Genomic DNA, 46,399 nt, shown 5'->3' on the forward strand with positions numbered 1-46,399 from the left:
GGAGGGAAGAGTAAGGTAGGTCGGATTTTTAACGCTCATCCACTCGATGTCTTCGGTGGGGCAGGTCAGGTGATTAAACAGGATAGACGACCGGGCGGTGCTATGAATTTCCAGGTCGGCTACGTCGGATTCCGGCACGCGAGCACACGTATGTGTGTTTCTCGGCATAGCAACGAAGTTGCTAAAATCACCTGAAGCGCGGCTGGTGATAATGGCAAGACTGCTGCTACTTCGATATCCAGCGGGCGTGGCCCGCCGGCCCGGAGGGGTATTGCTTCGCTGCATCCGGCTTCGCATGGCTTCGCCGCGACAAGCGCAGCTTGCAATTTAAAGCGGAATAGAAAGGCTAAATCCCCCCTTGCTCCCCCCTTTTCCTAAGGGGGGAAGAAAAGAATAAGATAAGACAAAGGATTAACTGAATGGGTTCCTGCTATTTTGATTTGAGCTGCTTTCGAGCTGTACTGGAGGTACTTAATTGCAGTCGGCCGGGGGCGTCCGAATACTCACTTGCTCGCATTCGTTGCAGGAATGACAGACATATGGTGATTCCTCGCTCGCTTGGAATCGTTGTTCGAGATGACAAAAGCGCTTGACGGATTGCTGGCGGAAATGGATTCCCAACCCGGCTTGGCCTGTAGCTTCGCCGCGGCAGGTAAAGACATTTGGGAATGACAGATTATAAGGATTGGGGGTGAAAAGAGAGATTGCTTCGCTTCGCTCGCAATGACGGATGGGTGGGAGCGCGGCGGCTTCAGCGCGGCTTTCGGGGTGAGGGGGCCTGCACCCGCTGTCTTTCGGCTGCGGCGAGGCGGTCGCGCCGCCGTTTGTCCCTCATGTGCTCCTCGATGCTGACGGTGGAGATCACGGGCCTTAACGTGTAGTCCGGCCTCATGCGGAACTCGAATTCCGAGTCGCGGGTCCTCTCGAAGAGCGGCAGCAGGATGATGGCGATTACGATGAATGTGAGCGTCGCGTAGAGTGTCCAGTTGACTTCGTAGGGGGCGATGAGCCGCCATACGAGAGGGTGTATGAAGAGGAGCGTGACGAGCGAGAGGACGAGCGCGCCGAACGCTATCCTCTTCGGCCACGGGCTCACGGGGTCCGACAGCCACCACCTCCAGAACGGCGGCCTCAGCTTGTTCTTCCAGATGTTCGAGAGCGTTCGCCGTGCGCGGGTTTCGCCGGATTTGTCCTCTTTCGCGCATTCGGCGAGCGCGGCCAGCGCGTTGTCGTAGTACTTCAGCCTGTAGTAGCAGTAGGCCGTGAAGTGGAGTATCTTCGCCCGGAGTGAAGGCGAAGCGGGCGCGGGCGTTTCGTGCCCGTTCATCATCCACGGCAGCGGGGGGGCCTCGGCGGCGGGCTCTTTTTCCGCGGCGAGGTTCCCGGCCTTTTCGAGGAGCGCGACGACCGACAGGAGGTTCTGCCTGAAGGCGGCGTCCTCCGTGCCGGGCCTTTCGAAAGCGAGGAACCGCGAGTACGCCTGCCAGAGGAGATGCCCCGGGTCGCCGGGGTCGTGCGCTGCCGCTTCCCTGAACGACTCGGCGGCAGCGGCGTAGTCCTGGCGCTCGAGCTCTATCTTGCCGCGCGTGGAAAGCAGCTCGGCGCTCGCGCCGATTTTGTCGACGGCGGCGCGTATTATGGAGTACGCGTTTTCTGTGTCGCCGAGCGTGAGGTAAATCCCCGCGAGACGGATGCGCGGGGCGCTCCACCAGCCTTCGAGGCCGACGGCCTCGGCGCAGGCGTCGATGGCGTCGTCGTAGCGGTGGAGGCTCGATAGGGCTGCGGCCTTGTTGCACCACGCTGCGGCGTTTTCGGGGTTGAGCGCCGTGGCCTCGCCGAACGCCGCGAGCGCTTCGTCGTATCTTTCCAGCCCGAGGAGCGCAGCGCCCTTCGCGTTGTGCGCGGCGCAATCGCCGGGGTCGAAAGAGAGCGCCCTCTCGAAGGCTTCGAGCGCGGGGGCGTACTTGTCCGAGGCGAGGAGGGACGCGCCACGGCCGTACCAGGCCGCCGGACTCACGGGCGAGAGCTTTATCGCGGCGTCGTATGCGTCCACGGCATCGGAATACCTGCCCGCGCCGTAAAGCGCCCCCGCGAGCCCGAGGTTCGTGTCGAAGTCTCCGGGGGCGAGGCTCGCCGCCTTGCCGAACGCCCCGGCCGCGCCATCGACGTCGCCCGATTTCATGAGCGCGGCGGCCTTGCCGCTCCACGCCCGGGCGAGCGAGCCGTCGATAGACGCCGCCCTGTCGAAGGCGTATGCAGCCTCGTCGAATTTCCGCGCGCGGAGGAACGTCTCGCCAAGTCCGAGCCAGGCAGGGATGTGCTCCGCCTTGACCGCCGCCGCCCTCATATATGCCCCTACGGCGTCTTCGAGCTTCCCGAGCCGGAAGAGCGCGTCGCCGATGCCCGTCAACGTGAGCGGGTCGTCGGGCTTGAGCCCGGCCGCGCGGTCGAGCGCCTCGACGGCCTCGGAGGGTTTGTTCATTGCAAGGAGCGCCAGCCCTTCCCCCCGCCACGCGCCCTGGAGCTCGGGCCGCATCGCGATGGCCTGCCTGTAGAGCTCGACGGCTTTGCCGTGCGCCCCGAGGCCGGAGAGTGCGTCGGCCTGTCTCGTGACGGCGTCGGGGTCTCCGCCGTCGAGGGCTATCGCCGCGCCGTAGGCCTCGGCCGCCGCCTCGAATTCCCCGAGCTCGTTAAGCGCACCGCCTTTTTTGAGCGCGGCGCGGCGCTCGTCGGGCTTCAGCCTGAGCGCGAGGTCGAAGGCGCTTGCGGCGTCGCGGAGCTTGCCGATCTTATAAAGTGCGTCGCCTTTGCCTATCCACGCGAGGTAGTAATCCGGGCGGAGCTTTATCGCCCTGTCGAAGGCCGCGAAGGCTTCGTCTTCCCGCCCGAGCATGGACAGGGCAACGCCCTTTCCGATTATCGCGTCCACGTACGAAGGGTCGGCCGCTATGGCCTTGTCGTACGCCTCGGCGGCTTTTTCGAGCCTGCCCATCCCGGCGAGCGACTGGGCGTACATGTAGAGCGCGTCGCGGTAGGCGGGCGAGAGCCCCGTGGCGTAGGCGAACGAGTCGGCGGCGTCGCCGAACCTGCCGAGGCCGTAATAGGCGGAGCCGAGCCTGTACCAGCCGAAGTGGTCTTCGGGGAGAATGTTAACGGCGCGGGTGTAAGACTCCAGGGCCGAATAATAGTCGGCGCGGCGCATGAAGGAGTCGCCCTTTCTCGTCCAGGAGTGATGGTGGCGGGGGTCGGCCGCGATGGCCTTGTCGTATGCCTTGACGGCTTCTTCGTCGTTTCCCGTATCGTAAAGGGCGTCGCCCGTCCGGACCCACGCATCGGCGGATTCGGGGGAAAGCCGGGCGGCCTCGGCGTAGGCTTCCGCAGCCTCGGCGCGCCGCGAGAGGGCGGTGAGCGCCTCGGCCTTGCCGATCCATGCGGCATTGAAGTCGTAGAGGGTAGGGCCGTATTTTTCGGCATCCCTGTTTAATTTTGCGAGCTTGTCGAGGTGATACGGCTCGAAGCCGCCGTCCCGCGCCTTAAGGTGCGGTGGCTTATGTTTGACGGCCTCGTCGTACGCGGCAACCGCCTCTTCGTGGCGTCCCAGGGCCGAGAGGGTTTTCCCCCTGCCTATCCACGCGGCGTAGTATTCCGGGTCGGCCGCAATGGCCGCGTCGAAGGAGGCGAGGGCGTTCCGGTAGTCACCGGCGGAGAGGAGTCCCGCGGCCTTTGCGTTCAATTCGCCCGCGGACGGGGCTCCGCCCCCGGCCTTCCGGCCGCCGAGCAGCGAAGACGCGAACGAGAATATTCCCCTTTTGGATGAAGGCATAAATTCGGCAATAGTTTACAAGAGCGGTGAGGATTTCTCCAGCGGGCGTGGTGCGCTCGAAAGTCAGCGGACACGGTCCGCCGGTGGCGAAGGGGAAGTTCTATATTTAACTGATAAGAGTGGTGCAAGGGTTTTCTACTTTTGACTGACCACACACATACGTGTGATTTTCGGCGTAGCGGGTCAAGAGACTATAGGTACCGTAAGCGCGGCTGGGGACAATGGCAAAGCGCTGCCACTTCGATTGTTTACTGCTGGGGGTCTCCAGTGGCTGAAGGGGAAGTTCTGAGCTAGCTGGTAAGGGTGGTGCAAGGGCTTTCTACTTTTGCCTGACCAAAAGTAGCAAAAGTCACGGGCCGGGAAAAATTCTGCTAAAAATTTTCGCTTCTTCACTAAATTCTCCAAATACTATACCCCCACCCTGACCCTCCCCCTGGGAGGGGGAGGGAAGAGTAAGGTAGGTCGGATTTTTAACGCTCATAAGCTCGATGTCTTCGACGTGGCAAGGCTGGTGGTTAAATGGAACAGACGACCGGGCGGTGCTATGAATTTCCAAAGCTGCTACGTCGATATCCTGCACGCGTGGCGTGCGCGAATTTTGACGGCCCGGAGGGGTATTGCTGCGCCGCGCATGCGGCTTGCAATATTATGGGATGAAAGATAGATCTCTCACGTTTGTTCGAGATGACAAAAGTAAAAGACTAGATCCTGAAACAAGTTCAGGATGACTGAAACAGGGAGATTCCTCGCTCGCTCGGAATCGTTGCAGGAATGACAGGCTAATACAAAATCCTCCCTAACCCCCCCTTTTTCTAAGGGAGGATGAAAGATTATAGGAAAAGGATTAAATCTCTTGCGTCGATATGGCGGGGACGGGGCCCTTCCGTCTCCGTGCCGGGGCGGTCGGCAAGCCGCTCCGATCCTGTATCGCGCTGCGCCGGACGAGCCGTGCACCGAATCCCGGGCGTTGCCGTCGGAAAGCAGGCGGAACTCTCCCGTCGGCAAAACGCCGGGATTATTGCCCGCCACGCTCGCGGTGATATGCGGCGAAGCGGCGGAATTGCCGGACGCGGTGTGCGTCTACCGGATTAGCTGTCGTAGATCATGCCGAGGTCGGATACCCGCACCGGCGTCGGTTTCCCACGCCCGTCGGATTCGTACATCGCCTCGTCGTACGTCCTGTGCAGCTTGATGAAGGAGAGGACTCCTCCCGGCCCCCATTCGTTGGAGCACCAGAGGGTGTTGTCCGCGTCCAGGCCGCGCACCACTTCGGGCTCTATGTAGAGCTTCCGCGGTGAGCTGTTGCGGAACGCCTCGGCGTTCGCCCAGTCGCTGTACACGGAGACAAGCTCCCTGTTCGAGTACCTGTCGAGGAATAACACGCAGTAAAGCGTTACCGCGTTCCGGCCCTTCCGGGGGCCGCCTACCGGACCGCCCGGTATCAGTGTTAGTCTTTTCGTTTCTATCATGAAAAATAGGATACCCAAGGATTGTGAAAATCGTATGAATGCGGGTGGGTGATTTTCGGCATAGCGCAGGAGGTGCTAAAACCGTCTGAAGCGCGTCAGGTGGTAATAGCAAGACTGCTGCTACTTCGGAATCCTGCACGCGAGGCGTGCAAAATCATCGTTCCTTCGCTAAATCCTCTAAATACTATACCCCCACCCTGACCCTCCCCCTGGGAGGGGGAGGGAAGAGTAAGGTAGGTCGGATTTTTAACGCTCATCCACTCGATGTCTTCGGCGGGGCAAGGCTGGTGATTAAATGGAACAGACGACCGGGCGTTGCTATGGATTTCCAAAGCTGCCACGTCGATATCCTGCACGCGAGGCGTGGACACGTAGTGTCGTTTTCGGCATAGCGCGATAGTTGCTAAGACCACTGGAAGCGCGTCGGGTGATAATAGTCGAGCGCTGCTGCCACTTCGATATCCTGCGGGCGTGGCCCGCCGCCTTGCGGAAATCGGCGGTTGATATATGCTTAAGCTCCCTGAATGAGCATTCGATTTGCCCACGCAAGCATAACGGCCCGCGACCTCGCGAAGCTCGCCGAGTTTTACGGCAACGTTTTCGACTGTGCCCCGGCGCTCCCGGAGAAGAGCTTTTCCGGGGATTGGCTCGAAAAGGGGACGGGCGTTCCCGGTGCGGCTTTCAGGCGCGTACACCTGAAATTCCCCGGTGACGATGGCGAGGAGGCCCCGATACTCGAAATTATAGAGTACGAGGTTTCGTCCGACGGCTCGCCCCACGCGCCCGCCAACAGCAAGGGGCTGAGGCACATAGCCTTCGAGACGGAGACCGTCCAGGAGCTTAAGCGCCGGAAAGAGCTCGTGCTGACGCACGGCGGCGGCAAGCTCGGCGAGATAACGTCGCGGAGGATAGAGGGCGTGGGCGAGGTCACGTTCGTTTACCTTACCGACCCCGAGGGCAACATAGTCGAGCTCGTCAACTGGCAGGAGCCCGGCCCTATGCCGCCCGTGGAAGAATAACGGCGGCATTTGTAATGCTGCATTCCAGTCCGATTTCCCTCCATTGCAAAAATAATAAATCTTAAATGTTTATTTGTGATTTTATTGTTTTTTCCAGTATAATGAGACGCCATATTTATATATTCCTAAATATCCCGAAGGAGGATAAAAATAATGAGAAATGTGTTACTCGGATTCGTGCTTGCGCTCTCGCTATTCGCTGTCGGCGGGATTGCGAAGGCGCAGGAAACCATCACCATCCTGGCGGACTCCCCGGATGTTGGAAACTGCTACCCATTTGCGGATGCCAGTGCATATGACCTTGGCGGGTGGGGGCCGTACATGGGATTCGTGTACCGGAACATTCCGCCTTTCACGCTCAAAGCGGGGGATATTCTCGCGTTCGACCTGGGTGCGTTGAACGGGGCGGATGTCCAGGTGGACATAGAGCTTGCCGCGGCGACGTCTAACGGCGGCTCGGACCCTGCGCTGCCGTACACGAAGGTGGTGTCTAACACGCAGATACCTCTCAACCCCAACGGGGATACGATAATAGGGAATTACGAGATGCAGTTTACAGTCGAAGCGCCGTTCGACTTCCCGGGCGGCGGGCTTATAATCCGTTTCTCCAATGCCGGCGGGGAATACGCTTCCTATGATAATTGCGACCAGGTGCTTGTCCGTGCTTCCGCTTCCGACTCGTCCGGTTATTTCGTCGAGCGGTTCTTTTATGACGAGGACGGTGTTCCGCCTTATGACGAGCGGACCGGAGATAGCATCGGCGGATTCAGGGTGATTATTTCAGACGTTCCTCCGCCCACGCCTCCTCCTCCGCCGGTTGTGGAGCAGATTCCGACGATGTCCGAATGGGCCATGATAGCGGTAGCGGCCGGGCTCGGCTTACTCGGCGCGTTCTATGCCATAAGCAGGAAGAGGCTGTCGGCTTAACGGGCCGGATAGATCGATTCGATATAGGATATGAACCCTGTACGTTCCCTTCCCCCTTCGCAGGGGGAGAGGGGCGTGCAGGTTTTTTTTCGTCATAGCGCGGTGGTTGTTATAGTCACACGTAGCACCTTCGGAGGCTGGAAGCGTCTGAAGCGCGGCTGGTGGCAATGGCAGAGCGCTGCCACTTCGGTATCCAGCGCTTTAATTTCTCGCGGGCGCTACGGGCTCGACACGGGCTCTCTAGTGAAGCAGAAATATTCCTGCTCGCCGTTGACCAGCCCCGAAAGAAGCACTACGCCCGGCTGCTCGGACTCTTCGACGTTGACGCTGTAGAACGTATCTCCACACTGGAGCGTGAAGCAGTCGAAGGCGGAGCAGCTTAATTCCGGGAAAGGCAGGAAGAAATCCGCAGACATTGGCGGGTCGCCCCCTGTCGATCCGCAGAAGAACGGCTCGCAGATGTCCGCAAGCGTTTCGGCCGGGCAGTCGCTGTCGATGAGGTCCTGGTCCGATGCGCACGAGCTTACCGGGCCGTCTGAACCGCTGTCGCAGGATGAAAGTAAGAAGAGACAGAGCAGGAGCGGGGACAGAATAAGTTTCTTCATAACCTCATGGTATTAAAAATACGTGTATTAGTCAAGAAGTTAATTCGATGTAATGCGCAACGACGATGATGGCCACAAAGAAAAGGCTCTCGATGAATTGCGGGCGGAAGTGAATTCCCGACCGGCTTCGCCCACGGGCTTTTAGGCTTCGCATGGCTATCAGGCTATGCTTAGGCTTCGCCCCGACAAGCGCCGCGACAAGTGCGGCTTGCAATATTATGATTGGGGGAGGCTTATGCATCGGAAGCGCGGCTGGAGATTGTGGCAATGCCCTGCTACTTCGAAAGCTGGTGGAGGCTGTGTGGTTGGCGTCCTTGCGGGGGACGTTCCGAGTTGGCTCATAAATTGGGAGAAAGTGTTTTCTACTTTTCCTAGATGAAAAGTAGCACACACGTAGTGTGTTTTACGACGTAGGATGTTCCGAGACTATAACCACGTGAAGCGCGTCTGATGATAATGGCAACGACGCTGCTACTTCGAATGTCAGCGGACACAGTCCGCCGGGCCGGACACGTAGTGTCTTTTTCGACATAGCATAGAAGGTGCTAAAGTCACTTGAAGCGCGTCAGGTGGTAATAGCAAGACTGCTGCTACTTCGGAATCCTGCACGCGAGGCGTGCAAAATCATCGTTCCTTCGCTAAATCCTCCAAATACTATACCCCCACCCTGACCCTCCCCCTGGGAGGGGGAGGGAAGAGTAAGGTAGGTCGGATTTTTAACGCTCATCCACTCGATGTCTTCGACGTGGCAAGGCTGGTGATTAATTGGAACAGACGACCGGGCGTTGCTATGAATTTCCAAGTCGGCTACGTCGAATTCCGGCACGCGAGCACACGTATGTGTGTTTCTCGGCATAGCAACGAAGTTGCTAAAGTCACTTAAAGCGCGGCTGGTGTCAAGGGCAGAACGATGCCACTTCGATTGTCTGCGGACACAGTCCGCACGGCCCGGAGGGGTATTGCTGCGCTGCTTATGCAGCTTGCAATATTAAGGGATGAAAGGCGGATCTTTCACGTTTGTTCGAGATGACAAAAGTAAAAGACTAGATCCTGAAACAAGTTCAGGATGACTAAAACAGGGTGATTCCTCGCCCGCTCGGAATCGGTGGGAATGACTGACACGTAGTGTCGTTTTCGACATAGCGCCGAAGTTGCTAAGACCACCTGGAGCGCGGCAGGTGGTCTTAGCCTTGCGCTGCTACTTCGATATCCTGCACGCGTGGCGTGCCGGACGTGGTCCGCCTAAAAGTCGCGCCAGAGTATCGCGGATATCGTGCCCTCGTCCTGGAATATGTCGAGAAGCTGATCGAATTCGGTTATCGGCACTTCGTTGACGACGAGCTGGTATATGAGATTCCTGCCGCTCTTTGCGTTTATGTATCCGCCGAAGGCCTGGCCCTTGATGACGAGTCCCGATTCGTCGCCCGCGGCGTACGTGCCCGTCTTGGCGCGGACCTGTCCCGTGGCGCCGGCCAGTGTCGGGTCGGACTGGAAGTCCGTCACGAAGCCGAGCGAGCCGTCTACGCCGAGTATGGGCAGCGCATCGTAGAAGGCCGCGAAGTCGGTCTGCCCGGTCATTATGCGGAGCCATTTCGTAACGGCGCGGTTCTGCGCTGTGGTGTCGCCGCCGCCCGAGCCGTCGACGAAGAAGAACTCGTTGCCGGGTATGCCGTGCACGTTGACGAGCGACTCTCTTTCGGCCGCGAGGGCGTCGTTCATGCTATCGACTCCCCTGGCTACTCCCCACAGAAGGAGGCTCGTGTCCGCGCCGATGTTGTAGCTGACCTTGAGCACGAATTTCGCGTGCTGGGCCTCGGTGAGCGATACGAGCGACGCGACTATGGTGTCGTCCGAGTAGGAGTCCTTCGGGGGAAGAAGGCCGACGGGGTTGTCGGCGACCGTCGGGGCGTCCACCTCGACGCCGGCGGCTTCGAGCTGCTCGATGAGCACCGTGCGTGCGTAGTTCTGCGGCTCTACTATGCGGAACGTGCGGATGAGCGGGAAGGCGTTCGTGAGCGGCGGCACGAAATCCACCGGAAGATCGCCGGATACTTCGCCCGTGCATCCCGGCGTGCCTATGCAGGCGGGGAACTCGGGATCGAGCTCGACGTCGAATTCGGTGCCTGGCGCTGTGGTCTCGATAGTGGACTGGACATCGAGCGCGGCGGATACCGGGCGCCATTCGACGGATGCCGGGTTGCCGGCGGTCGTCGGGTCGATGGTGAGGTCTACGCAGTCGTCGTTAATGAATATCGGCCTTATCGCGAAGTTGCCCTCGTTCCTGAAGGGGAAGGGGACGAAGAGCCTGTCGTCTATTACGACGTCGCCCGTTACGCGCGTGATGCCCGCGGCCGCAACCTGCTCCGCCAGGTTTATGTATCCCCGGATCGGGTTGGGCGTGGAGAGCACGGCGTTGCCTAGCGAATCGGCCTCGTTGTGGTCGAAATTGGTAATCGCTATCCGGCCGTCGGGGAGTGTCCTGCCGCCCATCGTGAGGTCGCCGGTCGCGACGAGTATCAGATCGCCGTCGAGGACGCCGTCGGGGTCGATAGCTCCCTGAACGTGGATGGGCGTCGTGGTCGTGTGCCCCGCGCCGACTTCGTTGATGAGCTCGCCCACGGAGAATACCTTGCGGACCGAGCCTATGAAGAAGTTGTAATCGGGCCTGAGGTCGATGAGCACTTCGCCCGTGTCCCGGTCTTCGACGCGGAGGCCCCACGCCGCGCCGTCGTAAAGCGGCTTGTCGAATACCGCCTGTACGTCCGGCGGTATTTCCGAGCCGCTCTTGTTGTTATCGCCGCAGCCTCCCGATGCGCCGAACGCCGCGGCGACGAGAATCAGTAATGTGAATATGAACCCCGGTTTTTTCATTTGCCCCATCCTCCTCCGGAATGGAATTGCGATTGGTGAACTATAACTATAACCTCGAAATATGCCGCCGCGCCAGAGTTTTGAAAAAAGGCTTTTATAATGGAAAAAAGAAAGAAAAGAAAGACCGGAAACGCCTGAAAATGGAAGGGGAGCCGCGGCGGGCTCCCCTTTGTAAGCTGCACTATATACTGATTATTCGACGCTTAGCTTAGGCCTGCACTTTCCTTCTGCGTATGGCCAGGAAGCCGATTACGGCCAGGACCGCGGCAGTCAGCATCATTCCCCATTCGGACATCGTCGGGATAGTCGTCTCTATTACGGGCGGGGGAGCCGTGCCTGTATCGCAGCAGAATATCTCGACCTGGGTCTGGTCGGTGGGGGCGCACTCTGTTTCGACAAACGGCTCGCACGGGATAGTTCCCTCGCAGAACATGCTGATAGCGCCCGTCCCGTCCACTACGGGGCCGCCCGGCCCGCCGGGCCCGCAGCCCTCCTGCTTCCTTCCCGTCCAGATGCCGACGTCGTAGCCGTTGGACGCGCAGACGTACTGCGCCCAGGCGTTGGCCTGGTCGCAGGCGTTCGTATTGCAGTTTCCGAAGCTGTCGAACGGGTTACAGGCCTGGTCGGGCCACGCATCAGTGCCTTCGCTCCATTTCACGAGCATTCTCTCGGGGTTCTGGCATCCGGAAACGGCCTCCGTCAGGCAGGCTTCGGGGGGCAGGTCGGGGAGCTGTGCGTGGAGAGACGGCGCAGCGGCAAGGAAAGCAAGAAACACCAACGTAGACAAAATTTTCATCATTCCGCTCCTCGCTAAATATTTAATTGATGCCCCATTATACTATGTGCGGAGAAGGGATAGAAGTGCTTTTGGAGCGGAGATGAAAATCGCGGCGGCCGGCCGGAAGCGCTGTCAGAGGCACCCGGAGGGGGTATATTTCAGGAAAAGATGAGACGTTTGAAAAGTATTAATGTGACCGACTATTTAGAGCCGAGAAACGATTTTAATATACATTTAAGGTCTTCAGGATTTTTTAATTGACATTCCCAAATCGTTAAAGTTCGCCATCCTAACAGCAGCAATTCTTGAGTATGTTTTTGATCTCTAATCTTATTTCGTTGGATTTTCATTTGCCAATAAACTTGATTTGTTTTTGGTCTACGATTACCTCTAGTGCAATTATGACCATGCCAAAAACAACCATGGACAAAAATAACTTTTTTTCGAGACGGAAAGACTAAATCAGGTTTTCCTGGTAGCTCTTTTTTGTGGAGTCTGTAGCGATAGCCAAGGCAATGTGTGAGAGATCGTACAATAATTTCGGGAGACGTATTCTCACTATGTACCCTACTCATTATCCAGCTTCGTTTGTTTTTAGAGAAGGTATCAGTCATTGTGAAACCTGAATGCGAAGGCTCGGATCAGTCTCACACATATCTATGATGCGATTATATTCACTAACCAACTGTTCGGCGGTCGTCCGTCTGCCGGACTGAGCAAATTTTCCAAGCTCGTAAAGATTTCCAGCCAAAAACTGCTCGGCTTCAAATACATCTATCCTTTCTCTAATCCCCATCTGATCTGCGTATCCTTCAGCTGACGCTACCCCTTTGTTAATTGTTATTATTATTGGTTTTAAACTTTTATCTAAGTTTTTCGTACACTTTTGCATTAACGCGTCCGTTGGAAAAACTGTCACATGAATTGCTACGTCTTCGATGAGAAAATCTGCATCCCTTTTCGATGATTCATCAGCAACAGAAGCACCATGATGCTCAACTGCTTTATCCATGATCAAACTTAACTTGGCTCCAACTAAATGTTGAAGCATGGTTCCAACGAATGTCGTCCCAGGAGACTCCGATTGCCTTTTCTGTGCTTGATCTAAAAGATTATGAATTACCGATCGAATTGATTTGTATGTGTCAAAGTTCAAAATGAATGGCTTCGCTGCGAAGTATTCCTTAACTCGCTCAATCCACCATTGTTCAACAATTGCAAGATCTACTTCTCCCTTCTGGTGAAGGTCATTCAAGAATTCCAAGTATTTTTTCGTTTTGCCGATGCTTCCTCGGCTGGTTCTTCCACCTTCTTGAGCCAGCACTCGTTCTATATCATAATCTTTGAGAATGCTCTGAACTCTGGCTTTCCCCAAGTTTTTAACTTGTCCACCTTGTTCAGTTAGAAGTTCATCTGACTTTATTGGGAGTCCATGTTCTTTAGCATGTCTGGTGACAACTAACGCCACTGATAACGGACCTTTCCCCTTCATTTTATTGTCCAAGGCAAATTTGTGCAGCAATTCGTATATCTTCATATTATGTATCTGCACTATAAGCTAGAGGTGAGAGAAGGTAACGAGCGATGTAACGAGTAACGGGTACGGCAACTGCATCTCCCATTGCGAGGTACCCATCGTTATATGATCCGGGAATCTTATATGAATCTCGGACTCCCATAAGCCTAGCTGCTTCTCTCACAGTAATAAGGCGTGTCTTCCATGAACCATTTTGGCGTATAACCAAAAATTGTCTACTGCTTCCTCCCTGAGGCGTTCTTAAGCAACCTGCCGTGCTGTCAAAGCGCAATTCAAGGACTTGGCGGCCATTTCTTATGCGTTTATATCCGGGGAAGATCGAATGGCCCTTCCTATAAGCAATTTCTATTTTTTCTCTATGTCTTTCCGGGATGAGATTTAGGATCTGTGTATTTCTTCGATCATCATATGTAGAGGCGTCCAAATCAACTATATCTTCAAGGTTTATACTTCTAGATGATGGTTGTGGAATACGCCACCAAATCCATTTAGATAAACTTTTTGCCGCATTTTGCAGAGATACTGGATGACACCATATGGGGTGTATCGATTCGAATTCTGATGTATCCATGTTTTTATTTACCGCAATTACAAAAACTCTTTTTCTCGATTGAGGAACCCAGTAGCTTGCATCAATAATTACAGCGCCGACTTTGTAACCTCTTTCAATGAAAGCCTCATGCAATTGTCTATAGTGGACTCCATTTGACATAGATATAAGCCCTACTACATTTTCTGCTACAACGATTGATGGTTTGATAGTCATTTCATCCATGACACGAAACCATTCCCATACCAAACCGCTTCTCTTTTTTGAAAGACCGCCCATATTACCCGCTAATGAAAGATCTTGACAAGGAAAGCTTCCCCATGAAAGAAAGGCTGGGGGTAATTCGCTGCCTTTTACATCTTCAATGGGACCGAGCTTGAAAATCCCTTTAGGGTGATTTGCGGTAAATACTGCAGCTTTCTTTTCTGAAATATCGTTGGCCCAAACCGGAGTAAAATAAGCTTTAAGCCCCTCACTAACTAGACCGCTTCCAGCAAAAAAATCTAAGAAAGGTAATCGGCCATTTCTTCGCATAGAACTACCTACTTCTTTTCGACTGTTGACATGTCGAAGTTTATAGTTTGTATATGGATACGAAAAGGCAATGTCTGAAGATACATAATCAGACTTTTCAATCTTAAGCGTCTTTATCTTTTTTGCTTGTTTCATCTATGTCGGCAAAATCAATAACGATATTTAATATACCTTGAGAATCAATTATGCTGAGTGCATCTATGAATAGCAATATTATAGAATAAAAAGTGAACCGAGTTTTTTTCGTTTTCTAAATAGAGTTCACAGAAGATCGTGGAGGTCCTGCGACAGGGCGGGCTCGACGGGGTATTTCACGCTCTCGTAGAATACGGAAAGATTGCAATCGGGGGTTGTGACGTTCTTCTTCGCGTCGAGCTCGATGGATATATCCGTCCTGTCCCTTACGGTCGGCCACACGTGCCTGAGCGAATATTTTCCCTCGCATATCTCTTCGGGGGCGGAGTACGGGTCGTCCTTTCGCGGGTTGTCGCCGTACTCGGCGACGCCGGCGGCCGGGGTGTCGAGCTCCTTCGATATGGCGAGGGATTTTTCTCTCATGAGGGAAACGTAGTCGGCCGGGTCGTCGAACGTGTCCCTGAGGTGTATGGCGGCCGTGGCGAGCTTGCCGTCCTCGAAGACGTAGACGAGGTCCCACGAGGGCTCGTTCCTGATCGTTTCGATGGTCACCAGCGCGTCGCGGGTTTCGCCGTTTTGATCGACTGTGACCGTGAAGGTTCCTTCCGTTTTATCGGGCTCGCCGCCGATTCGGTACGTAAGGATGTTCTCGCCCTCTTTCATGAGCTCGGCTTTCTCGGCCTTCTTGACCTCGGCCTTCGACATGCCCCACCTGGCGTCCCTTATGTCGGGCGTCTTGTCGCGCGAGCACGACGGCGCGAGAATGGCGAGCGTGAGGATCGCTATCGCGGCGATTGGGGAGTGTTTCATACGGGCCGCCTCGGTTACGGGATATATTATGTTCGCCCGATGGGATATCTGCAAGGGCGGCAGGCTCGGCCGGCGTAGGCAGGGGCCTAAAGGCGAGATTTTGAAATGATCCCGGATCGAGTCCGGGACATGGTTCAGAGACTTAAGCTCGGGAAGCGCGGTAGGTGGCAATAGCGTAATGCTGCTACTTCGAATGTGTCAGCGGACACTGTCCGCCGGTGGCGAAGGGGAAGTTCTGAGTTAGCTGGTAGTGGTGGCGCAAGTGTTTTCTACTTTTCCTTGATGAAAAGTAGCAAAAATCACGGGACGGAGGAAAATTGTGCTAAAAATCATCGCTTCTTCACTAAATTCTCCAAATACTTTACCCCCACCCTGACCCTCCCCCTGGGAGGGGGAGGGAAGAGTAAGGTAGGTCGGATTCTTAACGCTCATCCACTCGATGTCTTCGGCGGGGCAAGGCTGGTGATTAAATGGAACAGACGACCGGGCGTTGCTATGGATTTCCAAAGCTGCCACGTCGAATTCCTGCACGCGTGGCGTGCACACGTATGTGTGTTTCTCGACGTAGCACAGAAGTTGCTAAAACCATCTGAAGCACGGTTGGTGGTAATAGCGTAATGCTGCTACTTCGATTGTCCGCGGACACAGTCCGCACGGCCCGGCGGGGTATTGCTTCGCCGTTTACACGGCTTGCAATATTAGGGGATTTTCGACAAAACCACCTGAAGCGCGGCAGGTGGTAATAGCGTAATGCTGCTACTTCGATATCCTGCGCATGTGGTGCGCCGGCCCGGAGGGGTATTGCTGCGCCGCGTCCGGCTACGCGTGGCTTCGCCGCGACAAGCACGCGGCTTGCAATTTTATGTGTTTCGGTGAGCTGGCGTGATTCCATAACAGGCGTCAGGGCAGCGGTGCCGGTGTTCTGCAGAAATAAATAGACGTGCGATATACTTATAAGGATAAGACCGGGGGGCCCGTTACTTGCAGCACGACGTATTCATAAGCTTTTCGGACAGCGACAGGGAGATTGCAGAGACGCTCGCGGAGGCGCTTGAAGTAGAGGGCCTTTCGGCGACGCTCGGCCCGGCCGGGGCGCGGGGGAAGGCCGGAGAAAGGGCGGTCTACGAGGATATCGACGCGAGCGGGGCGCTCCTCCTGATCTTTTCGTGGAACGCGCGCGGGTCGCGGCGGCTGCTCCGCGAGGTCGAGCGGGCGGTGGACGAAGGGACGCCCGTCGTTTCCTTCCACGCCGACAAGACGCCGTTCGACCCCGAGCTCGAATATTATATCGCGCCCTCGCACAGGATATCCGCGCAGGGGGCTTCGGCAGGGCTCGCGGCCGGGCGGCTCGTCGAGACTGTGAAGCGGCTCGTCCCTCGCGGCGAGACGGCGGCGGACAGGGGGAGCACGGCAGTCGATGCCGGTGTGTTCGGCAGGCCGGATACGGGCGAGCTCCACGAGTTCAAAAAGCGATTGCAAAGGGAGGGGGACGAGCCGCGCCCCGAGGTGAAGCGCCCGGAATATTCTCCCCCGCGCAAGAGGCCCTGGACGAAAATCGCGATATCGGCGCTGGCCGTGCTGTTTATCCTCTACGCACTGGGCGAGCAGTTCGGCTATTACTCGGTCGGCGTTATGGCGGGGTGCGTCGCGGCGGCGGGTTTGCTGATCGGCCTCGCCCGGAGCAGGCGGCGCTCGCCGATGTTTCCGGCGCTGGCTCTGACGGGCGGGCACTTGCTGTGGTTCGCGGCGGGGCTCGTGGTGCTCGTGCTGGGAACCGCCGGAGGGAAGCCCGCGGGCCTCGACGGCATCTTGCTCGACGCGGGCATATTCGCCGTGTTCTTTCTCGGGCTCCTGCTTTGGCCGGGCGTCGTTTCGGGCGTGGCGAACGCCGCGATGTCGGTGCTCTTCATCTACCTGGGGCTGAACTCGATCGCCGGCGACTGGGCGCCGCCCGAGGTCGCAAGCGCCGTCACGCTGCACGCGCTCCTTTACGCCGCGACGATAATCGCGCTCGTGTACGGGATGGTGAAGGTGTGGTGGGCGAGGGGTTAATATTTAGCAAACATTCATTTTACATTGTATCTAATAAGTTCGAGTACGGAGAAATTTGGTTCGACGTATGTAGTTTTCGGATCATCCTTTTCACTTATCTTGATTAATGAGTAATCATTCATCTTTGCAAGATCCCTGTACCATGTGCTCGTAGTAACGTTCTTGTAAAGTGCCTGGACCGGTGGGCTGGATGTGAATTTCTCTAGCGGAACTGGTTGACCTTGATCGATCAGCAGGTCGATGATATCAACTATTCGCTGGTTAATTCGTATGTCTTCCGTTTTCTTGTTCTTTAGAAGGAATCGAGTATAGTCCTTCAGCATTATCTGCTTCAGCTTTTTAAGAACTTTCTCTTTGATTCTTGTAACTTCCTGAAGATAGCCTCTGAGGCCCCATTCGATGAAATTGAGCGGGTCGCAATTGGAACGAATTTCCCCGAGCCTTGCTATGTACTCATCCCTGTTAGCGCTCCAGAAATTCGCCAGTGACCAGAAGCAATATCTGTTAATACCGTTAAGGTATAAAATCAATGCTTCGAGTGCCCTTGCGGTGCGTCCGTTGCCGTCTGAGAAGGGATGGATTTCAGCAAGGTAGAAATGTGCGGTTATCGCCTTTACCAGAGGTTCTCGAGAAAGTAAATCTTTATACGGAGTATTGAGCCATTGGATAAATAATTTCATGGCCTGCTCGACTTCGGCCCTGTTGCGGCATATCCCTTCACGTCTTGGATATCCGAACGTGGCTTTATACTCTCCCCTGTAGTCACCGGGCGCATTCCCGACGTAGTCCAGATCAGCCGTGAATAGCTTGTGTATATGTCTGATTAAGCTTTCTGTGAATATGAAAGGCTTATTATCCGTTGTATGCAAATTGACTGTATCGATTATAAAGTCATAGACGTTTTTCGAGTTCTGGGCTTCGCGTTCTTTCCTGAGGAGCGTTTCGTTGACCGAGGCTTTGCGAAAAGATTCCTCGATTTCTTCGGTGCTGAGATGTATACCCTCGATAGCGAGCGTCGAGCCGATGGCCATATTCATCTCGCTTCTGATGATTTTGTCTGTTGAGCCGGGAAAAGAGGGGGTCTCTTTAATGAATTTATCGATGCTGTTGATTTCCGAGATAATATAGTTCAACTCCACAAACTTCTCAAAGTAATAGTCTTTATTCCCGTGTTGAAGTTTGTTCAATAAGTCGAATCCGATCAGTTTTTCGTGTGTTAGTGGCATTTCTTCTCCGCAATTAAAGATAAATGCTGCAAGATAAATTGTCAAATAAAATACGATAAAAAATGCGAGAAATATTAGGAAGAATAACTTAATCAATGATGATGGTTATGATAATACATAGCAAAATATGATTGCAAAAATGCGAATATAAATACAATAGATTGTGTAAATCCATTTTTTACTCTCCATGCCCATACTCCATCATTTCCGCAGCAGCGAGGGCGGCGTCTTCGCCGAGGAGGCGTTTCAGGATGTGGAGGGTCATGTCTATCCCGGCCGAGATCCCGGCGGATGTGATTATGCCGCCTTCGTCTACGTAGCGCGCGCCTTCGACGACCTCGACCCCGGGGAACATCCCGCGCATGCGGCCTATCGACATGAAGTGCGTCGTCGCGCGGCGTCCTTCGAGGAGCCCGGCCTTGCCGAGGAAGAACGCACCCGTGCAGACGGAGGCCGTGATCTTCGTTTCGCGCGAGCGCCTGCGTATGAAGTCGAGCACTGCCGGGTTGTCGTGCTCCGTCCTCTCGCCCGGCCCGCCGGGGACTATGAGCACGTCGAGGGGAGGGCACGAAGCGAAGTCGCAGTCGGGGATTACCTTCATCCCGCCCATCGCCGTCACGGGCTCTGCCGTCTCGGCGACGAGCAGAATCCGCACGGCGCAGGTGTCGGTTATGAACGGGGCTTCCGCGTGGCGGACGACGCTGAACACCTCGAAAGGACCGGCGAAGTCGAGCGCCTCGACGTTGTCGTAAATCAGGATTCCAGCGACGAATTTCGGGTCCATGTTCATGAGCGCGCCGTTGCTCCCGGGAGCGGTGAAATGATAACCAATGATCCGGCGGATTTCACTCCTTGCGGCCTCAAGCAGGGGGCGCGGTCGAGGGTCAAACGCCGCCGGATGGAGTCTCGGAGAATGTTTAGAAACTATTTTTATTGTTAGTTGACAATGAATAATGCCAAATAGTATGATTTCTTTTCATTAAATTACGAGTATGGAGGATATGTGAACAAAACGATCACTGCCGCTTTGTTTTTATTGTCGATTTTATTTTTAGGGCTGCCTGCCGCGAGCGAAGCGCAGCCGGTGTTGAATCCGGAAAACGGACATTATTATGAATGCGTTCCGTGCGGGAGGAATTGGACTCAGGCGAACCAATACGCCTACAGCCTGACATTCGACGACCTGCGCGGGCATCTCGCGACGATAACCACGCCCGAAGAGAATGCTTTTATCGCGGGGCTCGGCTGCGGCCTCTCCTGGCTGGGAGGTTTCCAGTCTCCGAGCGCCACTCAGCCCGACCAGGGTTGGCTATGGATAACCGGCGAGCCGTTCATATATACCGCATGGGCCCCGGGAGAGCCGAGCGGCGACTGTGTGGGGAATGATTGCAATAGCTGTCTCGAGTTCAGCGGTGAGCTGGGGGGATGGAACGATTTGCCGTGTCCGAATGTCAGGGAGTGCATAGTCGAATACGAGATGGAGGTCAGCGCGATTCCGACGCTGAGCGAGTGGGGGATGATCGCGGCGGCCGCGGGGTTCGCGCTCGTCGGGATGTTCTATGCGATGAGGAAGAGAAGGGCGTCGGCTTGATTTATATATAACAAGGTACACCCTCACCCCGGCCCTCTCCCCTAAAGGGAGAGGGTGAAATTAAGCAAATGGGGTTTAATTGCGATGGCGGGCATTTTGGGAATAGTCGGATTTATCGTTATGAACAGAAGGAAGGCGTCGGCTTGATGCGGACCACGTCCGCAGGAAACCGGGCATAGCCGGGACGGTGCAATTAGCATCTCCGAGCAATGTCATTTCAAGCATCGCCGTAATGATATAAGGTAACCCACCACCCGGACTGTTTTGGTTTCAGCTACTTCTGAGCGGTACCGGATGAGCTCTGGTGTAGTGGGGCGAGGGCGTCCGAATACTCGCTTGCTCGCATTCGTTCCCCTTAAGAAGGGGAGGGGAAAAAGGAAGGAGTGGGGTATGATTGCGGGGGAGAAGGGGCGGCGGCTTAATAAATCCTCCCTAACCTTCCTTTTTCTAAGGAGGGAATTAAAGATGTGCTGTTATCATTTTTCCCCCTGGAAAAAGGCCTGTCGGGGCGAAGTCTCAGCGTAGCCTGATAGCTCTGTAAAGCCTAAAGCCTCGCGTAGCCGGAGGAACAATTCCGAACGAGTGAATTGGACGCCTTCGCTTAAGACCTCGGCCTCCATCCAGTACCGTAATGAACTGGAACAAAGCGATACTGGGGGATTTAAGATCGTTTATTCCGGCTGCGCGTCGCCTGATTCCTCCGGAGCGGGCTCGGAGAATTCCTTCAATTCCTGTTGCAGCCGCCGCTCCTCGACGCGGGGGTTGAGCTCCGTGCTGTAATAGAGCGCCGACAGCACCGTCCGCCCGCTCTTGCCTTCGAGCGTGAGGAATATTTCCGTCCCCGGCTCGCGCCACGCCGCCTGGAGAAGGAGCGCGCCTTCCGAGACGGCCTTGCCGTATCCCTCGGGCCCCGTCTGCGACGCCTCGTCCTTCCAGTAGGCGTCTTCCAGTGCGGGCGCGCCGTACTCTTCCGTGAGCATCGCTTTCACCGTCTCGTAATTCTTCACGTACCGCGCCGGATCGTCGTACTGCGCCGTGACGGCGTATCCGCCGAGGACGAGCTTGTCGTCCGTGAACATGTATCCGATCTCGGCGTCGAGCTCGCCGAACTTGCCGTTATACGTCAGGGCGAAGTCGTACGGAGGGACCGGCCCCTCGCCCGTGGGGACGGAGTTTTCCGTGAGCTTCACCTGCGCGGGCGACATGCCCCAGCGCGTTTTTCCGAAGTCGTGGGTCCTGGTCTGAGCCGTGGAATCGTGCTGTATGGCGAGGAGAGGGAGGACGATCGCCGTCAAAAGCAGGAGCGGCTTGAGGGCAGTGATGTTTATATGCATGACACTGGAAGTATACACGGCGGGTTCCAGCCGGGGTGGCAAATTCAAGGGCGCAAACCCTCCCGGCCGCCGGCCTCTCAGGCCCGCGATAAAATGAGTCCGGATTTCTTTTCCACCGCCCGGCTCCCTAACCGACGGGGACTTTACGCGGCGGCTTTCTTTCTTCTTCGAGCCGCCAGGTACCCCGCTGCACCGAGGATCACCGCGGCCGCCATGAGTCCCCATTCGGAGAGCGCCGGGATGGAGCTCGTCTCGCCGCCGCCCACGCACTGGCCCGAGATCTCGCTGCACAGGGCGTTGTCCATGATGATTCCGCCCGTGTCCGTGCACGACGCCGGTCCATCGGTGATGTCGAAGCATGAGCCCTCCTGCTGGCAGCATGAGATCGGTATCGGCATCACGCCCGCAAGCCCGTCGTCGGGCAGCGTCAGAATCGCGAATCCGAAGGAAAGGATGGCAATCGATAAGGAAACCCGAATTCTACTCATATTCACACCCCCTTTCAGGAATTAACCAATTATAAAACAAGCCGGCGAAGTATTTCAAGGACCCGCGTGATAAACCACCTGAAGTGTGACAGGCGGCAATGGCGAAGCGCTGCCGCTTAGATTGTTTACTGCCGGGGGCTTCAGTGGCTGAAGGGGACGTTTCGAGCTAGCTAATAGTGGTGCAAGTGTTTTCTACTTTTCCTTGATGAAAAGTAGCACACACGTAGTGTGGTTTTCTGCGTAGCTCGTTCGGACGCTACGGGCACCGGAAGCGCGGCAGGTGGTAACAGCAAGGCGCTGCTACTTCGATTTCCTGCATGCGAGGCGTGCAAAATCATCGTTCCTTCGCTAAATCCTCCAAATACTATACCCCCACCCTGACCCTCCCCCTGGGAGGGGGAGGGAAGAGTAAGGTAGGTCGGATTTTTAACGCTCATCCACTCGATGTCTTCGGCGGGGCAAGGCTGGTGATTAATTGGAACAGACGACCGGGCGTTGCTATGAATTTCCAGGTCGGCTACGTCGAATTCCGGCACGCGTGGCGTGGACACGTAGTGTCTTTTTCGGCATAGCGCCGAAGTTGCTAAAATCACCTGAAGCGCGGCTGGTGTCAAAGGCAGAGCGCTGCCACTTCGATATCCTGCGGGCGTGGCCCGCCGGCCCGGAGGGGTATTGCTGCGCTGTTTACACAGCTTGCAATATGATGATTATCGTAAGGAAGTGCGAGATTCCATAGCGGGCCTGGAGCGATTGTCTTCCAGTATATTAAAACACACATTGTGTGTGTTATATTTATGGTGTAAGCCATGATCAGGGCTTGCGGATTAAAGACGAGCGTTGCCGGAGACGAACATGGTGCCCAGGAAAAGTGATTTGGCGAAAGAGGTCGAGAGCGAGATTCTTGACGCGCTCGGTGCGCTCCGCGAGCCCTTCGGCCCGAGGGAGCTCATAAACAAGCTCACGACCGAAAAGAAGCTCAACGACACGCTTATCCGCGAGGCGATCTGGCAGCTTATAGACCTTAAGCGCATCAGGCTCACCGACGACATGAAGCTCGAAGTGGCCGCCTGAGCCGCCCCGTTCATACCCCGGAACCTGCATAATGCCCTACCCGGACAGACTCGACGTATTCCACCCGAACGACCGCCGGCCCGACCAGCGCGCGCCCGAAGAGAGGGACAGGGACCGCATCCTCTACACGTCCGCCTTCCGCCGCCTCGCGGGGGTGACGCAGGTCGTGGGCTCCGAGGAAGGGCACATATTCCACAACCGTTTGACGCATAGCCTTAAGGTCGCGCAGATAGGGCGGCGGCTGGCGGAGAAGATGCTCCGCGAGCAGCCGGGCGAGGCCGCCGGGCTCGGGGGGATCAGCCCCGAGGTGGTCGAGGCGGCGTCGCTCGCGCACGACCTCGGGCACCCTCCCTTCGGGCACATCGCCGAGAGGGAGCTCGACCGTCTCGTCGTCGATTTCGGCGAGGTCTGGGACGGGTTCGAGGGCAACGCGCAGTCGTACCGCATCGTGACGAAGCTCTCGATACGCCATCCGAACATGCCGGGATTGAACCTTACCCGCGCGACGCTGAACGCCATCCTGAAATACCCGTGGCTTCGCGGGACGAGGGGGCGGCAGCGGAGGAAGTGGGGCGCGTACCGCACCGAGGCGGACGAGTTCGAGTGGACGCGGAAGCCGTTTAAGAACGACCAGCGGAAGACCGTCGAGGCCGAGCTCATGGACTGGGCCGACGACATCACGTACGCCGTCCACGACCTCGAGGATTTCTACCGCGCCGGGCTGATACCGCTCGACAGGCTGCGGAAGGACACGGAGCAGTTCGTGACGAAGTGGGAAAACGCGGGCAGGCTCGACGCCGCCGTAGGCGAGCTCGCGTCGAGCAGCAACGAGGTAGCGCGGTTCCTTCGCGGGACGTTCCAGAGATGGCGCGGGGAGGACAGGCGGCAGACGACGCAGGCGCGGGACGACATCGTCCGCGCGTTCGTGAGCCTGATCGGGTTTATCCCGATCGACGAGCCCTACGAGGGCACGCGCCGCCAGCGCGCGAACCTGAAGAGCTTCGCGTCGTCGCTCATCGGGCGCTACGTTTACGCGATTTCGCTGAACGTCCCCGGAAAGAAAGCCGAGCGCCGCGTTACGATAAAGGAGCGCGCCGAGCTCGAGGTCGAGATGCTGAAGGAGCTCACCTGGCATTACGTCATCGACAGTCATTCGCTCGCCCAGCAGCAGCACGGGCAGAGGAAGATCGTCTCCGAGCTGTTCGAGATTTTCCTCGGCGCGGCGCGGAACGGGAGGTACAGGATTTTCCCAGTGAACACGTCCGAGCGGCTCGCCGGGCTGGACGAGGTTTGGCGCGGGAGCGCGGACGGAAAGAACGAGCAGATAGTCCGCATCGTAGTCGACCTTATCGCGGGGATGACGGAGAAGCAGATCGTGAAGATGTATCACCGGCTGACGGGGACGTCGTTCGGGTCGGTGCTGGATACGATACTGGTGTAGATTCCTACTTTTATCTGATTACAGATGGAAAAGTCGCATTATTTTAAATCCCCCTAAATCCCCCTTTTACTAAGGGGGACTTTAACAATATGCAGTGTCCTGTGCAATATCCTACAGTCGGGACTGTTCATAATACTGCTCTTTTGTCGTCGGCGCGACTACAGCCTCTGCGTAACCATCGGTCATTACACGATATGCCTCCTCGCTCTCATGCGGCACGCATATTGCCCATATACATGCATCTTTCATCCGAAACTTCGAGGAGGATTACCGAAATGAGATACGCAGCAAGAATTCCGCTTTTGGTGTTCGTCGCGGCGCTGTGCGCCTTCGCCGTGGCGTGCGACGACGTAGAGGATGTATTCGACGACGGGCCGTCCGACGAGCCGAACTTTACCGCCGAGGGCGTAGGCGAGAACCAGGTCACCGAGCTCTTCATCGAGATACTGGCCACGCGCGACGGCCGCAGCGTGAGCGGCGAGGGCACTGCCGTTATCGGCGGCGAGGAATACGACATAGAAGTCGTCGGCGCGTCGCTCCCGACGGACTTCGACGGCGAGGCGCCGATACCGCAGACGGATGACCAATCACCGTTCGATTACGTGTGCACGCCGAGGTTTGCACACCTGGACGTCGTGATCAACCCGGGCGGGTTCGAGACGACGATGCGGCTCAATGAGTGCGAGGACGATAATTCCGACACGTTCGTCGAGGACGGGGTCGTCTACAACCCGTGTAACGACGACGAGCCGGTGGTGGACGTGGAAGCGTTCAACGGCGTTTGTCTCAGCGACCCCGACAGGGGCGTCGATTTCGGAAGGGATTCGATGGTTATAGACGAGTTCGACGGGAAGTGCACGGCAGACGCGCCGTGCGTCGTGCCGAGGGACGTTCTTATTTTCGTGCCGTCGTTTAACGGGCACATCGACGGGGACGATATTATCGACGACATAATCGACGAATTCTAGGCGGGGAGCCCCTGCGGGCAATCGACGTAGCGGGGCGGAGATTGTCCCGGCTTTCGTGCGAGCGGTGGATATAGCCGGGTCGCCGCTTCGTGGGGAAGCGCACAACGTGTGTTTCACGATCGTAGTTAGTTCGGATGCTACGGGCACCGGAAGCGCGGCAGGTGGTAACAGCAAGGCGCTGCTGCTTCGATTTCCTGCGCACGTGGTGCGCCGGGCCGGGGACACGTAGTGTCGTTTTCGGCATAGCGCAGGAGGTGCCGAGGCCACCTGAAGCGCGTCGGATGGTAATAGCAAGACTGCCGCTACTTCGGAATCCTGCACGCGAGGCGTGCAAAATCATCGTTCCTTCGCTAAATCCTCCAAATACTATACCCCCACCCTGACCCTCCCCCTGGGAGGGGGAGGGAAGAGTAAGGTGGGTCGGATTTTTAACGCTCATCCACTCGATGTCTTCGGCGGGGCAGGGCTGGTGATTAAATAGAACGGACGACCGAACGGTGCTATGAATTTCCAAGTCGGCTACGTCGGATTCCTGCACGCGAGGCGTGTCTACTCGTCCATCATCTCGCCTTCGCCGTCTTTGTTGGGGAATGTTTTGAACTTGGGGAGGCCGTCTTTCACGCGCAGCACAGATTCGCCGTAGCTGACGTGCATGACGGGCTTGAATTCGAGCCCCCGGAGCACGGCAGGATAGATGTCGATGAATCCCTTTCCGGGATGCTCGGAGTAAACGTGGCCGCCGCACGCCTTGCACGATTTCCTGAAGCTGTCGGGCGTTTTGTTGTATGTGAGCACGTTGTCCTCGCCCTTCGTGACCGTGAGCGCGCCGGGCCTCCAGAGTGAAAATGCGCTGACCGGCGCGGCCGACCAGTGCCGGCATGAATCGCAGTGGCAGTATCCCATGAGGAACGGGCCGCCCTCGGCTTTTATCTCGACCGCCCCGCAGAAGCAGGCCCCCGTGTAAGTTCCGTTTTCGCTCATCCGATTATCTCCTGGTGTTTTGAATTGTGCTTTATATATATGATGCCAGACGATACGCTTAGTTACACATAAGGATTCGGGTGGGGTCTCGAATGCTCGCAAGCCCTTACCTCTTCGGTTTGTTCTCGTCCGGCATGCCGTCGAATTTCGGCAGCCCGTCGTCGATCTTCAGTACCGATTCGGCGTAGAAAATGTGGATCTCGGGCTTGAACGGGAGGCGGCGGATAACCGCGGGTCGGATGTCGATGAGACCCGATCGAGGGGTGCTCCATGTAGAGGTGGCCGCCGCACGCCTTGCACGATTTGCGGAAGTGTCCGCGGTCTTGTTGTATGTGCGGATATTGCGGACGCCCATCGTGACGTGTACTTCGCCCGTGTTCCACAGCGCGAACGCGTTTACGGGCGCGGCCGACCAGCGCCTGCACGAATCGCAGTGGCAGTAGCCCATCAGGATAGGCTCGCCCTCGGCTTTTATCTCGACCGCCCCGCAGAAGCAGGCCCCGGTATAAACGATCTTTTGGCTCACGATTCGTCTCGTTCGATGAGCGTCGGCGGAGCGGCGGCTTCACACATTCGCTCGGCCCGGCGGCATTGTCGTCTGGCGGCTATAGTAAACAGGACTAGGAAAATTTCGTGACAAGAGCAAGTGGCAGGCGGACCACGTCCGCAGGCAATCGGCGTAGCTTAGCCTGAGCGATTAGAACGGTCCGTGCGTACGTCCGGTTAGCCCGGCCGCCGCTTCGTCGGGAAAGATACTACACCGGGCGCTGCCCGTCTGCACGGTGAAATATGCAATCGCAGAGGGATGTGAAACGTCTCGCGGTGCTCTGAATATAAACCGCTTGCTTTCGTTCCGCTGCATAATACAATTGTTTATCGAAATATATCGAAATATTGAGGAGGTATTGTCGTGAGACAATCATACATTACAGCGGCGGTAGTTTGTTTTGCGTTGTCGGGGGCGATGGCTCCGGCGGCGCTCGGGCAGTCGGCGGGTGATCCGGTGGGCCCGCTTTCGGACCTCGTCGGCGCGAGGGCCGGGCAGCAGGCCGAAGCCGAGGTGAAGGCCAAGGGGTACACGTGGGTGAGAACGGAGAAGGGCAAGGAAAGCTCTTACAGCTACTGGACCGAGAAGGGTTCGGACAACTGCGTTTCGATTCGCACGGCGGACGGGCTTTACGAGGCGATAGCTTACGCGCCCAAGCCCGACTGCGAGGGCAATACGGAGAAGGAGCCCGGAAGGACGACGGTGTCGCAGAGCAAGTGCAGGCTCTACGACGAGAAGAGCGACAATTACAAGTATGAAGGGGACTGCGAGATGATCCACATTCGGTCGGGCAACGTTTACGACGTGACGCTCGGGAACGGCGACGCTTATCACTTCCTCGGGCATGGCAGCAAGTACAGGCTTTCGACCCCGAAGGGAGCGTCCGACAATAAGGTCACGAAGCTCGAAAAAAACGGGAGCACCGTGTTCGACTGGCAGGATTGGAAGCTCACGGTCTCGGAGCAATGACGCGATGCTGTCGTAACCGAAATTCAGTGCGGGCGCCGGGCTCGCCGGGGCACGGTTCCCGCCTCGCCTGAATTACGCACGAGGGCGCGGTTCTTCACCGCGTTCGTGCATATTCCCGAAAGAGCGCTTCTTCGCGGGCTTCGCATGCCCGCAAAACCGTGGCGTTGACCGCAGACGGAAGGCAACCTATACTTGGGGTCAGGGGAGTATGGGGCCCCGACACACCGCGCGACTCCTCCTCCGCCGAATACGGAGAGGAGAGCACGCCGCGGTGAGCGCTTCGGGAGCGGGGCGGTCCGGAGTGCGGCACTCGAATACCGGCAAGAGTAGTTTCCAGGCAGTCGGCCTATCACATCTCAAGAGGAGCAAATATATGGTTCCGGTAGTAGATTCCACGAAGTTAAAGAGAGCGGAAGTCTGGGGGGAGGGCGATTCCGCCGTCCACTGGGCGGGGGCGTTCGCCGTTTACGGCGGGCACGGCACGACGCAGTCGTCCACCATAGTGTACGAGATCGAGCCGGGGCACAGGCTCGGATGGCACACGGACGCAACCGAGGAGACGCAGTACATCATAGCGGGGAAGGGGAAGCTCTTCCTCGAGGACGGCACGACGCACGACGTCGGCCCGGGGAGCGTGTTCGTTCTGCCGACGGGGCTTAAGCACGACCTCGCGAACGCGGGCACGGAGACTCTCCGGGCGGTGGCATTCTTCGCGGCGGCGATGTTCACACAGACCTTCGACGACGTGATGATGCCGCCGAAGTCGCATGTGCTGGGGACGCCGAATAGGGAGGGGTAGGAGAGGGGGCGCGGATTTAAAAACAGGCAGGGTTTTGAAAAGCCCCGGGTTTGGTGAGCTTGAAAGGGGAATGCCCGAACTACGTGTAGAAATAGTAAGAAAGGTAGAGATATAGCTCAGTTAAGCTGTGACTCGGATTTCATTTCTTCTTCAGACATTTTGCCTGGACGTATATCGAGCCAATCAAGTATAGCCAGATTTCGAATGGTGTTAGTGACGTCTTCTTTGTCCAGAGGAACCCTACGACGTTTCTTCCATTCCATAACTTCATTTAATATTTCGTCTTCTGAGGGCTTTTGAGATTTTTTTTCTTTAAGCTCTAGATATGCGAAATGAACAGTCGCAGCTATTTCCGCCTGTGTTGTATTTTGTATTCTACTGAACAGATCGGCAAGTTTATTTATGGTTTCTTGTTTCGACTCGATTTCTTTTCTATAATTTTGGATTTTTCGTGCGTCTGGATATGTGTCACCTACTTTAACAATGAACATGGAGCCTTTCTTATCTTCTTTCACCAGGCCATTATTAACCAGTTTCGTCAGTTTAGATTTCAGGTTCGGTGCAAAAGGTCCGAAACTGCCTCTTTTGAAGTCTAACCCTGTATTCAATCCACTGGTTGTGGCGAAGTAAGCAAGCTTATTCAGCATGGTTCTACCTATCGGCCAGCGATATCTGTTGTTTTCAATTCTGTTGAGAACTTCAATAATTGAAATGAATCCGGATTCAATCCGGTTCTTAGGCGTATTTTTTTGTTCAATTAGTTGTGAATCACTCGGCTGCTCAAGAAATTCAGGCTCTAATTGTCCTTTTGGGGTTCCATGTGGCGCATACAATTGAACCGGTATCTCCAATTTTTTGAGGTGGCGATATAGTGTAGGACCAACAATTTCCCAGTTCAATTCACCTAAGCCACAGCCGAGAGGAGGAACGGCTAATGAAACGATACCCCAATTCTTGTAGTGCTTTTCAAGATAATTTAAACCCTCTTCAATGTCTGAGAGCTTAGAAACTGAACGCCAATGATCTTTTGTCGGGAATAATAGAATCCATGGTTTGATCAGCCTCTTAAATATGTAAGGTTTCCCGAGTTTGACCTTTCCCAATTTGCATTGTTCCACATAGTCCTGATACATATCGGGGAATCTTTTCTTAAATTCCAGAGCAAGACCTTTTCCCATAACCCCGACACAGTTCACAGTATTGACAAGGGTTTGGGCATCTGATTTGAAAATATCGCCAACCAAGATTTGGGGTTTAATAGTCATGTTTGTTGGTTATCGAAAAAACATGTCACTGTTAATACATACATTATCACAAATATTATGACCGTCTAATAGTTCTATTATTCTTTCATAGCTTTCTATACAAGACACACAAATTCCTGATATTAAACTCGGAGGTACGCAATTTGGAACTAAAACTTCTGCACATACAGATGATTTTCGTCGAAGATACGTAGGATAGTGATCGTGATTCCAATCACGTAGAAAGATAAGAGAACTATCGAGTTTCCACAACTCTTTTGTCGAATAAAAGTTCCGCCAATCAGAAGATGCGTTCATATCCGTAACCATTACTCCTGTTGTGTTCATAATTTTAGGAGCAACTCGAAGCACGCATAGATCCTTATGCCAACTTTTCCGTTTATACATCATAGCATTTCTAGGGTTGAAATATAAATTGGCGTGGTCATGGAGGTGCGTACCATTTGGTAATGTTATATTGTCTCTAATTTCTTGAACTTTAGGGTCATCTATTTGCTGCGGTCTAATTCTCTGAGCACGGATTCTATTGTGACTTAATATCCCCTTTTCCAGGATCGATGGGATATTATCAATATTGGTAATAAAATGTAGGTACTCTATTTCTGAAAATTCCATTTATAGTAAAATACCATTTAATAATGGATATGTAATATTTCTAAGCAGCTCAAATTAAAGAATTTCTATAAATAAACTCTGCCTCTTATGTCGGGAATCAAGCGGGCCCCACGGCTGTCCGTCCTTTTCGTAGTACCAGATTTGCTCGTTCAGGATATTCATATTCCCTCCCTCACCTCCCCATTGCCGCGCCGAGGACCCCGGCGAGGAATATTAGCGCCGCTGCCGTGAAGAAGTAGAAGATCGGCGAGAGGATGTGGTAGTCGAAGTGCTCGACCTCGGTGCGGGAGAGCCTGTCCCACGGGGCGACGCCGTGCCGTTTGAGGGCCCTGTAGCCGAGCGCCTGCATTACGAGCCCCACGACCGGGAGCGCCATGCCCATGCCCATCGCCCAAACGCGGAGGCTCCGGCGGAGGGACTGCGCGATGCCGGGCTTTTGTCCTTCCGAATCCGCGATGTGAATCCCGAGAAGGTACTTGCCCGGCGTCGTGCCGTAGGCGGTTATGAGCGCGGCCTCGACGAAGGCCCATATCAACGTTAGTAGAATGACGGCGATAATCATCTGGCCGACGGTCATCGTCAGGATCCCTCGGATGCTCGAAAACGTGAGCATCGAGACGACGACGGCCACGAAGACGAACGTCATGTAGTCGAGGTGCCGCGCGAAGTACCGCGCCCACGGCTGCATCTGGCTCACGTAGACGAAGCCCGGGCCGGCGGGGACGGTAGGGTCGTCGTGAAGGGGCTCGCCCCTGGCGAAGCGCGCCTTGAACGGCTCTACCGTCGCAGCGGGGAGCCATTCTTCCATCGGGTGCGCCCAGACGAGCGTCTGCCCGGTGACTTCGCCCTCGGCTATGCGCCCTTCGATCTCGGATTCGGTGTAGGGGCCGCGCGGCCTGTTGCCGCTGTCGTAGTGCCAGATTTTTCCTTTCATCTTTACTCTGTAGCCCTCAGTACGAATTAATTGGATGCTTGTATGCCAACGACAAATCTCCATTCTTTAAGTGAGAAAGATAAGAATGAGTAGCTTCATCAGCGTGTTTAACAGATAAAGTAAGATAAGTGACCAGAATATTGCCAGAATCAACAACGAGAAAGAGAATTTGATTTTTTTATGGATTACAAGGAAATTTCCGGCTTTGTCCCAATTGGTAATTCCATTATTTTTCAACCGGTCGTATGCAATATAGTTAGTCACAAGACTCAGTATCGGTATGCCCAAGCCCTCACCGTTAAACCAAACACCGATGCTACGGTTCAAAGCGGATTTGTAGGAAAGGAGGGATTTGTCTTCATTCAGAACATAAGTTCCAAGCACGTACTTGCCCGGTGTAGTGCCAAACCTGCTCAAAAAGAATGGCTCGATAAAAACCCAAATGAATATTCCAACCATGCCAAATAGAGTATCTGTGACCCTGTTCGAAGAAATCAAGGTAAGGAAGTCGTAATCTATTATTGCCATAACGGTAAATAGAAAAATACCGACTATCCAGTAATCGGTGGTCCTTGCTATGAGCCTCACCCACGGGCGGGCGGCCGGGACTCCTTCCTCGAAATAGTGCCCGGCGGATGTGTCGCCAGGCGGTGTAGCCGTACCTGTGGATTTATCTTCCCCGCTACTATCGAGGGTGAGGTCTACCATTTTCCAGCTCCCAAAACTGTTTTCGAAATAGAGATGCTGCTTGGTATCGGCATGGGGGAATTTTATGGTTACCTTGCTGGACCGGCTGTCGATGCCGGATATTGTAAAGTTGCAGAATCCGCTCGATTCGCCGTACCCGACTTCTCTTGCGAATATTTCCATAAAGCGGGCGTCGATGCTTTTACTTTCGGATGAGGTAGCCTCGTCCTGGAACGGGTTGATGCCGTAGATGTAGAGCTGTCCGATTATGTGGGTGGCGAGCTTTACCGCGAGGCCGTTCCCGCTCTGCCGTTTTATAGCATTCTCGACGGCTTTCCTGCGCTGATTGCGAAGATATTCTTCCTTGTCGATATGCGACATGAATGCATCGACGTCGCCCCGGCAGGCTGCTTCGCGCATCTGTTCGAGCGCCGCCTCGGGCGAGCCGCCCCCGCACGACGAGAGGGCGAGGGACATGATTATTGCCAGCACCGCACCCGGGACTGTTCTATGTATAAGGTGTCTGTTATTCCTCATTCGCCGGTTGGTTCCCTGTCGCGTCATTTTAGAATCCGATCCTCCGTTTGCCCGTCGGGGCTTTGGGCGACATTATTTCCTTGAGCGTCCTGATTACGACCTCGATGTCCTCGGAGTTCCTGATACTGCGTTTGTCTATCTTCTCGACGAGGGCGGCGAGCTCTTTATACTGCGCGCCGAGCTGTCTTATCTGGACGAACGCGCGCATAATGGCAATGTTCACCTCGATCGCGCGCTTGCTTCGGAGCACGCTCGAGAGCATGGCGACGCCCTGTTCCGTGAAGGCGTAGGGGAGGTTCCTTCTGCCGCCCCAGCTTGAGATCACAGTTTGTGATATCAAGTTGTCATGCTCGTCCTTGCTTAACTGGAACATGAAGTCCTCGGGGAAGCGCTCGATGTTCCTTTTGACGGCCTGGTTGAGCGCGCCTGTCTCGACGCCGTAAAGCACGGCGAGGTCTGCGTCGAGCACGACACGCTGCCCGCGGAGGGTGTGGATGAGGGTGCGAACGTCGTCGAGAGTTTTTGGGGCGTGTTTCGTGTCTGTCATACACTTATCTCCAGGGCTTCTTGAGGTCTGCCTATCCTTTTCGCACGATTAAAAATCCTCTTCCTCGGATTTATTTTTGTATGATTCCATGAGCGCTTTGGATTTTCTGTCAATGTAGATAATTCCCATTCCCGCTTGGAAATTTTCTCCTTTAAGAGTGAGTCTTATATCTGTTCCAGGCGTTTGCCAGTCGGATTGAAGGGCTAGGTGGCCTACTGATACGGCGGTCCCATAGTTCTGGGGATCGTCCTTGTACAGATCGTTGCTCCAGACAGTATTGTCCTTGGAAGGAGAGCCGTATTTTCGCGTTAGGATTTCCTTAATCTTAAGATAGTCTTCCAGGTACTTATTGTCATTAACATAAGACTCTCGAAAATTATAGAAGGTGGATACGAGCTTATTATTTATGAAGTGGTAGCTGTAAAGAGTCTGTAAGTTAGCGACATTCCCGGAGTAGATTATTATCAAGTCGCATTGGCTAGCAGGCCCTTCGGCTATTGGACTTGTGTTCTCCGACGCCTTCACCTGCGCGGGTGTCATTCCCCATTTCGTCTTTCGGAAGTCGTAGCCGTCCTGGTCCTGCGCCTCGGCGGCACATGTAAGAATGCAAAGCAAAGCTATCGCTATAAATGTGTGTCCTTCCCGCATTGAATATCCCCCTGATGCAATAATTGAAATACAATACTATCTAAAGATTAAACTATTAACCTTATCAGGCAATGTCTCCGAATTTCTAAATTCCCCACACACTGGAAACGAGATGCTGAATCAAGTTCAGCATGACGAATTTTTGTTGCCGCATCCGGGCTCGCCTACACATCGTGTGCTTTTCAACGGAATAGCCAACCCTTGCTATTGTGGTCATCCGCGCCAGCCGCATTATGAGCTCCGCCTCGCTATGTCGGCATCCTCCGGGCGTGGCCCGCCTACACATTCTGGAAAACCCACCTTACGCGGCCGACGATGAGGTTCGGGTCCATGTCTCCCACCGAGACGGAGTAGTCCCCCACCATTTTGTTGTCGCTCTTGACGATCACCTCGTTCGGCTTGATCTCGAGGCGCTTTACGACGTAGCCCTCGTAGGGGAGGTGGAGGCAGTAGATGCCGTTGCTGACGACCTTTTTATCGTCGGGGTCGAAGCCGACGTAGGCCCCGTTGACTATCGTCGGGTACATGCTGTCGCCCTCGACGCGGAAGCCGTTCGTGTACTTCCGCACGATGCGCGAGGGGAGGGTTATCTTCTCTATAGGGTCGGCGTCGGGCGAGGCGAGCGGATTGCCGGCGCCGGCGAGCTCCCATATCTTCACCTCGACGAGCTGGTCGCCGCCGAAGACGGAACCCAGGTCGGGCATGAACATATCCCCGAGGCCGCGCCTGAGCCATCTCGGGCTTACGTTGTAGATCTTCTCTATTACTTTAAGGAACGGGTCCGGCGGGCGCGTCCGCCCGGATTCCCAGCTCAGGACCGTGTTGAGCGATTTTCCTATCCCCTTGCCGAAGTCCTCCTGGTTGAGGTCGAGCGCCTCTCTCAAGAGCTTTAGCCGCTTACCGATTTCATTGTTCTGATTCAATTTTACTCCCCCTATTCGCAGAACTGTGAAATTAACCTTGACAAATTCACAGAATTGTGATTTTATTATACGTAGTGAATATCACAATGTCTATATTAATACACAATATTGTGAATTGCAAGTATGAATCTGGGAATCTTCGGGGAACGGTAATTCGCGGGATTGGGAACCGGGGGCGCACCGCAATTCATTTCCTTCCCCCTGCTTGCGGGGACGAATGCGAGCGAGTGAGCATTCGAGTGCCGCTGGAAAGGGCGCATGAGATTATACAGTACCGCATTGCGGTTGAAGGAATTAAAACAGGTCAGGATGGGGGGCATGGTATGCGCAACGGACTATTGACAAGATGGAAGGCCAAAAGACTGAGGAAAAATCTGACCGATGCCGAATCGAAGTTGTGGAGGCATATACGTCTGAGACAGGTTGGGGGATTCAAGTTCAGGAGGCAGCATCCGGCAGGCCCGTATATCCTGGATTTCGCATGCGTGGAAAAGCTCATGGCTATAGAGGTGGATGGCGGTCAACACGGCGAGTATGTGGACTATGATTTCAGGCGAAGCGCATACCTTGAAACTCACGGCTACAAGGTCCTCAGATTTTGGAACAGTGACGTGCTTAAAAATATCGAGGCGGTGAAGGAAGTGATTTTCGACGCCCTGTGTGGGGACGGTTTACCCCCTCCTTACTCTCTCCTCCCCCTGGAAGGGGGAGGAGAGAGTAAGGAGGGAGGCTGGAGCAAGCATGAAGCGGGAAGTAATAAAACGGAATTCAATATAAGGAGGGGACGGAGCACATGGGACGTATAGAGCACATTACGACGCAGCAGATCATAGGAGAGTGGGGCAGCATAGAGAAGTTCGCGGCGTCGCACGGGGTGAGCCCGGCTTCGACGAAGATGGTGATTTACGTCGAGGGCGCGCGGAGCAGGCCGGTCGAGGACGCGCTCCGGAAGTACGGTTATTTGAACCTTCTCCGGTTCGAGAAGGAACTAAAAAGGAGAGGGGAGACTTTCTCGGACTACGTCTCGGGGGGCGGCCTTAACCCGGTCGAGCTTATCGAGACTCTAAGGATGAAGGAGGCTCACCCGAATGTCGTAACGGGGCTCAAGAAGGACGGGTATTGGGTGGTGCTTGAAAAAGAGGTCGGAAACAGCGCCGGCAAGAAGGCGGCGTAGCGGGTGATGGGCTGATGTAACGGGGGCCGGGGCCGGGTCGGTCAAAATTCACGGTGCGCGGAAGGCGCGCAGACGAGGAGGCAGTCATGAAATACGGATTTTTAAGGTACACGAGCTATTTGGTTCTGGTCTTCGGCTTTTTATACATGAGCTGGCACCTGGGGCGGTCGTTCGAAAGCGACGGCGGGACGGACGAAAGCGTGACTATAACGACCTGCAGGGACAGGGGGGATTCCATCGACTGCAGCTCGGTAGAGGTCGGGCTCGGGGATTTCATACACGTTTACGACAGGATGACGGACGAGCCCGACGGGGTCGTGCCCATAGCGGCGGACACGCAGCCGAGGCTCGAGTTCACGAAGAGGTAGGGGCAGTAGTAGATTTCTCCGGCCGGCCCGCGGTCCGGTTGCGCGACAGCCGCGGGGGAGACTCCGTAGAGAAAAGCGGAGGGCCGGGGCGCACTCCTTTGAAACTGTTCCGGAAGGATTGCCGTCGCGGGCTGCCGGGCCCGCGCGTGGTCTCCGGGCGAGGGAGGGGCGGGTATGGGGCGCATCACATGCGCAGGAAATTGACGTAGCAGTGGGGGAAATACGATCGGCGATTGTGCGAACGCGGGTATGGCGAAGAAGTCGCTATAGAGGAAGTTGCTATATCTGAAAAGAGGGCAGGTCACACCTGCCGGAAATCGGCGTAGCTAGGGGTTGAAATGTAGCCTGCGGTTGTGCGATCGGTGCGTGTAGCGGGGTGGTTGCCGGCGGGAAAGCGCACCACGTGCGCAGGAAATCGACGCAGCCGGGGCGGAGATATTTCCGGCTGCTGTGCGAATTGCGGGTGTAGCGGGGCGGCCGCAGGTAGGAAAGCGCACCAAGCGCTCAGGAGATCGGCGAGACCGCAGTGCCGCTGACGCAGGGTTGGAATTAAGGGAACCCCCACCTTAATCTGATTAGGTCTCGGCTGCTTTCGAGCTGTACTGTATGCGCACCGGTGCAGTTGACGAAGGGCGTCCGAATGCTCGCTCGATCGCATCCGTTCCCTCGGGGGAGAGGGTGAAAAGAGCAGGCAAGGAATGACCGGCGAGGTCCAGGGGGATAAAGGAAGCAGCGGGATGAAAAGGAATCGGTCGGAATCGGAGTTCGAGGGATTGGGGATACCAGGCGCATACGATCCGGTGATCGAGTTGATGCTCCTCGAATGGGAGGTCGAGACGCTGCGGCTCCCGGAGCCCGTTGAGCCTGGGACAGGCACGCAACACGCACCGGAAGCCAGCGTGGCAGGCGTGGGAAAGACGGCCGGTGATCGTATGAGCGGGGAGAGTGACAGGGCAGTTGCCGCTGCGATGTCGAACCGGGGTATGTGTCGTCTCCCACGTTTGTTCGAGATGACAACCGGGGAAAACCGGTGGGAGAAGGAAAGAAGGGTTGTCTGAATATCATGCGAGAAGGAGAAGGGCGGTCTGAAATGAGAAGGGATACGTGGGAAAGCTTGCTGACGAAGAAGGGTTACATGCGCGTGCCGAGGGCGCTTCGCCTGCGGCGCGCCGAGCTCGGGCTCACAAATAACGAATATACCATATTGCTGGACTATGTAGATTATTATACATACTGCGGGACGGAGAATCCGTACAGGCATCTCTCCGAGGTGAACGGCATGAGCGAGCGGTCGATACGCCGGGCGCTGGCCGCGCTCGAGCGTAAGGGGCTGCTCACCCGGCGGGTCCTCCGCCGCGAGAACGGGCGCATAAACGGCGTCGTTTTCAGCCTTGACGCGCTCGTCCGTAAGCTCACCGACCTCATGACGAAACCTTCACCCACACAGGGTGATGAAAGCGTCAGGGACGTGGGTGAAGAAAGCATCAGCCCAAATACATCAGAAGAGTTTAAATCATCAGAAGAGTATAAGAATACACGCCGGGGGCGTGTGTCTTATCCGGGAAAAGAGTGTCCGAATCCCGGTAACCACAGGTCGTTAAGGGAAGAGAACGCCGGGTGGGGAGAGGGGTCTGACCATGCCGTACGGGAGGCATGCGAAGGCGCGGACGGAACGGCCCGCCCCGGAGGTAAGGCGGGCCGCCGTCCCTCGCCGACCGGTGTGCGTCCCGGAGTTTCGAGACTATCGCGGCCCGGGCACGGCCCCGTCATCCGCAGGAAGGCCGCGGCGAGCGGCGGGGCGTATTCGCCGGCCAGGTGGTACGACACCGTCTTCTCGCACATGTACGAGACGGCCGCGGGCCAGCCCGTGCTGAGAGCTGCGCGCGAGTACAGGGCGGCGGTCGCGTATTTCGTGAGGCTGGCGGCGCTTAATCCCGGACTCGGGTCGGAGGGGCTTTTCGAGAGGGCGACGGCCGGGGCCGAGCTGATGATACGCTCGCAGATGGAGGGCGGGGTGTTCGGGTGGATGCACAAGCCGCCCGACATATGCGTTCTGTCCGGGCAGGCGCAGTCGGTGGATTATCACCTCAGGCTGAGGGAGTCGGAAGGCGGCGGGGGAGGGCGTGCGAACGGCGGCGCAGTCGGCTCCGCCGGAGCGGGGGACGCGGGGGAAAGTGCATTACGGCACATAGAACGAATCGAGGAGGCAAGCAATGAAAGAGAACAGTACGCGAGGGTTTTCGGCGAGCTCCGGGGTATCGAAGACGCGTCCCGACGGCGCGCGGCGTCGCACGGCGCCGGAGGCGGGCGCACGGCACTCCCCGGGCGAGAGGGAAAGGAAGATGATGAGGGAGGCGCTGGCGTTCCTGAAAAGCGCCGAGCCGGGTAAGGACCCCGAGGCTGTATTGAAAGCGCTCTTCGCCCTTTACGGCGAAATAGACCGGAACGCAGAGTATATCCGCCCGGGCGAGAGGGAGTTCTTCCCGGCGGACGCGTCGCAGCGGACGATAGAGAGGTTCCTCGAAGGCTTCAGGTACGTCTACCTCATCCTGAAGCGCGCCGAGGAGAGGGTGAGGCTTGCGAACACCTTCTCGGCGTTCCGGGAAAAATGCCGCGTCTATCTCGGAAAGTGCGGCTACTCGGAGACGTTCGCCGAATCGCTGCTCGCCGAGGGCGGAGTCTTCTACAGGCAGAGCTTTAACTACTGGCGGACGGCGTTCGGCGACGACGAGGAGGGGCTCGGCGTCATGTACGGCTACTTCCGCGCGTGCTTCGGCATAATCGGCAACGACGACTATTGCTGGGTCGAGCTCGGCGGCCGCGAGGTTACGTACGACTGGCGGCGGATGAAGTATTGCAGGGAGCGGCTCGACGAGGAGAACGCGGCCTCTGTGGAGACGCCCTACGTCCGCCCGTATGGGAGGAGTGGTCCGAGGATACGCGGGCCAGGCTCCGTGCGTTCAGGGAAAAGTACAGGGCCGAGGAGAAGCAGGAGGATAACTCGTCGAGGGCGGCGGCCGACGCGCTTCTCCAGGAGATACGGGCCCGGAACCGCGAGCGGGGGCTCTTCCGGGATGGGCGGTAGCAAGGCGTGGAAGCAGAAAGGCGCCCCTGAGGAAGATATTCAGGTGCGCGCGAAATTGTTGTGTAGTGATAACATCTGGTTATGGTGAAAACCTGATGCCTGAAATGAGGTGTATTTTAACGGCAATTCGAATGAAGCGGGCTGAAAAGGCGGTGATAAGGGAGTCCCGGGGAGGCCGGTCCGTGTACGGAGTTGATAATTTATAAGAAAATTAGGGGATAATTGTGCATTTTTCAGGTATAATATTAAAGCGGGGGTAGAAGATTTAGTGCCGCCATGAGGCACCGAAGTCGGGATATTATGGCAGCTAAGGCTAAAAAAATCAGAAAAGTAACGGACGCGAGGGACAGCGCTCCGAAGAAGACTGCGCCGCCGGGAGGCCGCGCGGAACAGCCGTCGGGGAAGGGCGGAAAGGCCCTTTATTATCACGAGCGGCTCGGCATCACTTTCAGAATAATCGGGCTTCTCTTCGAGGACGATCAGTACGAGATATACCACGCCTCGAACAAGAAGTACGACAGGAATATTATCCTTCACTTCCGCAGGACTAACGGTCCGCGGAAGTTTAACGTGAGGAAGGTGGACTTCGAGCGAGTGACGGCGGGGGCGCAGCCCAAGCCGCCGCGCGAGGTCAACCTGCCCTGGGATAACAAGTCCGACAGGCTGAAGGGCCACTGACGGGCCCGGGGGAGACCGGCACCGGGCCGAGCGCCCGGCGACCCCGACCAGTCCGTAACAACCATTAAAGTTTCCAAAGGAGTGAAACCGCGGGATACGTGCACGTATCCCTGACGGGAGAGCTGTATTCGCGCCAGCGCGGTTTTCGTGCGGCTGGAATGCGGAGGGGAATGGTTCCGCCGAACGGGTGCGGACTCCGGTGTGGAGCATGCGGCGGGCTGTAACGCTAAAAGCGGCGGCCGCGCACACACGTTATGTGGATTTCGGCGTAGCCGGTGAGGAGATTATTGCACCGGAAGCGCGAAGCGGTCACTGCTATACGCCGCTGCTTCGATTTCCGGCGCGCGGCACACACGTATGTGTGTTTTTAGATGTAGCGGATTCGGCGATATGTTGCACCGTTCGCGCGGCCGGTGGTAATTGCATGGGGGCTGCAATGTCGTATTCCGGCGGGCGTGGCCCGCACACGTAGTGTGTTTCTAGATGTAGCACATTCGGCGGTATGCCGCACCGTTCACGCAGCCGGTGGTAATTGCAGGTCGTATTCCGGCGGGCGTCGCCCGCAAAAATTTCTTTGGAGGCTTTGATGGAAACTGATTTCGATTATTTACGCTGCCCGATGTGCGGCGGCGAGCTGATTTATTCGGAGGGGACGCACGACCTTTGCTGCAGGCGGAACAGTCCGGAGGCGGGAGAGGCTGCGGCCGGGGCGGAGGAGCAGGAGCAGGCTTATGCGGCGCCGGGCGATCACGACGCGCCCACGCTCTGCGAGGAGCGGGAGGCGTACGGGGCGTCCCCGGGGAGCGGCGGCTCCGGCGGATCGATGCACCAGGGGTTTCACGCGGGAGCGCCCGCCCATGGAGGACGCACCGGCCTCGGCGGCGCGAGGCTCCGGAAGGCGCGGCAGTCGGTCCCGGCCGACAGGCCGCACGTGAGCCGAAAGGGGTTCAGGCGGAGCGCCGGGCTCGTGGCGCGTGAGGGGGGAGCCCCGTCCGGGGACGGCTGCCTCTTCGCGCTGTCGTTTACGGGGAGCGGCGGCCACGGGACGCTGTGGAGCGTGCGCACCGATCACCACAACACGAATTACTTCGCGCTCATGCGTCTTTTCCAGAGGATAGAGAAGAGGGTCGAAAACGGCGAGCAGCTCGCGCCCAACATCCCGAACACCGCGCGGAAGGTCGAGCGGAGCCCGGTGCTCAAGCTCGCGTTCAAGTACGGGCTCGAAGAGGAGGACATCTATTCGATCCGGCACAGTACGGAGTCCGTCGAACGCCTCGCGCATTTCTACAATCTTACGGAGGGGGAGATTAGGGTCATCAAGCGTGCGAAGCTGGAGGAATGAGGGGGCGAAGGGGGCGTCCGGCGGCGCGGCGGTTACGGCGCGGTCAGGTTTTGTGTAAACCCTGTTTTGTCACCGCCTCCTATGACCGATTGCTTGCGGAAGTGAATTCCCAATCCGGCTTCGATGAAAACCTGCGCCGCGACAAGTTAAGACATTTGGGAATGACAGAATGTTCGGAGACTAAAGGCATCTGAAGCGCGGATGGTGATAATAGCTACCTCGCTACTTCGGTATCCAGCGGACACGCTCCGCCAGTTGCTGAAGGGGAAGTTCTGAGCTAACAGGTAAGAGCGGTGCAAGTGTTTTCTACTTTTCCTTGATGAAAAGTAGCACACACGAAGTGTGATTTACGACGAAGTACCTTCATGGATTTTTGCAACTGAAGTGCGAAAGGTGGTAATAGAAATGCGCTGCTACTTCGATTGCCAGCGGCAGCGAGCCGCCGGGCCGGACACATAGTGTCTTTTTCGACGTAGCAACGAAGTTGCTAAAGTCACTTGAAGCGCGTCAGGTGGTAATAGCAAGACTGCTGCTACTTCGGAATCCTGCACGCGAGGCGTGCAAAATCATCGTTCCTTCGCTAAATCCTCCAAATACTATACCCCCACCCTGACCCTCCCCCTGGGAGGGGGAGGGAAGAGTAAGGTAGGTCGGATTTTTAACGCTCATCCACTCGATGTCTTCGGCGTGGCAAGGCTGGTGATTGAACAATATGGACGACCGAACGGTGCTATGAATTTCCAAGTCGGCTACGTCGAATTCCGGCACGCGTGCACACGTACGTGTGTTTCTCGACATGGCAACGAAGTTGCTAAAGTCACTTAAAGCGCGTCAGGTGGTAATAACCATGCCTTGCTATTTCGATATCCTGCGGGCGTGGCCCGCCGGCCCGGAGGGGTATTGCTGCGCTGCTTACGCGGCTTGCAATATTAAGGGATTTTCGACGTAGCACTGAAGTTGCTGAAACCACCAGAAGTACGGCTGGTGATATTGGCAAGACGCCGCCACTTCGATTGTTTACTTCCGGGGGGCTCCAATGGCTGAAGGGGAAGTTCTGAGCTAGCTTGTAAGGGTGGTGCAAGTGTTTTCTACATTTTGACTGACCACACACGAATGTGTGTTTCTCAGCGTAGCGTGTCCTGAGACTATAACCACCTGAAGCGCGGCGGGTGGGAATCGCATGGGACCACTGTTTCGATTGTTTGCGGACGCGGTCCACTAGATTGACGCGGTCGCGCGGGGGCGCTTCGCTCGCAATGACGGGTTTAAGGTAACCCCCGCCTTGGTCCTCCCCCTGAAGGGGGAGGAGGGATTAAAAGACAGATTTCTCCCAGCGGTCGAAATGATAAAAAAAGCGCTTGACGGATTGCTGGTGGAAATGGATTCCCTACCCGCCTTCGCCTTTCAGGCTTTCAGGTTTCGCATGGCTATCAGGCTACGCTGAGGCTTCCGACTTCGCCTCGGACCCGCTTCCAACTTTGCTTCAGACTCCACTAAAGCTCCGACCGATAAAAAGGCTTCGTTGGACAAGTCGCCCCGACAAGTAAAGGCAAAGGCATTCGGGAATGGCATGTTTTCTCTGAAGCGCGGCAGGTGATATTGGCAACAACGCTGCTACTTCGATTGTCTGCGGACATAGTCAGTCATGTTATATGAGTCAGTGCGTGTAGCGGGTGGCGCGCTGGATCGCGGCGGCCGGCTCGCAGGAAAACTCACCCGAGTTCGTAGCCTTCATGGTGGAGAGGTCGAGCGACATTTTTTCGGTGTAGAGGACTTGCTTTCCTTCCTCTTCCCATTTGGCGGCGTCGGGGCAGGGGATGGACGATTTGGTTTTGCGGCTCGATTTGAGGACGCGCTTGTAGAGGAGCGTGTCGCCTTCGAGCACGGGATCGGCGTACCAGTCGAAGTAGACCAGGCTCTTCGCCGCGGCGTCTATTATAAGGAGGCGCTTGTGGTCGCGGCCGGGCCATTCGTCGATGAAGAGGAGGCCGCCGTGCATGCCGAGGAAGGCGTTCGCCCCGCCGAATTCGCCCGCGTTGATCTTGTACCACGTGTTGTGGGGCCTCAGACTGCACGGGTCGGCGAGGCTCGCCGGGTGTTTGAAAATGTAGATGTCCTGCCCGGCGAAGTCGGTCGAGTGGCGGGTGTTGACGACGTAATTTTTGTACTCGTGGGACTTCCATTCGCCGCATTGCCTGACGGACGGCGTGTCCGCACCCTTCATCATCGGAGGCGGCTCCGGCTCGTTCGCGAGGGAGCCGCGGGCCGCCGCGGACAGAACCGCGAGGACTGCGAGCATGAGATATGTCAGTGTTCTTCCCGGCACGGGATATATGATACCGGCGAAGTACGCGGGGGCAACACACACGTAGTGTGTATTTACGACATAGCAGGTATGTATCTTCGTAGCGGCTTTTGTGCGAGGGGTGATTATATAGTAAAGCCGACACTCCGGATTGTTGCATGCACACAGAGTGTGTTTCCCGAAGTAGCGGATTCGGATGTCATGGTATCCAAAGCGCGGCTGATAGTTATGGCAATACGCTGCTACTTCAATTGTCGGTGGCTATGAGCCGCCGGGCGTGGCCAGCCGTCCCGGGGATGTATTGTTTCGCCGCATGGCTAATGGCTATGTAGTTCGTATATATCGGGAGAGGTGATAGGCGGCGAGTTTTTTGTCCTCGCGGCAGATCGAAGAACGCTCGTTTCTTATGAATGCCGGGAGGCCCTTGGGATTTATGACCCACGTGCTGCCGGCATCGTGCCGCGCCGAGGATTCGACAAACCAGCCTGGGAATACGACCGCCGATCTTACCTTAAAATTCCTGCCGATAGATTCCGAAAGGAATTGTCTCAGCCAGTCGGCTCCGGCGCGCACCTGCTCGACCGGATTGGGGCGTAGTCTGACGCTGCCTGCCGTGATGCCGGAACCGTCGTATTTTATTGTGGGGTTACCCCGCGCAGGTTTGCTCAGCGTTTTCGTTTCGACGACGAACACGCCTCTTTCGGATATGATAACATGGTCGAGGTTGAAGCCGCCGCAGTCTATGTCATGAAAGACGGCACAGCCTTTTTCCCTGAGCGATTCGAGGTATTGACCGACGGCCTTTTCCCCGTCCATCCCCGCTTCAGCAGTTTTAGTTTCTTTCGAGTATGGAGCACTTTGTACGTGCAGTAGCCTATGGTGATGAGGCCAATAACCGTAAACGTCAGAGGATGTATCCGTTGTCTCGAGAAGTATTGAAGCCATTCGATTAATATTAAAAGGAGCAGGCAGCCGCCGCCGACTAGATAAAAATTCATGTCGAGGACGGCAAGCCCTTTTATGTAACGGCTGATTCATTCGCCGGGGTTGTGAAGGGGCTTGGCTTTGAGCGGCGAGCGGCGAGCGGTTCTGGGTTTCGACGGTTGCATGACGAGTGCTGATTGTGATTTTAATTAATTATATAGCGGGATTTTCGTATGTGGCCGGCAGGCCGTCCGAAACCGGGGGTATAATTTTAAATTAGCGGCTTATCGAGGCGAATGACGGATTGCCGGTTTCGCGGGGGGCGGGGGAATACGGAATCCGGGGAGGAGCGTTATGAAAAATCTGATGGTTGCATTTGCAATGACTTTGCTGGCAGGCGTTTTGATCCTGAGCGCCGGGTGCGACGGCGACAACATACTGGCGCAGGAGACGCCGGAGCCCGAGCCGACGAACGCGCCGGGGCCCGGCGGGCCCGAGGGTGTGACGACAGTAGTTTCGGGGACGGTGATGGCGCCGTCTCAGCAGGGCTGTAACGGCATCGGCGGGATAAATACGGGCGACACTGTTGATATAGTGATAACGTCGACAGGGGCGACGAGCGGTAATGCCAGCGTTACGGTGAACAGCGGCACGGGCGGGACGATAGAGTGCGAGACAAAGGGGTCGGAAGATAGCGTGGACGTACCGCCGATAACCAATATCGGCTGCACCGTGACATCCGTCGAGGGCGGGATTTCCGGCGTCAAGGTGAACGACAAGCTCGCCATAGGCATCAATTTCAACTTCTCTCCGCTGACGAAGGAGGTCGGGATTTTCGTCTTCAATAGCGCGTGCTCTGCCGCCGGGATCACGAGCCTGAACGCCGATTCCTGACACGGGGACGTCGCCGGATAGTGCGCCGGGCACGAAGATATCGGAAGGAACTCGATTCCCTGGGAAAGTGGATGTGTGAAGCGCGTCAATGCCGCGCGGTTACCAGTATCCGCCTATAACCTTTTCAACGCCTTTAGAAGGCTTGAACTTCAGCACCTTCTTGGCGGGTATGTCTATCGATGCGCCGGTCGCGGGATTGCGTCCCCGGCGGGCGTCCCGCTGTATGAGCTTGAAGATTCCAAGCCCCGACAGTGTCGCGCTGCCGTCTTTTCTCAGCCCTTCGATGAGACCCTGCACGAGTGAGTCGAGAATCCGGGCCGCCTTCGCCCGGCTTACGCCCGTGCTTTTTGCGATGTGAGCAATCAGGTCGCTTTTGGTCATAAGCTGCCCTCCTATTCTCCTATTGTACTATAATCCGGTAATTAAATCTCTAATATTTCACACGAGAGAAAGGCTTATTCTAGTGCTGCTATTGCAATGGACGGGGTATGTGGGGGTGAAAAACCTCTCAGGTTCATTCTCACGGGCCGGGGACACGTAGTGTCATTTTTCGACGTAGCAACGAAGTTGCCAAGACCACCTGAAGCGCGTCAGGTGGTAATAGCAAGACTGCTGCTACTTCGGAATCCTGCACGCGAGGCGTGCAAAATCATCGTTCCTTCGCTAAATCCTCCAAATACTATACCCCCACCCTGACCCTCCCCCTGGGAGGGGGAGGGAAGAGTAAGGCAGGTCGGATTTTTAACGCTCATCCACTCGATGTCTTCGGCGGGGCAAGGCTGGTGATTAAATGGAACAGACGACCGGGCGGTGGTATGAATTTCCAAGTCGGCTACGTCGAATTCCGGCACGCGAGCACACGTATGTGTGTTTCTCGGCATAGCAACGAAGTTGCTAAAGTCACTTAAAGCGCGTCCGAAGAAAATGACAATGAGCCTGCTACTTCGA

The 46,399-nt window shown here is 56.0% G+C and carries 41 protein-coding genes and 1 pseudogene; 18 read left to right on the forward strand and 24 right to left on the reverse strand.

Translation table 11 applies throughout. The annotated features are described in order from the left end of the window. Positions 1-751: 751 nt before the first annotated feature. Positions 752-3,823 (reverse strand): tetratricopeptide repeat protein, encoded by a 3,072-nt coding sequence (locus PKC29_13700; protein HML96473.1) that lies wholly within the window; start codon positions 3,821-3,823, stop codon positions 752-754. Positions 3,824-4,911: 1,088 nt separating this feature from the next. Next, the gene (locus tag PKC29_13705) at positions 4,912-5,292 is read right to left on the reverse strand and encodes a hypothetical protein (protein HML96474.1); all 381 of its coding nucleotides are present in this window, start codon (positions 5,290-5,292) and stop codon (positions 4,912-4,914) included. Positions 5,293-5,816: 524 nt separating this feature from the next. On the opposite strand from PKC29_13705, the gene PKC29_13710 reads away from it, so the two are divergent. Together PKC29_13710 and PKC29_13715 are read left to right on the forward strand one after the other, a co-directional pair. Then, on the forward strand, positions 5,817-6,311 hold the full coding sequence (locus PKC29_13710) for a VOC family protein (protein ID HML96475.1): 495 nt from the start codon (positions 5,817-5,819) through the stop codon (positions 6,309-6,311). A gap of 153 nt (positions 6,312-6,464) precedes the next feature. Beyond that, complete coding sequence (locus PKC29_13715; GenBank protein HML96476.1) at positions 6,465-7,238, forward strand: hypothetical protein; 774 nt, start codon at positions 6,465-6,467, stop codon at positions 7,236-7,238. Between the two features lie 218 nt (positions 7,239-7,456). Here the strand turns inward: PKC29_13715 and PKC29_13720 are convergent, their stop codons facing one another. The 7 genes from PKC29_13720 to PKC29_13750 all read right to left on the reverse strand — a co-directional run bounded on the left by PKC29_13720 (position 7,457) and on the right by PKC29_13750 (position 15,058). After that, complete coding sequence (locus PKC29_13720) at positions 7,457-7,843, reverse strand: hypothetical protein (protein HML96477.1); 387 nt, start codon at positions 7,841-7,843, stop codon at positions 7,457-7,459. Positions 7,844-9,085: 1,242 nt separating this feature from the next. Further along, positions 9,086-10,714 carry a D-alanyl-D-alanine carboxypeptidase gene (locus PKC29_13725; protein ID HML96478.1) on the reverse strand — a complete coding sequence of 543 codons (1,629 nt, stop codon included), beginning with the start codon at positions 10,712-10,714 and terminating at the stop codon, positions 9,086-9,088. A gap of 208 nt (positions 10,715-10,922) precedes the next feature. Then, complete coding sequence (locus PKC29_13730) at positions 10,923-11,510, reverse strand: IPTL-CTERM sorting domain-containing protein (protein ID HML96479.1); 588 nt, start codon at positions 11,508-11,510, stop codon at positions 10,923-10,925. Positions 11,511-11,692: 182 nt separating this feature from the next. After that, positions 11,693-12,106 (reverse strand): very short patch repair endonuclease, encoded by a 414-nt coding sequence (locus tag PKC29_13735; protein ID HML96480.1) that lies wholly within the window; start codon positions 12,104-12,106, stop codon positions 11,693-11,695. After that, positions 12,103-13,029 carry a DUF4928 family protein gene (locus PKC29_13740; GenBank protein HML96481.1) on the reverse strand — a complete coding sequence of 309 codons (927 nt, stop codon included), beginning with the start codon at positions 13,027-13,029 and terminating at the stop codon, positions 12,103-12,105. Before PKC29_13740 ends, PKC29_13735 begins: the two co-directional genes overlap by 4 nt. Position 13,030: 1 nt before the next feature. Continuing rightward, positions 13,031-14,248 (reverse strand): DNA cytosine methyltransferase, encoded by a 1,218-nt coding sequence (locus PKC29_13745; GenBank protein ID HML96482.1) that lies wholly within the window; start codon positions 14,246-14,248, stop codon positions 13,031-13,033. 126 nt (positions 14,249-14,374) lie between these two features. Beyond that, the gene (locus PKC29_13750; GenBank protein HML96483.1) at positions 14,375-15,058 is read right to left on the reverse strand and encodes a hypothetical protein; all 684 of its coding nucleotides are present in this window, start codon (positions 15,056-15,058) and stop codon (positions 14,375-14,377) included. Positions 15,059-16,039: 981 nt separating this feature from the next. On the opposite strand from PKC29_13750, the gene PKC29_13755 reads away from it, so the two are divergent. Then, positions 16,040-17,110, forward strand: coding sequence for a toll/interleukin-1 receptor domain-containing protein (locus tag PKC29_13755; protein ID HML96484.1), 1,071 nt, complete (start codon positions 16,040-16,042; stop codon positions 17,108-17,110). A gap of 14 nt (positions 17,111-17,124) precedes the next feature. Here the strand turns inward: PKC29_13755 and PKC29_13760 are convergent, their stop codons facing one another. Both PKC29_13760 and PKC29_13765 read right to left on the reverse strand, forming a co-directional pair. Beyond that, entirely contained in the window at positions 17,125-18,336 is a 1,212-nt protein-coding gene (locus PKC29_13760) for a Fic family protein (protein HML96485.1), read from the reverse strand. A 178-nt stretch (positions 18,337-18,514) separates the two neighbouring features. Beyond that, complete coding sequence (locus tag PKC29_13765) at positions 18,515-19,120, reverse strand: DJ-1/PfpI family protein (protein HML96486.1); 606 nt, start codon at positions 19,118-19,120, stop codon at positions 18,515-18,517. A gap of 219 nt (positions 19,121-19,339) precedes the next feature. Here PKC29_13765 and PKC29_13770 point away from each other — a divergent pair, with 219 nt between their 5' ends. Next, positions 19,340-19,927: an IPTL-CTERM sorting domain-containing protein gene (locus PKC29_13770; protein ID HML96487.1), complete on the forward strand. Its 588-nt coding sequence runs from the start codon at positions 19,340-19,342 to the stop codon at positions 19,925-19,927. A 671-nt stretch (positions 19,928-20,598) separates the two neighbouring features. Here PKC29_13770 and PKC29_13775 read toward each other — a convergent pair. Continuing rightward, positions 20,599-21,279: a hypothetical protein gene (locus PKC29_13775; GenBank protein ID HML96488.1), complete on the reverse strand. Its 681-nt coding sequence runs from the start codon at positions 21,277-21,279 to the stop codon at positions 20,599-20,601. A gap of 125 nt (positions 21,280-21,404) precedes the next feature. Beyond that, positions 21,405-21,749 (reverse strand): IPTL-CTERM sorting domain-containing protein, encoded by a 345-nt coding sequence (locus PKC29_13780; GenBank protein ID HML96489.1) that lies wholly within the window; start codon positions 21,747-21,749, stop codon positions 21,405-21,407. Positions 21,750-22,601: 852 nt separating this feature from the next. On the opposite strand from PKC29_13780, the gene PKC29_13785 reads away from it, so the two are divergent. From PKC29_13785 to PKC29_13795, 3 genes are all read left to right on the forward strand, one after another. Beyond that, positions 22,602-22,820 carry a hypothetical protein gene (locus PKC29_13785; GenBank protein ID HML96490.1) on the forward strand — a complete coding sequence of 73 codons (219 nt, stop codon included), beginning with the start codon at positions 22,602-22,604 and terminating at the stop codon, positions 22,818-22,820. Between the two features lie 31 nt (positions 22,821-22,851). Further along, positions 22,852-24,261 (forward strand): dNTP triphosphohydrolase, encoded by a 1,410-nt coding sequence (dgt, locus tag PKC29_13790; GenBank protein ID HML96491.1) that lies wholly within the window; start codon positions 22,852-22,854, stop codon positions 24,259-24,261. Between the two features lie 275 nt (positions 24,262-24,536). After that, positions 24,537-25,229, forward strand: a complete 693-nt coding sequence (locus PKC29_13795; GenBank protein ID HML96492.1) for a hypothetical protein — start codon at positions 24,537-24,539, stop codon at positions 25,227-25,229. A gap of 549 nt (positions 25,230-25,778) precedes the next feature. On the opposite strand, the gene PKC29_13800 is transcribed toward PKC29_13795, so the two are convergent. Further along, positions 25,779-26,210 carry a GFA family protein gene (locus PKC29_13800; protein ID HML96493.1) on the reverse strand — a complete coding sequence of 144 codons (432 nt, stop codon included), beginning with the start codon at positions 26,208-26,210 and terminating at the stop codon, positions 25,779-25,781. A 106-nt stretch (positions 26,211-26,316) separates the two neighbouring features. Continuing rightward, positions 26,317-26,736: a GFA family protein gene (locus PKC29_13805; protein HML96494.1), complete on the reverse strand. Its 420-nt coding sequence runs from the start codon at positions 26,734-26,736 to the stop codon at positions 26,317-26,319. Between the two features lie 384 nt (positions 26,737-27,120). Here PKC29_13805 and PKC29_13810 point away from each other — a divergent pair, with 384 nt between their 5' ends. Both PKC29_13810 and PKC29_13815 read left to right on the forward strand, forming a co-directional pair. Beyond that, positions 27,121-27,726 (forward strand): hypothetical protein, encoded by a 606-nt coding sequence (locus PKC29_13810; protein ID HML96495.1) that lies wholly within the window; start codon positions 27,121-27,123, stop codon positions 27,724-27,726. A 373-nt stretch (positions 27,727-28,099) separates the two neighbouring features. Then, entirely contained in the window at positions 28,100-28,525 is a 426-nt protein-coding gene (locus PKC29_13815) for a cupin domain-containing protein (GenBank protein HML96496.1), read from the forward strand. 116 nt (positions 28,526-28,641) lie between these two features. On the opposite strand, the gene PKC29_13820 is transcribed toward PKC29_13815, so the two are convergent. From PKC29_13820 to PKC29_13845, 6 genes are all read right to left on the reverse strand, one after another. Beyond that, the gene (locus tag PKC29_13820) at positions 28,642-29,790 is read right to left on the reverse strand and encodes a macro domain-containing protein (GenBank protein HML96497.1); all 1,149 of its coding nucleotides are present in this window, start codon (positions 29,788-29,790) and stop codon (positions 28,642-28,644) included. Positions 29,791-30,577: 787 nt separating this feature from the next. Beyond that, a complete protein-coding gene (locus PKC29_13825) occupies positions 30,578-31,339 on the reverse strand; it encodes an RDD family protein (protein ID HML96498.1) in 762 nt (253 codons plus the stop codon). A gap of 66 nt (positions 31,340-31,405) precedes the next feature. Further along, entirely contained in the window at positions 31,406-32,563 is a 1,158-nt protein-coding gene (locus PKC29_13830) for an RDD family protein (GenBank protein ID HML96499.1), read from the reverse strand. 28 nt (positions 32,564-32,591) lie between these two features. Further along, positions 32,592-33,110, reverse strand: a complete 519-nt coding sequence (locus PKC29_13835) for an ORF6N domain-containing protein (GenBank protein ID HML96500.1) — start codon at positions 33,108-33,110, stop codon at positions 32,592-32,594. Between the two features lie 48 nt (positions 33,111-33,158). Next, positions 33,159-33,758 (reverse strand): hypothetical protein, encoded by a 600-nt coding sequence (locus PKC29_13840; GenBank protein ID HML96501.1) that lies wholly within the window; start codon positions 33,756-33,758, stop codon positions 33,159-33,161. A 278-nt stretch (positions 33,759-34,036) separates the two neighbouring features. Beyond that, on the reverse strand, positions 34,037-34,681 hold the full coding sequence (locus PKC29_13845) for a S24 family peptidase (GenBank protein ID HML96502.1): 645 nt from the start codon (positions 34,679-34,681) through the stop codon (positions 34,037-34,039). Positions 34,682-35,004: 323 nt separating this feature from the next. On the opposite strand from PKC29_13845, the pseudogene PKC29_13850 reads away from it, so the two are divergent. From PKC29_13850 to PKC29_13885, 8 genes and pseudogenes are all read left to right on the forward strand, one after another. Continuing rightward, positions 35,005-35,328, forward strand: a pseudogene (locus tag PKC29_13850) (DUF559 domain-containing protein). Positions 35,329-35,474: 146 nt separating this feature from the next. Further along, positions 35,475-35,855: a hypothetical protein gene (locus PKC29_13855; protein HML96503.1), complete on the forward strand. Its 381-nt coding sequence runs from the start codon at positions 35,475-35,477 to the stop codon at positions 35,853-35,855. Positions 35,856-35,941: 86 nt separating this feature from the next. Then, positions 35,942-36,223 (forward strand): hypothetical protein, encoded by a 282-nt coding sequence (locus PKC29_13860; protein ID HML96504.1) that lies wholly within the window; start codon positions 35,942-35,944, stop codon positions 36,221-36,223. 698 nt (positions 36,224-36,921) lie between these two features. Continuing rightward, positions 36,922-37,281, forward strand: coding sequence for a hypothetical protein (locus PKC29_13865; GenBank protein ID HML96505.1), 360 nt, complete (start codon positions 36,922-36,924; stop codon positions 37,279-37,281). A gap of 32 nt (positions 37,282-37,313) precedes the next feature. Next, complete coding sequence (locus tag PKC29_13870) at positions 37,314-38,612, forward strand: hypothetical protein (protein HML96506.1); 1,299 nt, start codon at positions 37,314-37,316, stop codon at positions 38,610-38,612. Then, positions 38,566-39,396, forward strand: a complete 831-nt coding sequence (locus PKC29_13875; protein HML96507.1) for a hypothetical protein — start codon at positions 38,566-38,568, stop codon at positions 39,394-39,396. The genes PKC29_13870 and PKC29_13875 overlap by 47 nt, the downstream gene beginning before the upstream one ends. Positions 39,397-39,608: 212 nt before the next feature. Then, positions 39,609-39,986 carry a hypothetical protein gene (locus PKC29_13880; GenBank protein HML96508.1) on the forward strand — a complete coding sequence of 126 codons (378 nt, stop codon included), beginning with the start codon at positions 39,609-39,611 and terminating at the stop codon, positions 39,984-39,986. A gap of 586 nt (positions 39,987-40,572) precedes the next feature. Continuing rightward, on the forward strand, positions 40,573-41,328 hold the full coding sequence (locus PKC29_13885; protein HML96509.1) for a hypothetical protein: 756 nt from the start codon (positions 40,573-40,575) through the stop codon (positions 41,326-41,328). A 1,657-nt stretch (positions 41,329-42,985) separates the two neighbouring features. Here PKC29_13885 and PKC29_13890 read toward each other — a convergent pair. Continuing rightward, entirely contained in the window at positions 42,986-43,654 is a 669-nt protein-coding gene (locus PKC29_13890) for a hypothetical protein (GenBank protein HML96510.1), read from the reverse strand. 303 nt (positions 43,655-43,957) lie between these two features. After that, positions 43,958-44,449 (reverse strand): nuclease-related domain-containing protein, encoded by a 492-nt coding sequence (locus PKC29_13895; protein HML96511.1) that lies wholly within the window; start codon positions 44,447-44,449, stop codon positions 43,958-43,960. Positions 44,450-44,911: 462 nt separating this feature from the next. Here PKC29_13895 and PKC29_13900 point away from each other — a divergent pair, with 462 nt between their 5' ends. Next, positions 44,912-45,451: a hypothetical protein gene (locus PKC29_13900; protein ID HML96512.1), complete on the forward strand. Its 540-nt coding sequence runs from the start codon at positions 44,912-44,914 to the stop codon at positions 45,449-45,451. Between the two features lie 99 nt (positions 45,452-45,550). On the opposite strand, the gene PKC29_13905 is transcribed toward PKC29_13900, so the two are convergent. After that, a complete protein-coding gene (locus PKC29_13905) occupies positions 45,551-45,832 on the reverse strand; it encodes an HU family DNA-binding protein (protein HML96513.1) in 282 nt (93 codons plus the stop codon). Positions 45,833-46,399: the final 567 nt, after the last annotated feature.

Source organism: Thermodesulfobacteriota bacterium, from assembly GCA_035325995.1.
Taxonomy (GTDB): Bacteria; Desulfobacterota_D; UBA1144; order Nemesobacterales; family UBA2774; genus JADLGH01.

What these genes read in the sequence shown, in the direction of transcription:
- PKC29_13700 (HML96473.1), bottom strand. Translation starts at nt 3,823, where the DNA reads ATGCCTTCATCCAAAAGGGGAATATTCTCGTTCGCGTCTTCGCTGCTC.
- PKC29_13705 (HML96474.1), bottom strand. Translation starts at nt 5,292, where the DNA reads ATGATAGAAACGAAAAGACTAACACTGATACCGGGCGGTCCGGTAGGC.
- PKC29_13710 (HML96475.1), top strand. Translation starts at nt 5,817, where the DNA reads ATGAGCATTCGATTTGCCCACGCAAGCATAACGGCCCGCGACCTCGCG.
- PKC29_13715 (HML96476.1), top strand. Translation starts at nt 6,465, where the DNA reads ATGAGAAATGTGTTACTCGGATTCGTGCTTGCGCTCTCGCTATTCGCT.
- PKC29_13720 (HML96477.1), bottom strand. Translation starts at nt 7,843, where the DNA reads ATGAAGAAACTTATTCTGTCCCCGCTCCTGCTCTGTCTCTTCTTACTT.
- PKC29_13725 (HML96478.1), bottom strand. Translation starts at nt 10,714, where the DNA reads ATGAAAAAACCGGGGTTCATATTCACATTACTGATTCTCGTCGCCGCG.
- PKC29_13730 (HML96479.1), bottom strand. Translation starts at nt 11,510, where the DNA reads ATGAAAATTTTGTCTACGTTGGTGTTTCTTGCTTTCCTTGCCGCTGCG.
- PKC29_13735 (HML96480.1), bottom strand. Translation starts at nt 12,106, where the DNA reads ATGACTGATACCTTCTCTAAAAACAAACGAAGCTGGATAATGAGTAGG.
- PKC29_13740 (HML96481.1), bottom strand. Translation starts at nt 13,029, where the DNA reads ATGAAGATATACGAATTGCTGCACAAATTTGCCTTGGACAATAAAATG.
- PKC29_13745 (HML96482.1), bottom strand. Translation starts at nt 14,248, where the DNA reads ATGAAACAAGCAAAAAAGATAAAGACGCTTAAGATTGAAAAGTCTGAT.
- PKC29_13750 (HML96483.1), bottom strand. Translation starts at nt 15,058, where the DNA reads ATGAAACACTCCCCAATCGCCGCGATAGCGATCCTCACGCTCGCCATT.
- PKC29_13760 (HML96485.1), bottom strand. Translation starts at nt 18,336, where the DNA reads ATGCCACTAACACACGAAAAACTGATCGGATTCGACTTATTGAACAAA.
- PKC29_13765 (HML96486.1), bottom strand. Translation starts at nt 19,120, where the DNA reads ATGGACCCGAAATTCGTCGCTGGAATCCTGATTTACGACAACGTCGAG.
- PKC29_13780 (HML96489.1), bottom strand. Translation starts at nt 21,749, where the DNA reads ATGAGTAGAATTCGGGTTTCCTTATCGATTGCCATCCTTTCCTTCGGA.
- PKC29_13785 (HML96490.1), top strand. Translation starts at nt 22,602, where the DNA reads ATGGTGCCCAGGAAAAGTGATTTGGCGAAAGAGGTCGAGAGCGAGATT.
- dgt (HML96491.1), top strand. Translation starts at nt 22,852, where the DNA reads ATGCCCTACCCGGACAGACTCGACGTATTCCACCCGAACGACCGCCGG.
- PKC29_13795 (HML96492.1), top strand. Translation starts at nt 24,537, where the DNA reads ATGAGATACGCAGCAAGAATTCCGCTTTTGGTGTTCGTCGCGGCGCTG.
- PKC29_13800 (HML96493.1), bottom strand. Translation starts at nt 26,210, where the DNA reads ATGAGCGAAAACGGAACTTACACGGGGGCCTGCTTCTGCGGGGCGGTC.
- PKC29_13815 (HML96496.1), top strand. Translation starts at nt 28,100, where the DNA reads ATGGTTCCGGTAGTAGATTCCACGAAGTTAAAGAGAGCGGAAGTCTGG.
- PKC29_13820 (HML96497.1), bottom strand. Translation starts at nt 29,790, where the DNA reads ATGACTATTAAACCCCAAATCTTGGTTGGCGATATTTTCAAATCAGAT.
- PKC29_13825 (HML96498.1), bottom strand. Translation starts at nt 31,339, where the DNA reads ATGAAAGGAAAAATCTGGCACTACGACAGCGGCAACAGGCCGCGCGGC.
- PKC29_13830 (HML96499.1), bottom strand. Translation starts at nt 32,563, where the DNA reads ATGAGGAATAACAGACACCTTATACATAGAACAGTCCCGGGTGCGGTG.
- PKC29_13835 (HML96500.1), bottom strand. Translation starts at nt 33,110, where the DNA reads ATGACAGACACGAAACACGCCCCAAAAACTCTCGACGACGTTCGCACC.
- PKC29_13840 (HML96501.1), bottom strand. Translation starts at nt 33,758, where the DNA reads ATGCGGGAAGGACACACATTTATAGCGATAGCTTTGCTTTGCATTCTT.
- PKC29_13855 (HML96503.1), top strand. Translation starts at nt 35,475, where the DNA reads ATGGGACGTATAGAGCACATTACGACGCAGCAGATCATAGGAGAGTGG.
- PKC29_13860 (HML96504.1), top strand. Translation starts at nt 35,942, where the DNA reads ATGAAATACGGATTTTTAAGGTACACGAGCTATTTGGTTCTGGTCTTC.
- PKC29_13865 (HML96505.1), top strand. Translation starts at nt 36,922, where the DNA reads ATGACCGGCGAGGTCCAGGGGGATAAAGGAAGCAGCGGGATGAAAAGG.
- PKC29_13870 (HML96506.1), top strand. Translation starts at nt 37,314, where the DNA reads ATGAGAAGGGATACGTGGGAAAGCTTGCTGACGAAGAAGGGTTACATG.
- PKC29_13875 (HML96507.1), top strand. Translation starts at nt 38,566, where the DNA reads ATGATGAGGGAGGCGCTGGCGTTCCTGAAAAGCGCCGAGCCGGGTAAG.
- PKC29_13880 (HML96508.1), top strand. Translation starts at nt 39,609, where the DNA reads ATGGCAGCTAAGGCTAAAAAAATCAGAAAAGTAACGGACGCGAGGGAC.
- PKC29_13885 (HML96509.1), top strand. Translation starts at nt 40,573, where the DNA reads ATGGAAACTGATTTCGATTATTTACGCTGCCCGATGTGCGGCGGCGAG.
- PKC29_13895 (HML96511.1), bottom strand. Translation starts at nt 44,449, where the DNA reads ATGGACGGGGAAAAGGCCGTCGGTCAATACCTCGAATCGCTCAGGGAA.
- PKC29_13900 (HML96512.1), top strand. Translation starts at nt 44,912, where the DNA reads ATGAAAAATCTGATGGTTGCATTTGCAATGACTTTGCTGGCAGGCGTT.
- PKC29_13905 (HML96513.1), bottom strand. Translation starts at nt 45,832, where the DNA reads ATGACCAAAAGCGACCTGATTGCTCACATCGCAAAAAGCACGGGCGTA.